The 45,367-nt window shown below is 72.1% G+C and carries 47 protein-coding genes, 1 tRNA gene and 1 riboswitch (1 of these 49 only partly in view); of the genes, 22 read left to right on the top strand and 26 right to left on the bottom strand.

Annotated elements, in window-relative coordinates:
• Positions 1-351: 351 nt before the first annotated feature.
• Entirely contained in the window at positions 352-687 is a 336-nt protein-coding gene (locus tag ACFQPS_RS12905) for an usg protein (RefSeq protein WP_417715198.1), read from the top strand.
• 87 nt (positions 688-774) lie between these two features.
• On the opposite strand, the gene ACFQPS_RS12900 is transcribed toward ACFQPS_RS12905, so the two are convergent.
• The 3 genes from ACFQPS_RS12900 to metZ form a co-directional block, all read right to left on the bottom strand.
• Positions 775-3,627 carry a [protein-PII] uridylyltransferase gene (locus ACFQPS_RS12900; protein ID WP_377359556.1) on the bottom strand — a complete coding sequence of 951 codons (2,853 nt, stop codon included), beginning with the start codon at positions 3,625-3,627 and terminating at the stop codon, positions 775-777.
• Positions 3,628-3,814: 187 nt separating this feature from the next.
• On the bottom strand, positions 3,815-4,330 hold the full coding sequence (locus ACFQPS_RS12895; RefSeq protein ID WP_377359554.1) for a hypothetical protein: 516 nt from the start codon (positions 4,328-4,330) through the stop codon (positions 3,815-3,817).
• 232 nt (positions 4,331-4,562) lie between these two features.
• Positions 4,563-5,819: an O-succinylhomoserine sulfhydrylase gene (gene metZ / locus ACFQPS_RS12890; RefSeq protein ID WP_377359552.1), complete on the bottom strand. Its 1,257-nt coding sequence runs from the start codon at positions 5,817-5,819 to the stop codon at positions 4,563-4,565.
• A gap of 71 nt (positions 5,820-5,890) precedes the next feature.
• Positions 5,891-5,968, bottom strand: a riboswitch (SAM riboswitch).
• 179 nt (positions 5,969-6,147) lie between these two features.
• Between metZ and secB the strand changes: the two genes are divergently transcribed.
• Positions 6,148-6,654 carry a protein-export chaperone SecB gene (gene secB, locus ACFQPS_RS12885; RefSeq protein WP_377359550.1) on the top strand — a complete coding sequence of 169 codons (507 nt, stop codon included), beginning with the start codon at positions 6,148-6,150 and terminating at the stop codon, positions 6,652-6,654.
• A gap of 41 nt (positions 6,655-6,695) precedes the next feature.
• Here the strand turns inward: secB and ACFQPS_RS12880 are convergent, their stop codons facing one another.
• From ACFQPS_RS12880 to ACFQPS_RS12855, 6 genes are all read right to left on the bottom strand, one after another.
• Positions 6,696-9,878: a PAS domain S-box protein gene (locus ACFQPS_RS12880; protein WP_377359549.1), complete on the bottom strand. Its 3,183-nt coding sequence runs from the start codon at positions 9,876-9,878 to the stop codon at positions 6,696-6,698.
• Between the two features lie 172 nt (positions 9,879-10,050).
• Complete coding sequence (locus ACFQPS_RS12875; protein ID WP_377359547.1) at positions 10,051-10,524, bottom strand: histidine kinase; 474 nt, start codon at positions 10,522-10,524, stop codon at positions 10,051-10,053.
• Positions 10,514-11,131: a response regulator gene (locus ACFQPS_RS12870; protein WP_377359546.1), complete on the bottom strand. Its 618-nt coding sequence runs from the start codon at positions 11,129-11,131 to the stop codon at positions 10,514-10,516. The genes ACFQPS_RS12875 and ACFQPS_RS12870 overlap by 11 nt, the downstream gene beginning before the upstream one ends.
• 201 nt (positions 11,132-11,332) lie before the next feature.
• Complete coding sequence (locus ACFQPS_RS12865; RefSeq protein ID WP_377359544.1) at positions 11,333-12,178, bottom strand: OmpA family protein; 846 nt, start codon at positions 12,176-12,178, stop codon at positions 11,333-11,335.
• A gap of 62 nt (positions 12,179-12,240) precedes the next feature.
• A complete protein-coding gene (locus ACFQPS_RS12860; protein WP_377359542.1) occupies positions 12,241-12,783 on the bottom strand; it encodes a DUF4398 domain-containing protein in 543 nt (180 codons plus the stop codon).
• Between the two features lie 196 nt (positions 12,784-12,979).
• Positions 12,980-13,726 carry a 2OG-Fe(II) oxygenase gene (locus tag ACFQPS_RS12855; protein ID WP_377359541.1) on the bottom strand — a complete coding sequence of 249 codons (747 nt, stop codon included), beginning with the start codon at positions 13,724-13,726 and terminating at the stop codon, positions 12,980-12,982.
• A 234-nt stretch (positions 13,727-13,960) separates the two neighbouring features.
• On the opposite strand from ACFQPS_RS12855, the gene ACFQPS_RS12850 reads away from it, so the two are divergent.
• Both ACFQPS_RS12850 and ACFQPS_RS12845 read left to right on the top strand, forming a co-directional pair.
• A complete protein-coding gene (locus ACFQPS_RS12850; RefSeq protein ID WP_377359539.1) occupies positions 13,961-14,512 on the top strand; it encodes a metallophosphoesterase family protein in 552 nt (183 codons plus the stop codon).
• An 89-nt stretch (positions 14,513-14,601) separates the two neighbouring features.
• Positions 14,602-15,321, top strand: a complete 720-nt coding sequence (locus ACFQPS_RS12845; RefSeq protein ID WP_377359538.1) for an RluA family pseudouridine synthase — start codon at positions 14,602-14,604, stop codon at positions 15,319-15,321.
• Between the two features lie 30 nt (positions 15,322-15,351).
• Here ACFQPS_RS12845 and ACFQPS_RS12840 read toward each other — a convergent pair whose 3' ends face one another.
• From ACFQPS_RS12840 to ACFQPS_RS12820, 5 genes are all read right to left on the bottom strand, one after another.
• Complete coding sequence (locus ACFQPS_RS12840) at positions 15,352-16,278, bottom strand: cation diffusion facilitator family transporter (RefSeq protein ID WP_377359536.1); 927 nt, start codon at positions 16,276-16,278, stop codon at positions 15,352-15,354.
• Positions 16,275-16,937, bottom strand: coding sequence for a TetR/AcrR family transcriptional regulator (locus ACFQPS_RS12835; protein WP_377359534.1), 663 nt, complete (start codon positions 16,935-16,937; stop codon positions 16,275-16,277). Before ACFQPS_RS12835 ends, ACFQPS_RS12840 begins: the two co-directional genes overlap by 4 nt.
• 167 nt (positions 16,938-17,104) lie before the next feature.
• Positions 17,105-17,572: a hypothetical protein gene (locus ACFQPS_RS12830; RefSeq protein WP_377359533.1), complete on the bottom strand. Its 468-nt coding sequence runs from the start codon at positions 17,570-17,572 to the stop codon at positions 17,105-17,107.
• 3 nt (positions 17,573-17,575) lie between these two features.
• Positions 17,576-18,745, bottom strand: a complete 1,170-nt coding sequence (locus tag ACFQPS_RS12825) for a DUF2157 domain-containing protein (protein WP_377359531.1) — start codon at positions 18,743-18,745, stop codon at positions 17,576-17,578.
• Between the two features lie 57 nt (positions 18,746-18,802).
• Positions 18,803-19,882 carry a TonB family protein gene (locus ACFQPS_RS12820; protein WP_377359530.1) on the bottom strand — a complete coding sequence of 360 codons (1,080 nt, stop codon included), beginning with the start codon at positions 19,880-19,882 and terminating at the stop codon, positions 18,803-18,805.
• Positions 19,883-20,122: 240 nt separating this feature from the next.
• Here ACFQPS_RS12820 and ACFQPS_RS12815 point away from each other — a divergent pair, with 240 nt between their 5' ends.
• Positions 20,123-20,428 (top strand): type II toxin-antitoxin system MqsR family toxin, encoded by a 306-nt coding sequence (locus tag ACFQPS_RS12815; RefSeq protein WP_377359528.1) that lies wholly within the window; start codon positions 20,123-20,125, stop codon positions 20,426-20,428.
• A 35-nt stretch (positions 20,429-20,463) separates the two neighbouring features.
• Positions 20,464-20,877 carry a type II TA system antitoxin MqsA family protein gene (locus tag ACFQPS_RS12810; RefSeq protein WP_377359585.1) on the top strand — a complete coding sequence of 138 codons (414 nt, stop codon included), beginning with the start codon at positions 20,464-20,466 and terminating at the stop codon, positions 20,875-20,877.
• Between the two features lie 381 nt (positions 20,878-21,258).
• On the opposite strand, the gene ACFQPS_RS12805 is transcribed toward ACFQPS_RS12810, so the two are convergent.
• The 3 genes from ACFQPS_RS12805 to ACFQPS_RS12795 form a co-directional block, all read right to left on the bottom strand.
• A tRNA-Ser gene (locus ACFQPS_RS12805) sits at positions 21,259-21,349 on the bottom strand.
• 41 nt (positions 21,350-21,390) lie between these two features.
• On the bottom strand, positions 21,391-21,966 hold the full coding sequence (locus ACFQPS_RS12800; protein WP_377359527.1) for a DUF4269 domain-containing protein: 576 nt from the start codon (positions 21,964-21,966) through the stop codon (positions 21,391-21,393).
• Between the two features lie 75 nt (positions 21,967-22,041).
• The gene (locus tag ACFQPS_RS12795) at positions 22,042-22,767 is read right to left on the bottom strand and encodes a YggS family pyridoxal phosphate-dependent enzyme (RefSeq protein WP_377359525.1); all 726 of its coding nucleotides are present in this window, start codon (positions 22,765-22,767) and stop codon (positions 22,042-22,044) included.
• A gap of 159 nt (positions 22,768-22,926) precedes the next feature.
• On the opposite strand from ACFQPS_RS12795, the gene ACFQPS_RS12790 reads away from it, so the two are divergent.
• Positions 22,927-23,982: a porin gene (locus ACFQPS_RS12790; protein ID WP_377359523.1), complete on the top strand. Its 1,056-nt coding sequence runs from the start codon at positions 22,927-22,929 to the stop codon at positions 23,980-23,982.
• 31 nt (positions 23,983-24,013) lie between these two features.
• Here the strand turns inward: ACFQPS_RS12790 and ACFQPS_RS12785 are convergent, their stop codons facing one another.
• The gene (locus ACFQPS_RS12785) at positions 24,014-24,265 is read right to left on the bottom strand and encodes a toxin-antitoxin system HicB family antitoxin (RefSeq protein ID WP_377359522.1); all 252 of its coding nucleotides are present in this window, start codon (positions 24,263-24,265) and stop codon (positions 24,014-24,016) included.
• A complete protein-coding gene (locus ACFQPS_RS12780; RefSeq protein ID WP_377359520.1) occupies positions 24,262-24,681 on the bottom strand; it encodes a putative toxin-antitoxin system toxin component, PIN family in 420 nt (139 codons plus the stop codon). The genes ACFQPS_RS12785 and ACFQPS_RS12780 overlap by 4 nt, the downstream gene beginning before the upstream one ends.
• A gap of 70 nt (positions 24,682-24,751) precedes the next feature.
• Here ACFQPS_RS12780 and ACFQPS_RS12775 point away from each other — a divergent pair, with 70 nt between their 5' ends.
• The 5 genes from ACFQPS_RS12775 (at position 24,752) to holA (ending at position 30,184) form a co-directional block, all read left to right on the top strand.
• Positions 24,752-25,129, top strand: a complete 378-nt coding sequence (locus ACFQPS_RS12775) for a type II toxin-antitoxin system HicB family antitoxin (RefSeq protein WP_377359518.1) — start codon at positions 24,752-24,754, stop codon at positions 25,127-25,129.
• A gap of 132 nt (positions 25,130-25,261) precedes the next feature.
• Positions 25,262-25,777, top strand: a complete 516-nt coding sequence (locus ACFQPS_RS12770; protein WP_377359517.1) for a DUF3576 domain-containing protein — start codon at positions 25,262-25,264, stop codon at positions 25,775-25,777.
• 89 nt (positions 25,778-25,866) lie between these two features.
• A complete protein-coding gene (gene leuS / locus ACFQPS_RS12765) occupies positions 25,867-28,464 on the top strand; it encodes a leucine--tRNA ligase (RefSeq protein WP_377359515.1) in 2,598 nt (865 codons plus the stop codon).
• A 52-nt stretch (positions 28,465-28,516) separates the two neighbouring features.
• Positions 28,517-29,125, top strand: a complete 609-nt coding sequence (gene lptE / locus ACFQPS_RS12760; protein WP_377359513.1) for an LPS assembly lipoprotein LptE — start codon at positions 28,517-28,519, stop codon at positions 29,123-29,125.
• Between the two features lie 21 nt (positions 29,126-29,146).
• A complete protein-coding gene (holA, locus tag ACFQPS_RS12755) occupies positions 29,147-30,184 on the top strand; it encodes a DNA polymerase III subunit delta (protein WP_377359511.1) in 1,038 nt (345 codons plus the stop codon).
• 243 nt (positions 30,185-30,427) lie between these two features.
• Here holA and ACFQPS_RS12750 read toward each other — a convergent pair whose 3' ends face one another.
• Positions 30,428-30,652: a hypothetical protein gene (locus tag ACFQPS_RS12750; RefSeq protein WP_377359509.1), complete on the bottom strand. Its 225-nt coding sequence runs from the start codon at positions 30,650-30,652 to the stop codon at positions 30,428-30,430.
• Between the two features lie 248 nt (positions 30,653-30,900).
• Here ACFQPS_RS12750 and ACFQPS_RS12745 point away from each other — a divergent pair, with 248 nt between their 5' ends.
• The 4 genes from ACFQPS_RS12745 (at position 30,901) to ACFQPS_RS12730 (ending at position 33,540) form a co-directional block, all read left to right on the top strand.
• A complete protein-coding gene (locus ACFQPS_RS12745; RefSeq protein WP_377359507.1) occupies positions 30,901-32,202 on the top strand; it encodes an Hsp70 family protein in 1,302 nt (433 codons plus the stop codon).
• Positions 32,199-32,603 (top strand): helix-turn-helix domain-containing protein, encoded by a 405-nt coding sequence (locus ACFQPS_RS12740; RefSeq protein ID WP_377359505.1) that lies wholly within the window; start codon positions 32,199-32,201, stop codon positions 32,601-32,603. Before ACFQPS_RS12745 ends, ACFQPS_RS12740 begins: the two co-directional genes overlap by 4 nt.
• A gap of 258 nt (positions 32,604-32,861) precedes the next feature.
• Positions 32,862-33,320 carry a Fur family transcriptional regulator gene (locus ACFQPS_RS12735; RefSeq protein WP_041786449.1) on the top strand — a complete coding sequence of 153 codons (459 nt, stop codon included), beginning with the start codon at positions 32,862-32,864 and terminating at the stop codon, positions 33,318-33,320.
• A 10-nt stretch (positions 33,321-33,330) separates the two neighbouring features.
• Positions 33,331-33,540, top strand: a complete 210-nt coding sequence (locus ACFQPS_RS12730; protein WP_377359503.1) for a hypothetical protein — start codon at positions 33,331-33,333, stop codon at positions 33,538-33,540.
• A 62-nt stretch (positions 33,541-33,602) separates the two neighbouring features.
• On the opposite strand, the gene ACFQPS_RS12725 is transcribed toward ACFQPS_RS12730, so the two are convergent.
• The 4 genes from ACFQPS_RS12725 to ACFQPS_RS12710 form a co-directional block, all read right to left on the bottom strand.
• A complete protein-coding gene (locus tag ACFQPS_RS12725) occupies positions 33,603-34,550 on the bottom strand; it encodes a diguanylate cyclase (protein WP_377359501.1) in 948 nt (315 codons plus the stop codon).
• Positions 34,551-34,612: 62 nt separating this feature from the next.
• Entirely contained in the window at positions 34,613-35,848 is a 1,236-nt protein-coding gene (gene tgt / locus ACFQPS_RS12720; RefSeq protein WP_377359499.1) for a tRNA guanosine(34) transglycosylase Tgt, read from the bottom strand.
• A 115-nt stretch (positions 35,849-35,963) separates the two neighbouring features.
• Positions 35,964-37,163, bottom strand: a complete 1,200-nt coding sequence (gene rlmN, locus ACFQPS_RS12715; RefSeq protein WP_377359497.1) for a dual-specificity RNA methyltransferase RlmN — start codon at positions 37,161-37,163, stop codon at positions 35,964-35,966.
• 114 nt (positions 37,164-37,277) lie between these two features.
• Positions 37,278-37,481, bottom strand: coding sequence for a YgaP family membrane protein (locus tag ACFQPS_RS12710; protein ID WP_377359496.1), 204 nt, complete (start codon positions 37,479-37,481; stop codon positions 37,278-37,280).
• A 139-nt stretch (positions 37,482-37,620) separates the two neighbouring features.
• Here ACFQPS_RS12710 and ACFQPS_RS12705 point away from each other — a divergent pair, with 139 nt between their 5' ends.
• Together ACFQPS_RS12705 and ACFQPS_RS12700 are read left to right on the top strand one after the other, a co-directional pair.
• Positions 37,621-38,712: an efflux RND transporter periplasmic adaptor subunit gene (locus ACFQPS_RS12705; protein WP_377359494.1), complete on the top strand. Its 1,092-nt coding sequence runs from the start codon at positions 37,621-37,623 to the stop codon at positions 38,710-38,712.
• Positions 38,709-41,969: an efflux RND transporter permease subunit gene (locus ACFQPS_RS12700; protein WP_377359492.1), complete on the top strand. Its 3,261-nt coding sequence runs from the start codon at positions 38,709-38,711 to the stop codon at positions 41,967-41,969. The genes ACFQPS_RS12705 and ACFQPS_RS12700 overlap by 4 nt, the downstream gene beginning before the upstream one ends.
• 46 nt (positions 41,970-42,015) lie before the next feature.
• Here ACFQPS_RS12700 and ACFQPS_RS12695 read toward each other — a convergent pair whose 3' ends face one another.
• Positions 42,016-42,333, bottom strand: coding sequence for an ArsR/SmtB family transcription factor (locus ACFQPS_RS12695; protein ID WP_377359490.1), 318 nt, complete (start codon positions 42,331-42,333; stop codon positions 42,016-42,018).
• A 99-nt stretch (positions 42,334-42,432) separates the two neighbouring features.
• Between ACFQPS_RS12695 and ACFQPS_RS12690 the strand changes: the two genes are divergently transcribed.
• From ACFQPS_RS12690 to ACFQPS_RS12680, 3 genes are all read left to right on the top strand, one after another.
• A complete protein-coding gene (locus ACFQPS_RS12690; RefSeq protein WP_377359487.1) occupies positions 42,433-42,639 on the top strand; it encodes a YgaP family membrane protein in 207 nt (68 codons plus the stop codon).
• A gap of 225 nt (positions 42,640-42,864) precedes the next feature.
• Entirely contained in the window at positions 42,865-43,011 is a 147-nt protein-coding gene (locus tag ACFQPS_RS12685; protein WP_377359485.1) for a YdcH family protein, read from the top strand.
• Positions 43,012-43,277: 266 nt separating this feature from the next.
• Positions 43,278-43,595 (top strand): SemiSWEET family sugar transporter, encoded by a 318-nt coding sequence (locus ACFQPS_RS12680; protein WP_377359484.1) that lies wholly within the window; start codon positions 43,278-43,280, stop codon positions 43,593-43,595.
• A gap of 41 nt (positions 43,596-43,636) precedes the next feature.
• On the opposite strand, the gene ACFQPS_RS12675 is transcribed toward ACFQPS_RS12680, so the two are convergent.
• Positions 43,637-44,920, bottom strand: coding sequence for a TolB-like translocation protein (locus ACFQPS_RS12675; RefSeq protein WP_377359483.1), 1,284 nt, complete (start codon positions 44,918-44,920; stop codon positions 43,637-43,639).
• A 314-nt stretch (positions 44,921-45,234) separates the two neighbouring features.
• On the opposite strand from ACFQPS_RS12675, the gene ACFQPS_RS12670 reads away from it, so the two are divergent.
• Positions 45,235-45,367 carry the start of a glycosyltransferase gene (locus tag ACFQPS_RS12670; RefSeq protein ID WP_377359481.1) on the top strand. It continues 962 nt past the right edge of the window, so only the first 133 of its 1,095 coding nucleotides appear in the window; it begins with the start codon at positions 45,235-45,237; the stop codon falls past the right edge of the window.

Below are 45,367 nucleotides of genomic sequence, written 5' to 3'. Positions count from 1 at the left end.
GACATACAGAATCCATTTCCCCCCGCCGCGCTACAGAACTTTTCCTAATGCGATTCCCGTGAGGAAGGTCCCCGTCCGCGGCACCGCCGATGCTGGCAGCAGAGTCGCAAGCTTGCTGCCAAGCCATTGTTAATTCAGGAACTTTTCCCTTCACAAACGGTTCGCCCCTGCGCCATGCTGGGGACGGGCACGGCCAGCGCGGACCCGGCCGGAAGATGCCGGGCCGCCAGCAGGGAGCCGCCATGCGGACCGCAGACGGATGCCGGAAGCACCGATGCCGGAAGCAGGGCGCGGAAGCCGGGCCGCCACCGGGTCAACCGCCTGAAACGGACATGCCTGGGAGAGACGTGAATGACGGGACCGCGCACACCGATCACGAAGCCGCTTGCCACCCCCGCCGGGGCCAGTTCCGCCGGAATCGACGGGGGCGACCTGCACCGCCAGCTCCGTGGCTACCGCCTGACGACGGCGGAGATCCTCTACCACATGCCCGACCACCCCGGCCTGTTGCAGAGCTTCGTCTGGCAGAATCTGGACATCGCCCCGCGATTCCCGGTGCTGAAGCGGTTCCTGGACTTCTGGAGCCGGGAGATCGACGGCAAGCTGCACAGCGTCCGCATCGCCAGCCTGGGCCTCGTCTCCGCGGGTGATCTCCGGCACCTGGGCGCGGACCTGCGCCTGCAATAGGGCGGGGCGCGCCCGCCTGGGACGCAGCGCTCCGGGGTGTGCCGGGCACGGGGCCGGCCGCGGGAGGTCGGGGGACGGTCCCCGACCTCAGCCGGCCTTGCGGCGGGGTGGCTTCGCGGTCCGGGTGTCGGTGTCGGGGTCGGCCAGGGCGTCCAGCAGGGACTGCCGGATCTGGGTCAGCTTCGCCTCGTGCGTCACCTTCAGGCCGAACACGTCCTTCACGTAGAAGACGTCCACCGCCATGTTGCCGTAGGTCGCCACCTTGGCCGAGGCGATCTGGAGGTTCAGCCCGGTCAGGGCGCGGGTGACGGCGTAGAGCAGGCCCGGCCGGTCGGGGCCGTTCACCTCGACCACCGTGTGGGCGGTGGAGGCGGTGTTGTCCACCAGCACGCGCGGCGGCACCTTGAAGACGCGGGCCCGGCTGGGCAGCGTGGCGGAGCGGCGCTTCGCCAGCTCGTCCGCCATGCGCAGCTCCCCGGCCAGCGCCTTCTCCACCAGCGCCGCCAGCCGCGCCAGCTTGTCCGGGCTCTCGAAGCTGCCGCCGTGCGCGGCGTGGACGGAGAAGACGTCCAGCGCCATGCCGTTGCTCATGGTGAAGATGCGGGCGTCCACGATGGTCGCCCCGGCCAGGGCCAGCGCCCCGGCCAGACGGGAGAACAGGCCCGGATGGTCGGCGGTGTAGACCGTCACGTCGGTGACGCCGCGCTCCCGGTCCACCCGGGTGTCCAGCGTCAGCGGCGCCCGCCCGGCGTCGGCCTGCCGCATCAGGCGGGCGTGCCGGGCCAGCGTCTGGGTGTCGAAGGCCAGCCAGTAGTGCGGATAGCCGTAGCCCAGGTGGGCGTCCACTGCTTCCGCCGGCCAGTCGGACAGCGCGTCCCTCAGCGCGGCCTGCACGGCCGAAACGCGGCGCTCGCGGCCGTCGTCGAAGACGCTGCCGGACATCATCTCCTTCGCCCGCCAGTAGAGCTGGCGCAGCAGCGTCGCCTTCCAGCCGTTCCAGCGGCCGGGACCGACGGCGCGGATGTCGGCCACGGTCAGGCAGAGCAGCAGCTTCAGGCGCTCCGGGCTCTGCACCAGGGCGACGAAGTCGCGCACGGTCTTCTCGTCGTCCAGGTCGCGCTTGAAGGCGGTGGAGGACATGATCAGGTGCCAGCGCACCAGCCAGGCCACCGTCTCCGTCTCCTCCTCCGTCATGCCCAGGCGGGGGCAGAGCTTCTCCGCCACCTTGGCGCCCAGCACGGAGTGGTCGCCGCCGCGGCCCTTGGCGATGTCGTGCAGCATCATGGCGACGTAGAGGGCGCGGCGCGAGCTGACGGTGTGGATCACCTCCGACGCCAGCGGTACCTCGTCATTCAGCGCCCCCGACTCGATCCGGTGCAGGATTCCCAACGCGAACAGCGTGTGCTCGTCCACCGTGAAGGTGTGGTACATGTCGAACTGCATCAGCGCCACGATGCGCCCGAAATCGGGCACGAAGCGCGCCAGCACGCCGGCTTCGCTCATCCGTCGCAGGATGATCTCCGGGTCCTTCTCCCCGGTCAGGATGTCCAGGAACAGGCGGTTCGCCTCGGGGTCCTCGCGCAGCTTCGGCCCGATGGCGGAGAGCGCGCGGGTGATGGCGCGCAGGGCGTTGGGATGGATGTCCAGGTCGGTCGCCTGGGCCAGATGGAACAGCCGGATCATGTCCAGCGGGCGGTCGCGGAACTGCCGCTCGTGCCGGATGTTCAGGCGGCCGGCATCGACCTGGAAGCCATCGACCCCGCCGCTGCGGCTGAACGCCTTGCGCAGGAAGGCGAAACGCGGCGGCCGCCGGCTCTCCTGCTCCAGGTTGGCGCAGAAGATGCGGGTCAGGTCGCCCACGTCCTTGGCGGTCAGGAAGAAGTGCTTCATGAACCGCTCGGCGCCCGAGGTGCCGGCATGGTCGGTATAGCCCAGCCGGCGGGCGATCTCCGCCTGCACGTCGAAGGTCAGCCGGTCCTCCTGCCGGCCGGTCAGGTAGTGCAGATGGCAGCGCGCGGTCCACAGGAAGTTCTGCGCCTTGGCGAAGCGCTGCGCCTCCTCCGGCAGCAGCACGCCCTGCGCCACCAGATCCTCCACATCGTCCACCTGATAGGCGTACTTGGCGATCCAGAACAGCGTGTGCAGGTCGCGCAGGCCGCCCTTGCCCTCCTTCAGGTTCGGCTCCAGCACGTAGCGGCTGTCATTGACCTTCAGGTGGCGTGCGTCGCGCTCGGCCAGCTTCGCCTCGATGAAGGCAGAGGCGGTGTTGGCCGCCACCTCGCGGGCGAAGCGCTTCTTCATCTCCCCGAACAGGGCGGCCTCGCCCCACAGGAAGCGGGATTCCAGCAGCGCCGTGCGGATCGTCACGTCGTCGCGGGACAGGCGGATGCAGTCGTCCGCGCTGCGCACGGCATGGCCGACCTTCCAGCCCAGGTCCCACAGCATGTAGAGCATGTATTCGACAAGCTGCTCCACCCGCGGCGTGCGCTTGTAGGGCAGCAGGAACAGCAGGTCGATGTCGGAGGCGGGCGCCAGCTCGCTGCGGCCGTAGCCGCCGGTGGCGGCCAGGGCGAAGCGTTCGCCCGGCGTCGCCACCGCGACCGGATAGGCGTGGTGGATGGCGAAATCGGCCAGTGCCTGGATGATGGCGTCGGCCAGCCGGGCCGTGGCGCGCACGCAGTCATCGCCGCGGCCGCCGGCCTCGAAGCGGCTGCGGATGGCGCGGCGGCCCTCCTCCAGCGCGCCTTTCAGCACCTCCAGCACGGCGCCGCGCAGGGCGTCGGCACCGCGGTTGTCCTCCCCCGGGCGGCCGCTGGTGACGATCAGCGCCGACAGGCGCCGGGAGATCGCGGCCCGGCCAGGCACGCCGGAGCGCTCACGCGGGCCATGGTCGGACGGGGACGGCCTGTCGGCCAGGGCGGCAGGAAGCGTGTCGGGCATGGGGACGGGATCTGCGGCGCCGGGGTGGCCGGACGGTCGGTGGGGATTATGCCACGGAAATGGGAGCCGCACGGTCCTGTTCCAGTCCGCAGTCATGCAACCGGCGCGCCGCTCCCCCGCCCGGAGCGCCGCAGCATGGGCGGAACCGGGGCAGGGGCCGGAGGGGAATGCGGCCGCCGGCCGCGGGTCAGCCCAGCAGCACGGGCAGCTTCGCCTCCCGCGACAGCCGCCGGGCGTTGGATCGGGTCGCCTTGTGGTAGGGGGCCAGCCCCAGCCGGGCGATGCGGTCGGTGGCCAGCGTCAGCCGCGCCACCGCGGCTTCGGCCGCGTCCAGCGAGGCTTCGGCGAAGCGCTGCTGCGCCTGCATCAGGTCGGGGGCTCCGCGCGCCGTGGCGGCGGCCAGCGTGGCTTCCTGGGCGGCGGCGCACTGCCGGCCCGACCAGTGCCAGAACGCCTCATGCACGGCGCCCCAGCCCTCGACCATGGCGAAGCCGGCGGCGCTGGCCGCCTCCAGCTTCTCCCAGCCCATCAGGCGGAATTCGGGGTCCATCAGGCGGGAGGGCTCGGCCGCGGCCTGGGCCAGCCGGGTCAGCCGCAGCGCCACGGTCTGCTGCGCCGCCAGCGCCGTCTCCCCCAGCACCATCGCCGTGGTCGTCAGCTCGGCCGCGATCTGGGCCGTCCGCATCGGCAGGGTCGTCGCCATGGCCTCATCCTCTCCCGCGTCGCCGCGTCCTTCGGATCGACGCGGCCCCGCGCCATGGCGGGACCGCCTCCCGCCGGCATCATGGCGCACCATGCTGCACCGCACAATGCCCGGGACAGGGAAACCCGCCGCACCGGCCCCGGGTTCCATGCTCCGGGTTCCGTGCTCCGGATTCCATGCTCCGGATTCCGGTCCGGCCGGCGCGGCGGCGCTCCAGCGGATGGTGCGCCCGTCAGTGCGCCGCGTCCAGGGCCCGGCGCAGGTCGGCGATCAGGTCGGCCGGGTCCTCCAGCCCGACGGACAGGCGCAGCGTGCCGGGGGAGATGCCCAGCTCCGCCTTCTCCTCCGCGCTCAGGCGCTGGTGGGTGGTGGTGGCGGGGTGGGTGATCAGGCTCTTGGCGTCGCCCAGATTGTTGGAGATCAGGATCAGCCCCAGCGCGTTCATGGTGCGGAAGGCGCGGGCCTTGGTCTCCTCCCCGTCGCCGCGCAGGTCGAAGGCGACCAGCGGCCCGCCGCCCGCCATCTGGCGCGCCGCGAGATCGTGCTGCGGATGGCTGGGCAGGCCGGGATAGGCCACCCGCGCCACGGCCGGGTGGCCTTCCAGGAAGCGGGCCACGGCCAGCGCGCCCTCGCACTGGGCGCGCACCCGCAGCTCCAGCGTCTCCAGACCCTTCAGCAGCACCCAGGCGTTGAACGGGCTCATGGCCGGGCCGGTGTGGCGCAGGAAGACGGCCAGCGTCGCCGCCACCTCGCCGTCGCACAGGATTGCGCCGCCCAGGCAGCGGCCCTGGCCGTCGATGTGCTTGGTCGCGGAATAGACGACGACATCCACCCCGAAGGCGCGCGGCTTCTGGAGCACGGGCGTGGCGAAGACGTTGTCCACGATCACCTTCGCCCCGGCCGCGTGGGCCAGCGCCGTGACATGGGCCAGATCCACCACCTCCAGGCAGGGATTGCTGGGCGTCTCCAGGAACACCAGGTCCGCCGGCCGCGCCAGCGCCCGCTCCCAGCCGGCGCGGTCGGTGGCGTCCACCAGCTCGGTCGTGATGCCGTAGCGGGGGGCGAGGTCCTTGACGATGTAGAGGCAGGAGCCGAACAGGGCGCGCGAGGCGACGATGCGCCCGCCGGCCCCGACCAGCGCCATCACCGCGGCGAACACGGCCGCCATGCCCGAGGCGGTGGCGAAACAGCGTCCGTACCCCTCATAGGCCGCGAGGCGGTCCTCGAACATGGCGACGGTGGGGTTGCGGAAGCGGGAATAGACGAAGCGGCTGCCGTCGTTGGCGAAGGCGTGCTCGGCCGCCTCGGCCGAGCCGTAGACGTAGCCGGAGGTCATGAACAGGGCTTCGCTCGTCTCCTCGAAGCCGCTGCGCCGCGTGCCCGCATGGATCAGCGTCGTGCGCGGGTGCCAGCCGTCCGGTCCGGCCGTGTCCGCGGGACGGGGGGCGGGAGCCCCGGAAGCGGGGGTGTTCGGGGAAGTGTCGTCCATGTCGGTCCTCCGGAAACGAAAAAGGCCCCGACCGGCGGATCGAGGCCCTGACCGCGGGAGAGACCCCCGGCGGAGGAACGGCATCGACCTTTTAGCAGCTTCTTTACCGTGGCCTGCAAGCCGGTCCGCAACTCGCCACGGCAGGCAGGGTGGGCCGGCCCGGCCCGCCCTGTCAAGCGGCAGGCGGCAGGGCCGGCACCGCTCGCTCCGCCGGGCCGGGTCCGCCGTTGCCCGGACCCGGTTTCCGTGCTAGTCCCCCGGCCGGCGCGCCGCTTCCGGGCGCCGGATCCTGACCGCGACACGACACTTCCCGGGGAGTCTTTGGCCCATGACCGACGAAACCGCCGCCAACGGTGACAACGAAGCCGGCCGGCAGTCCCAGTCCAGCTCCCTGCCGCTGGTCGTCAATGCCCAGTACGTCAAGGACTTCTCCTTCGAGAACCCGAACGCGCCGCAGAGCCTGATGGCCGATCAGGGCCAGCCCAAGATCGACCTCCAGGTGGACGTGCAGGCGCGCGGCCTGAACGACACCGTGTCCGAGGTGGTGCTGTCGATGCGCGCCGAGGCCACCCGCAACGACCGCACGGCCTTCATCGTCGAGCTGTCCTATGCCGGCATCTTCACCCTGCCGGCGCAGATCCCGGCGGAGCAGGCCCGCGCCATCCTGCTGATCGAGGCGCCGCGGCTGCTGTTCCCGTTCGCCCGCCAGATCGTCGCCGAGGCGACGCAGAACGGCGGTTATCCGCCGCTGATGCTCCAGCCGCTGGACTTCGTGGACCTGTACCGCCGCCAGGTGCTGAACCGCGGCAGCAACGGTGAAGTCGGGCACGCCTGACGGCGGCCCGCAGGGGTTAGGCCCGGCCTTCCCGCGGCGGTTCAGCCGCGGGCGGCCAGGGCGGCGATCACCTCGCCCAGCCGGGGCCAGTCGATCGGCTTCGTCAGATACTCGTCGAACAGCCGGGCGCGCAGGTGGCGGGCCCGGTTCTCCGGCAGCGCGTCCGCCGTCAGCGCCACGATCGGCAGCCGGCAGAGCGGTTCGGGCAGGTCGCGGATGACGCCGGCCGCCGTGTCGCCGTCCATCTCCGGCATCTGCATGTCCATCAGGACGACGTCGTAGCGCTCACGCTGCACCGCCTCCACCGCCTCGCGGCCGTTGGCCACGGCGTCGGGGCGGAAGCCCATCCGTTCCAGCATGGTGGTGATGAGCAGGCGGTTGACGGGGTTGTCCTCCGCCAGCAGCACCCGCGCGCCGCTGGCGCGGCCCTCCTCCGCGGCGACCTCGACCGTCTCCTCCGCCGGCTCGGCGGCGGGGCCGGCCATGCGGACGGTGAACCAGAAGACGGAACCGCGGCGGGGCTCGCTGCGCACCCCGATCTCGCCGCCCATCATGGTGACCAGCCGCTTGCAGATCGCCAGCCCCAGCCCGGTGCCGCCGAAGCGCCGGGTGGTGGAGGCATCGGCCTGGGTGAAGGATTCGAACAGCATCGGCACCACGTCCGGCGGAATGCCGATGCCGGTGTCCTCGACCTCGAAGCGCAGCAGCCAGGAACCAGACTCCTCCCGCTTCGCCTCGGCGCGCAGCTCGATGCTGCCGGCCGGGGTGAACTTCACGGCGTTGCCGACCAGGTTCATCAGCACCTGCCGCAGCCGCGTCGGGTCGCCCGTCAGCTCCGTCGGCAGGCGGTTCTTCTGGCGCCGGTCGGGCTGGCGCACCCGCAGCTCCACCCCCTTCTGCGAGGCGGCCGGGGCGAACAGGTCGATCACGTCGTCCAGCAGGGCCTGGAGCCGGACCGGGATCGCCTCGATCACCAGTTGGCCGGCCTCGATCTTGGAGAAGTCCAGGATGTCGTTCAGCACCACCAGCAGCGCGTCGGCGGAGGAGTGCAGCGTCTCCAGATAGCGGCGCTGGTCGCTGGTCACGGTGGTGCCCAGCAAGAGGTCGATCATGCCGATGACGCCGGTCATCGGCGTCCGCAGCTCGTGGCTCATCACCGCCAGGAAGCGGGACTTGGCGCGGCTGGCCGCTTCCGCCGCGTCGCGCGCGGTCTGAAGCTCCAGCGCCAGCGCCGTCATCTCCGCCGCCTGCCGCTCCAGCCGGTCGCGCGCCTCCTCCAGCTCCAGTTCGCGCTGCTTGCGGTCGGTGATGTCCTGCAAGGCGCCGACATACTTCACCAGCTCGCCGCGGTCGTCGTAGACCGGGCCGCCGACCTCGCGGACATAGCGGGTCTGCCCGTCGGGGCGCAGGATGCGGTACTCGACGACATAGGTGCGGCGCGACCGCGCCACGTCCAGCGCATGGGTGCGGTAGTAGTCGCGGTCCTCCGGCTGGATCCAGCGGAGCTGCTGTTCGAAGCTGCCCAGCGTCTCCAGATACTCCTCCACGGTGACGCCGCGGATGGCCGCCAGCTCGGGCGAGCAGTAGGTGGTCCAGGCCAGCCGCCGGTCCCAGACCCAGTAGCCCAGCCCGGCCAGGCTGGCGGAATAGCGCAGCATCGCCTCGCGCGACTGGAGTTCCGCCTCGGCCCGCTTCTGCTCCTCGATGTCGATGACGATGCCGTTGAAGCGGACCTCGTCCGGCCCCACCCGGACCGGCCGCGACACGGCCCGCCACCAGCGCACCGAGCCGTCGGGCAGGATGAAGCGGCCCTCGAACGACCAGTCGGTCTCGCGCAGGACCGCGTCGGCGATGGTCCGGCGCCAGCGGTCCTGGTCCTCCGGATGGATCGGCAGCAGCGACCAGTCGCGCACCAGATCCTCCGGCGCGATGCCGTACATCTCCCGCGAGCGGGGGCTGACATAGCTGTAGCCGTGAACCCCTCCGGTGCGCTCGTACCACTGGTAGACCAGCCCCGGCACGGTGCTGACCAGATCGCGGAAGCGCGCCTCGCTGGCGGCCAGGGCGTCCTCGGCGCGGGCGCGCTCGGTCACGTCCATGACGATGGACTGCAAGGCCGGGCCGTCCAGCCAGTCCACCGCCCGCACCGCCACCTCGATCCAGATGCGCGTCCCGTCATGGCGCAGGGCGGCGACGCGGCTGCGCTGGAACGACCCGCCCTCGCGCAGCAGCCGGTCCAGGCTGCGCCGGGCCAGTCCCTTGTTCTCCGGCGGAATGATGAAGTCCAGCGAGCCTTCCTTCAGCAGCGCCTCGGCCGTGTCGAAACCGAAGATGCCGGCGAAGGACTGGTTGGCGTACAGGACGTCGAAGCCGCGATGGATGACGATGCCCTGCAACGATCCGTCGATCAGGTCGCGCAGCCGCCGCTCGCTGGTGCGCAGGGCGGTCACGTCCACCACCAGCGAGACATGGCCGCCGGCGCCGGTGCGGTGCTCGGCCACGCGGATGATGCGGTCCTTGCCCAGGGCCGTCTCGAACGGCGGGCCGGGGTTGCGGTGCCGGTGCAGCCGGTCGGTCAGCCACGCCTCCGCCCGCTCCGGCGGGATCGGCAGGGTGCCGCTGGCCATCAGGTTGCGCATCACCGCCTCGAAGGTGATGCCCGGCCGCACGAAGGGCGCCAGCTCGGGGAAGAAGTCCAGGAAGCGCTGGTTGAACAGCATCACCCGGTCCTCGGCGTCGTACAGGATCAGGCCGTCCTTCAGCCGCTCCAGCCCGTCGATCAGATGGGTCGCGGCCTCCTGCGCCATGGAGGCGGGCGGCGGCAGCAGCGACACCAGCAGCACCTCGCCCTCCTTGCGCAGGCGCAGCGTGCCGGCGGCGCCGGGCAGCACGATCTCCTTGTGCAGCCGCGGCCCGCTGAAGAAGGCGGTGATGCGTTCGGCCTGCGGCGCCAGCACCGGCATCTGCCGCAGCGGCAGCCCGATGCGGGCGCCGAGCTGCTGCCGCGCCGCCTTGTTCCCGGCGGCGACCGTCAGGCCGCAGGGGCAGGGCACCAGAGCGGCCAGCGGTTCGGTGGACATCTCGGCCAGGGCCGCCAGCAGGCCGGGATTCCCGGACTTGGCGGGCGTCGCCGGCGCTGCCGGCGGGGCCGTGCCGCCCCCCTCGCCGGCACCGGCCGGGGCGCAGTCGGGCGGGCACTCGGTCAGGCGACGGGACTTCGGCATGGCGGCAACCCTGTCCCGTCACGGGACACCAAGGGGCGGAAAGGGGAACGATAAGCCATGGACCGGCCGCCGGGGGAGTCGCAAACGGAGGGGGTACGGCGGGCGCGGGAGCGGCCGGCCCGGTCGAAGGAGGCCGGCTCAGGGCACCGGGCCCGGGGGCAGTCCGGCGGGATCAGCCCTTGCGGGAGAGCAGTTCCGTCAGGCGGGCGGCCAGCGCGTCCTCCGCCTCGCCGTCGCAGCGCTCGGCCAGGGGCGTGTCACCCAGCACCTTCGCCAGGGCGGCGCTGCGGGCCTGGCGCGGGGCGGCCAGCACCACCTGCCAGGCGCCGGGAGCGGCCTTCAGGGCGGTCGCGGCTTCCGCCGCGGTGGCGGCCGGCGTGACCTCCCAGCCGCGCTGCTCCAGCGTCGCGGCCAGCGCATCGCCGGCGGGATCGACCAGCAGCAGGCGCGGGCAGGTCCGGCCCCGCTCCCGCGGCAGGCCGTCGGCCAGCGTCAGGGCCTCCCCCGCGGCCTGCCGGATGCGGCGCGCGAAGTCGCGCTCCGGCCCCTCGGGCAGGTCCTCGACCAGCAGCAGGGCATAGCCCATGATGGCGTTCAGGTGGTTCAGCAGGTCGTGCCGCACCGAAGGGGGACGCTCAGCGGGCAAGGCCCATCTCCACCGCTCGCATGGCGGCCTGGGTGCGGTTCTTGGCGCCCAGCTTGCGGCAGAGGCCGCGCACATGCAGCTTCACCGTCACCTCCTCCAGGCTCAGCGCCCGGGCGATCTCCTTGTTGGAGCAGCCCTTGAGGAGGAAATCCAGGACCTCGCGCTCGCGCCGGGTGAAACTGGCGCCGCCGGCGAGCGGAGAGTCGGGTTCGGGGGCGGCGGCCCCCTCCGGCACGAAGGTCTGGCCGGCGACAAGGCGTGAGATCGCCTCCACCAGCGCCGTGCCGGGCAGTGTCTTGGGCAGGAAACCGACGGCGCCGAAGGCCAGGGCGGCGCGCACATCCTCCGGCGAGGCCTCGCCGGACATCAGCGCCACCTTCACACCGGGATGGCTGGTGCGCAGCCGCACCAGACCCTCCAGCCCGTTCATGCCGGGCATGCGCAGGTCCAGCAGGACCAGCTCGATGCCGCGGTGCCGGGCCAGGGCGGTCACCGCCGCGTCGACGGAGCCGACCCCCAGCACCTCGGTTCCCGGTGATGCCCGCTCGATATGCGATCGAAGCGCATCCCGGAGCAGGTCGTGGTCGTCCGCGATCAGCAGCCGCATGGTTCCGCAGGGGCCGGACAGGTGGTGGTCACGGTTCCTTCATACCACAGGGCTTAGCCGAATGGGATAGAATAATGGTAGAAATTCCCCGCGCGGCTGAGATCATCGCGGGAAAGCACCGGCCCGGCTTCCCGCCCCCGGCGCTCGCCCCGGCCGCCCGCGGCGGTCGCGTGTCTCAGCCGCCTGCGGCGGTCGCCTGTCTCAGCCGCCTGCGGCGGCGGCACGCGGCGGCGGGTTCTCGACGGTCACCTCGATCCGGCGGTTCTGCAACCGGCCGGCCTGTGTCTCGTTGCTGGCGACCGGCACTTCCTCGCCCAGGCCGCGGGTGGTGATGCGGGCAGCCTGGATGCCCTGCTCCACCAGGAAGTCGCGCACCGCCTCTGCCCGCCGCTGCGACAGACGCTCGTTGTATTCGGCCGCCCCCTGGGAGTCGGTGTGGCCCTCGATCAGGACGGCGCGGTCCGGCTGGCTGCGCAGATACTCGGCCAGCGGCCGCAGCCGCTGCCGGTCGCCCGGCGACAGGGTGGCCGAATCCAGGTCGAAGTTGATGTTGCTGAGCGTCAGCACGGTGCCGGCCTCGGTCTCCCGCGCCTGATACTGCTGGAGCTGGGATTCGAGCTGCTGGATGCGCTGGCGGTCCTCCTCGGCCACGTTCTGGGCCAGCGCGAGCTGGTCCTCGCGGGCGGAGCGCAGGATGGATTCGCGCTGGGCCACCAGATCCTGCCGCTCCTGCCGGAAGCGGGCGGCCTCGGCCTCGGCGCGCGCCGTCTGCAACCGCACCTCCGCCAGATAGGTCAGGTGCTCCAGTTCCTCTTCCTCGGCGCTGCCCAGGCGGGACTGCGCCCGCTCGACGCTGCGCTCGGCCTCCTGGAAGGCGACGGGGGCCTGGGCCGCGACGTTCGCGGTGCGGGCATCGGCCAGTTCCTGCTGCACGCGCGCCAGCGGCGGGTAACTCTCGGGCGCGGACGCGCAGGCGGCCAGCAGAACCAGGGCCGCGGCGGCCGGCAGCGGGCGGAGGCGGCGGCGCGGATCGGGACGGGTGGTCATGGCGGGGATCTCCGGTGGTCGGACGGGGCTGGGGACGGGGGCGGGGGGCTCGGCAGTGCGGATCAGCGGCCGGGCGGCGTCACCGGGGCGGCGCCCGTGCTTCCGGTCGGGCTCCCGGCTCCCGTGTCCCCGGTCCCCCTGCTGCCGGTTCCGGAATTCCCGGCCGCGCCGCGGCGTCCGGCGGCGAGGCCGACCTCGCTCTCCAGCGTCTGGATGGTGCGGGCCACATCCTCCCGCGCGGCCTGCGCCTCGGCCGCATTGCTGCGCGCTCGCGCCAGCCGGACCATGGCGAGGGACTCCTCGGCCAGACGGGAGGCGGCCCCGGTGCGCTCGTCGCGCCAGGCCGCCTGCGCCTGGTCCAGCCGCTCGCGGGCCTGCTGCATCTCCACCGGCGCGTAGCGGTTCACCGTCTGCGGGTCCACGCCCTGGATCGCGGCCTCCGCCGCCGACAGGCTGGGCGGCGGCGTGTCCGGGGTGGAGGAACAGGCGGCCAGCAGCAGTACCGCCGCCAGCGGGGCGGCAACGGCCAAGCGGCCACGCGCCCGACAGGCGGTGGGGGGGATGGCCAGGGCGAGGGACGGGGCGAGGAGGGACGGACGGGTCATCGGCGGCTCCGGTCTGGTCGGCAGCCATCTCGAACGGCGGCCGCGCGCCGCCGGGAGGCTGCCCGATGTCGCCGTCTGCAACCGCCGCCGCGGGGAAAAGGTTCCGAGCTACCCCGGACGGGGCGTCCGCTGCGCCGTCCGGGGGCAGTCAGTCCGGGGGGCAGTCAGTCCGGGGGGGCAGTCAGTCCGTGGGGCGTCAGTCCGCCCGGAACCAGCCGGTCAACGACAGCCGCGGGCCGCCGGCGAAGGCGCTGACCTGCGTCACCAGATGCGGCGTCGGTACCCGGAACAGGCCCAGCAGGTTGAAGCCGGGCACCCAGGCCCCGGTCACCTCTCCTGCCTCGGAGAGGAACTGGAGCTGGCCGCCCCAGTCGGCCCGCCAGTCCCGGCTCAGGTTCAGGACATAGGCGACGCGGCGGTCCTCGCCGGGGCCGTTGCCGTCGCCGTGGCGGGTCAGGAAATGCCCCGGCGCATAGAGGGCGGCCTGGGAGTCCGCGTGCCGGATGGCGGGATCGCCGCTGATCCGGCGCACCAGATCCAGCACCGCCGGGCTGTTCAGGAAGGCGAAGGCCGCGGCCAGCAGCGGCGCCACCGGCTGGCCTGCCCGCATCGCCGCGACATAGGGGAAGCTGCTGTAGAGGAACTGCATCTGTCCGCGCGCCCGCTCCAGCACCCCGGCCAGGAGCTGCTGCTGCCCCTGCGGGCCCAGCGCCTGCATCTGCGCCCCGTCCAGCAGGGCGAGCTGCGGCCCGTCATTGAAGAACAGGTGCCAGGGCACCTGGGTCAGCAGGGTCTCGCGCAGGCGCTCGGCGCCGTCGTCCGCCAGCACGCCGGGCACGCGCACGCGGCCGTCGCGGGCGAAGGCGGCGGTCAGCGCCTCCAGGTCGGGCCGCTCGGCCAGCCGGAACGCGGCGCTCTCCGGGGTCGGGACGGGTTCGGTCATGGGCCACCTCCAGCGGCACGATAGCCGCGGCGGGCGAAACCGTCGAGGCCGTCGCACGCGGCGGGCATGGGCGGCCATAGGTCCCGCGCCGTGCCCGACGGGCACCACCCGCGCCGTGCCCGACGGGCTGCGGGCGCCATCGGGCTTGACAGGCCGCCCCTCTTCCTCCGGCATGAACCGGCCCCCGGCATGGTCCGGCCGCGGGCCGTCCCCCCGGAGCCGGAAGCCGATCGGATGGCGGTCTTCTTCACCAGCGACACGCATTTCGGCCATGCCGGCGCGCTCGGCCGCTTCCGCCGGCCCTTCGCGGACGTGGCATCCATGGACGCGGCCCTGGTGGAGCGCTGGAACGCGCGGGTCGGACCGGAGGACGAGGTCTGGCACCTGGGCGACGTCTCGCTGCACCGCGATCCCGGCCGCACCGTGGCGATCCTGGAACGGCTCAACGGCCGCAGGCACCTGATCGCCGGCAACAATGACGGCCCGGCGACGAAGCGCCTGCCCGTCTGGGCGGAGGTCGCGGACTACCGCGAGCTGACCGCCGACGGCACGCCCCTGGTGCTCTGCCATTACGCCTTCCGCACCTGGAACGGCATGTACAAGGGGGCCTGGAACCTGCACGGCCACAGCCACGGGACGCTGAAGGGCCTGACCCGGCAGGTCGATGTGGGCGTGGACGTGTGGGACTTCCGCCCCGTCACCGTCGCGGAGATCCGGGCCCGCTTCTCCCGCCGCCGCAGCCCCGCTCCCGCCGGGGCGGCGGGGGAGCCGCCGCGGGACGGGTAGGGCGGCACGGTTCCGGTTGCGGCGGGGCGGGCCGGCGGGGTACAGCGGAAGCGCCCGCCCTGCCGGGTCCGCCAGACGCCCGAGGAACCATGACGCCCGAGGAAATCCAGGCCCGGCTGCTCTACCGCGACGGGCTGATGCTGATCCTGGACAAGCCCGCCGGCATCGCCGTGCATGGCGGGCCCGGCTCCCGCCACGGAGCGGACAATCTGGAACGGTATTTCGAGCATCTGCGCTTCGGCCTGCCGCGGCCGCCGGCGCTGGCGCACCGGCTGGACCGCGACACCTCCGGCTGCCTCGTGCTGGGCCGGCACCCCAAGGCGCTGCGCAAGCTGGGCCTGCTGTTCCAGGACGGGCGCATCGGCAAGACCTACTGGGCCGTCGTGCGCGGCGGCCCCGAGGGCGATGCCGGCACCATCGACAAGGCCCTGCTCAAGCGCACCGACGCCCGCCGCGGCTGGAAGATGATCGCCCTGCCCCCCGGCACGCCCGAGGCGCAGGAGGCGGTGACCGACTGGCGGGTGATGGGCCGCGGCAGCCTGCCGAAGATCGGCGATCTGGCCTGGCTGGAGCTGCACCCGCACACCGGCCGCACCCACCAGATCCGCGCCCACTGCGCCGCCATGGGCTGCCCGGTGCTGGGCGATCCCGTCTATGGCGGCCGCTACGAGGCGGAGCCGCTGCACCTGCACAGCCGGGCCATCTCCGTCCCCGTCTACACGACGAAGCCCGCCGTCGCCGTCACCGCCCCGGTGCCGCCCCACCTGCGCGAGGCGCTGGCCGCCTGCGGCTGGACCGGCGAGGGCTGAGCCGCCCGCCCGGCTCCCGGCCCCCGACGGTCACACCGTCCATTCCGGATCGGTGGTGAAGACGATGGTCAGCCAGCGGTCCGGTCCCTCGCCCCCGATCGCCTGTCCGATCTCGTCCCGCAGCCGGTCCCAGTCCTCCAGCCGGCGGGCCGGCCAGTCATGCGGCACGATGAAGTACAGCTCGATCTGCCGGCCCCGCCCGACCCGGGCGACATAGGACCGGAAGGAGACGAAGCCGTGGCGCCGCACGATCTCCTCGGCGACCGTGTTGACGTGCCGGCGCAGGTCGGGCGGCGTGACCAGCAGGATGTCGGCCAGGGCCTGCTTCACCGTGCCGGCCGGCAGCGGGATCAGCACCAGACAGATGAGCGCCAGCACGACGGGATCGATGTAGGGCGAGATCCAGGCCAGGTCCGTGCCCTGGACCAGATAGCCGATGACGAAGGCGATCAGCAGCGCCGCCGTGAGGCCGGCCGCCATCAGCCAGGCCTTGGCGTCGAGCGCCAGGAAGGCGGACCGGATGGTGCGGTTGGCGCGGGTGGCGTAGGCCGCCATCCCCAGGGCGATGGCCAGCGTGAGGACGGCATAGACGATGGCGTGGTCGAAGGCCAGCGTGTGGCCGCCCTCCATCAGGCTGCTCACGGCGGTGATCAGGGCATAGGTGGCGGCCCCCATCAGCAGGATGCCATTCAGCCCCAGGACCATCGGCTCCAGGTGCCAGAACCCCATGGTGAAGCGTTCGACCAGCCGGCCCATGGCCGGACCTGCCCCGGTCGAGGACGCGATCAGCCGCGCCACCAGCAGCGCGACGATGGTCATGCTGGCGTCCGTCAGCGAATGGATGCCGTCGAAGACGATGGCGAACGATCCCGACATCAGCCCGAACAGGATGCCGATGCCCGCCAGCAGGACCGTGACGGCGATGGAAAGGCGCAGGACGCCCTGTTCGGTCCTCATTCCCCGGCCTCCCGCTGCGACTCCGCGGCCTGCCGCAGCCCGGTCAGCAGGGCATCCACGGTCATCCGGTAGCTGCTGTCCGCGCGCAGTCCGCGGAACTCGGGCAGGAGCTGCCGGGTGAGCCCGAAGCGGTCGTCCAGGTGCCGCTCCATCTCGGCGATGTCCTCCGGCCGGGGGGTGCGCAGGAACCCCCCGGCCTCGGCGATGGCCAGCCCGATCACGGCCGCGTACCAGCCGTGCCCGGCCTCGACAAGCCGCCGGCCGCGGAATCCCGCCTCCTCCAGGGCGCCGTAGACCATCTCGACATGCGCGACGTCGGACGGACCCGTCGTCCAGAACCGCCCCATCAGGGCGAAGGTCTGCGGATGCTCCAGGGCGACCCGGCGGTATTCCAGGGCCAGCCAGCGCAGCCGGTCCTGCCAGGGCGCCGTCCGGTCGGCCGGGCGCAGCCGGGCCGTCAGCGCGTCCGCCATGGCCCGCAGCAGCCCCTCCTTGGACTTGAAATGGTAGAGCACGGCCATGGCGTCGCAGCCGATGTGCAGCCCCAGCTTGCGCAGGCTGAAACCGGCCTCGCCGGTCCGCTCCATCAGGGTGATCGCCGCCGCGACGATGGCCTCGCGCGACAGGGCCCGCGCTTCGGCGCCCCGCTTCTCCGACATCGGTCCGTCTCCTGTCCGGGATTGTCCGGGGGGAGACGCATGGTTCTGCCGCCCGCGGAACTCTACACCGTAGAATTTCTACGGCGTAGAGATAGGGAGGCCCGGCCCGGCGTCAACGGCCCTGCGACAAGCAGGCAGGGCAGGGGGCGGCTGTGCGAGGGCCGCTGTCAGGGCGGCGGCGGTTCCGGGCGGAGGTCGTCGTAGAACACCCCGCCCTCGCCGTCGAAGCGCAGGCGCACGCTGGCGCGGGGGCCGGGAAGCGGCGGCAGGCGCTCCAGCGCCGCCGCCTGCTCCTGCGGCAGGTACAGGCGGAACAGCCGGCCGGGATCGCGCAAGGGGTAGGGGCAGGCGCGCAGCTCCGCCCGGCGGCAGGCGACCGGCGTCGCCTCCGGCCGCAGCGGCGCGGCCGGGTCCGGCGTCAGGCAGACGCAGGCCGATCCGCCGTGGCTCAGGGTGAGCTGCGCCACCAGATAATGACCACGGAAGATGTCGCGCGGGTCCGGTCCCTCGATCCCGACCCGCAGCGCCGGCATGGCGGCCAGGGCCAGCGCCAGCCATCCGGCCCAGGCGGCGACGGCCAGGGTGGGCAGCAGCAGCGCGGCCGGCAGCAGGGCGCGGTGCAGGGCGCGGTGCATGGATCAGCCTCCCGTCGGCGGTGCGGCGGCGTGGCGGGCGGCCCAGGCCATCGCCCGCTGCGCGGCCCAGCCCAGCCCCAGCAGCAGGACGCCGCCGGCGATCAGCCCCAGCCCGGTGGCGGTCAGGCCGCCGGCCGCCTCCAGGAAGACCAGGAACAGGCGCAGCGCCACGGCGGCCACGGCCAGATTGAACAGCCAGAGCTGCCGCCCGTCCAGCGCCAGCTTCGCCACCGCCAGCCCGGTCAGGCAGAACGCCAGCGCCTCCGCCGCCGGCCAGGGGCCGTGGGGCAGCAGATGCGGCAGCAGCCCCCAGGCCGGGGCCAGGGCCAGCATGACCGGAAGCAGGGGCGGCGTCCCCGGCCCGTCGCCGCGGCGACCCGCCCGGTGGGCCAGCGGCAGCGCCAGCGCGCCGACCACGGCGCCGGTCAACGCGTCCGCCGGCGTCAGCACCAGACCGTCCGGCGACAGGCGCCAGAAGACCGTGCCGACGCAGACCAGGACCAGCGCGATGCCCAGGGCCAGGGAACCCGGCAGCCCGGCCCAGCGGCCCGGCAGCCGCAGGCCGCGCGCGGCATGGAGCGCCGCCACGGCCAGCACCAGCGCCGTCGCCAGCAGGTCGGCCGCGGCCAGCCGGTCGGCCTGGTCCGCCGTCAGGCTGACGCCGAACACCAGCAGCCCCAGGCTCCACAGCGCCATGTGGAAGGCGCTGCGCACCGCCGTCAGGGTGAGGGGCAGGGTCAGCAGCAGCCACGCCCCCAGCAGGCCGGTCAACCCGCCCTGCAACTGGAAGCTCTGCCCGACATGGGCGACGAAGGCGAGGGTGGAGACGGACAGCAGCAGCAGCGCCGCCTCCGCCCGCAGCCGCGTGCCCCCGCCGTGCCGGTCCCGCTCCAGCCAGATCCAGGCCGCCAGCCCCAGGCCCGCGTTCAGGACGCCGTGGCCGCCCAGCTTCAGCCAGACCGGCAGCTCCTGCCAGTTGGCGGCGACCAGGGCCGCCAGCCCCAGCGCGATGGCGAAGGCGCCCAGGATCGCCAGCACGGCCGACAGGCGCAGCCCCGGCCGCCCGGCCTCGAAGGCGCGGATGCGCGCGGCCGTCGCGTCGTCCACGATGCCGGCCGCCCGCCAGTCCTCGATCCGCCGGTCCAGCCGGCGCCCTTCCAGAGACGCTCCCAAATCCGCGATCCCGCTCCGCCGTCCTGCGTCGCGGGCCAGCATAGCGCCGCGGCGCCGCTATTTCTCCGCCAGCGTGACGATGGTGTCCTTCGGGGCGTGCAGGGTGATGTCGCAGTCGCCCCAGGCGGGGTCCAGCGGCCAGACGGCGCCGGGGGTCGTGTCCAGGCCGGACCGGGCGAAGGCGCAGCGGGCTTCGGCGCGGTCCAGCCGGCCCTGCACGGCCTCCAGCACCACCGTCCGGCGAATCGGGCGGTACTCGGTATAGCCGCTGCCCTCCGCGCAGGTCTCCTCCAGGGAGCAGGGGTCGTCGACCGGCAGCGCGATCGTCATCGGCGCGTCGGACGCCGCCAGTTCGCGGATCTTCGCCACGGCCCGGACGATTTCCGGCGGCGGCGCCACACGCTTGATCTCCTGCATCCTCTCGAAGGTCTTGATGGCATCGGCATAGTAGCCGGCCCGGGTCTGGAGCCGGAACAGCTCCAGTAGCCGCTCGGCCTGGAAGGTGGCGTCCACCTGATCCGGTGAGGCGCTCGCGCGCCGCAGGAGGCGGATCGCCTGGTCCAGGTCCCCGCGACGCAGGTGCCAGTGCGCCTCCAACGTGTCGATGTAGGCGTAGTCGTTGAGCGTCTTCGCTTCCTCGTGGAGGCTGTCGAGAGCGGCGCTCACCTCGTCCAGGCGACCGTCGGCCAGGGCGGACTGCGCCGCTCCGATGGCACTCTGGACCGTCCGGGAAGAGACATACTTGCCCCCGGTCCCCTGGATCAGGAAGGTCAGCCGGGTCACCTGATTGTGGATGTCCACCGGCGTACCATCCGCCGTCGCCGGCTGGAAGCGCCATCGGGACAGGGCCCGGGCGGCGGGCTTGGCGAACTGGCCGTTGCTCGCCTCCACCACCTCGACATCGTTCACGCTGCCGTCGGCCTTCACCGTGAAGCGCATGACGGCCCAGCCCTCGCGCCCCTCCCCCAGCATGTCCGGTGGATAGTCCGGCGAGACCCTTCTCTCCGGGATCGGCAGCCGGACCACCGGTTCTACCCCGACCTGCGCCCCGTCCCCTGCTGCGGAGGCGGGCGGCGCTGCGGACAGGCACAGGCAGGCGGCCAGCACGGTGGAGATACGACGGGTAGGCAGACGCATGACAGTCCCCAGGAGTTGCATCGGGGAATGATTAACGCTCGCCGCGTCGCCGATCAAGCATGTGCGCGAACAGCTCGGAGCGGTTTCGCCTCTTTGGTTCGGGGGGCCTCCTCCACGGCGGATGCCGGGGGAGGACGGCGGCGGGAGGGGCCGGTGTCAAGCTTCTCTTCTTGAAAATCAAGGCATCGCGGCGGCTTGCCAGACCTTGCCCTGACACCCATATGGTGTCATTCTGGGCAGATGGAGAAAAGCCGACCGACCTATGATCTTGCCGCCATCAAGGCCGTTCTCGGGTCGGTGGATACCTTGGCGATCACGCGGACGGCTCTGGCTGATGCATTCGCACTGGGTTTTGACCGGTCGGGAATTACGGCGGTGATCCGAGGGATTCGGCGGACGATGTTCTATAAGTCGATGACCACCCATGCCGATCATCGCACGTGGCAGGACGTCTATCATGTCCCGGCCGGCGATCTGGTCCTGTACGTCAAATTCCAGGCCGATGTGGTGACCGAGTTCAAGGTGATGTCCTTCAAGGAGAAGTGATCGTGGCCCCCAGGACCCCGGACCTGCCATCAACCATGCCGTGTCCCGAGACGGGGAATGTGCTTGTACGCGGTACCCGCCCGTTCACGGTGCGTTACAAGGGTCATGAAATGACGGTGGACCTGCCGGGCTATTACCCGGAGGGCGAGGGCGAGGGCGAGGGCGAGGGCGAGGGCGAGGGCGAATCCGTACATGTCGGTGGTGATATGGCAGCCGCGGATGCGGCCCTGCGGGCGCTCAAGGAACAGGTGGACGGCGTGCCCTCACCCGCCACCATCCGCCGCATCCGCACCAAACTGCGTCTCAGTCAGCGGGCCGCGGGGGCACTGTTCAAGGTCGGTCCCAGCGCCTTCGACAAGTACGAGCGCGCCATCGTTGAACCGAGCGGGCCGACGATCCAGCTGCTGAAATTGCTGGATCGGCATCCGGAACTGGTGGGGGAGCTGTAGGCGCTGAAGATTTCGACTGAATTCGTTTCTTTTGAAGGTCGTATATGAATAGATGTTTTTAACTAAGGGCGGAAATTATTTCTAATTATCTAGAATAATATCTCGGTTGGGCGCGGATATCCTTACTGTGCTGTCATCGCTGTGAGCATTTCATGGGGTATGGCACGCGATCCACGGCGTCAGGCCTGCTTCCAAGGCGGCAGCCTGTCTGGGCTCCAGCGTCCAGATGATTCCGGGAGAGAAGAACGAAACCAAAGCGCCTCGGGCGGGACGGCCAACAGATCCACGCAGACCGGCGCGGAACGCCGGGGTCCGGAACGCCGGGGTCATGGCGTCCCCAGGGGCGGCGCCCCGGACGGACACCCGGACTGGCAAGGGAAGTGGCGGAGGGGATGAGATTCGAACTCACGATACGGTTTTGCCGTATACCCGCTTTCCAGGCGAGCGCCTTCAACCACTCGGCCACCCCTCCGCTGGATCGGGCGCGGACCATACAAAGGACGGTGGCCGTCTTCAAGCTCCTTTTTTCGTGGCGGCCAGGGCCGCGATCTCGGCCTCCTCCGCCTCGGCCAGCCGGGCCAGCTCCGCATAGGGATCGCCGGACAGCCCGAAGAAGCGGGCGAAGGCTGGTTCGGTCTTCATGCCGCCGGTCTTCAGGCGGCGGATGGGGTCCTGCGCCGCAGGGCAGGCGTGCAGCAGGCGCGCCTCCGCCACCAGATGCCGCCAGCCCGCCTGTGCTTCCACCGGCCCGGGCTGGGCGAACACCTCCACCGGCACGCCGTCGCAGGTGAAATTGGCGATCACGGCGGGCACGCCGCCGATCGTGTCGGTCTTCCGCCGGTAGCCCGCCTCCTGCCAGAACAGGTCGTCCAGGCGGGAGCGGGCGGCGGCCACGTCCGACACCTCCACCAGCAGGTCCAGGTCCGAGCCGCGCACCGCCACGTCCAGCGGGAAGGTCCCGGCCAGCCGCAGCGGCCACGGGGCCAGCCGGTCCATCAGCGCGTGGCGGGTCAGCACCTCCCAGACGCGGACCTGATCGGGGCTGCCCTGGGCCATCCAGGCGGGATTGCGGAGACGGTCTTGGATCACCGGACGTACTCACCTTTCGGGAAGGACGGGCCGGCGGGGGCCGGCCCCGGGACGGGTCGGGGCGGAGCGGGCGGGTCAGGCGGCTGCGGTGGGCGTCGCGCGCTCCCCGAAGATGGCGGTGCCGACGCGCACCACGGTGGCGCCCAGCCGCACCGCCACGTCGAAATCGTGGCTCATGCCCATGGAGAGGCCGGGCACGAAATGCCGGCGGGCGAGGTCGGCCAGCAGCGCGAAATGCGGCGACGGCTCGTCCTCCGCCGGGGGGATGGCCATCAGGCCGGCGACCTGCACCCCGTATTCGGCCTTGCAGGCGGCCAGGAAGGCGCCGACCTCGGCCGGGGCGATGCCGGCCTTCTGCGGCTCCTCCCCCGTGTTGACCTCCACGTAGAATCGCGGCCAGCGGTTCTGCCTGCGGCATTCCGCGGCCAGGGCCTGGGCCAGCTTCGGCCGGTCCACCGTCTGGATCACGTCGAACAGGGCCACCGCCTCCTTGACCTTGTTGGTCTGCAACGGGCCGATCAGGTGCAGTTCCACGTCCGGATACTCCGCCTTCAGCGCCGGCCACTTGGCCTTCGCCTCCTGCACCCGGTTCTCCCCGAAGACGCGCTGGCCGGCGGCGAGTGCCGCGCGCAGCTTCTCCACCGGCTGCACCTTGGAGACGGCGACGAGCGTGACACCGCGCGGGTCGCGGCCGACGGCGGCGGCGGCCTCGGCGATGGCGGCCCGCACGGCGGCCAGATCGGCGGCGACATCGCCGCTGGGCGTGACGGGGGGACGGGGCGGGGGGGCGACGCGGGTCATGACGGTTCTGAACGGTTGCGCGGGACAGGATGGCACGGAACCCCGGTCCGGCCTGGACAAGGCCGCCGAGGAAGCCGACTTTCCCTCGGCCGGGCGCCCGATGCAAACCGTTTGGTCGCGCCCCCGCCCTGCCGTCCCGCCAGTACGGAGAGACCCGCCATGTCCCGCCCCCTGATTTCCGCGCCCGCGCTCGCCCTCTGCCTGCTGCTGCCGGCCGCCCCGGCCGCGGCGGAGGTCACGGTCGACTGGAGCGCCGTCGGGCAGGCGGCCGGCAGCTACACCGGCAAGGCGCCGGCCGGCGGCGACCGCTGGAACGGCTTCGCCGGCTACGCCCTGACCGGCCGGGCCGACGGCATGACCGCCTCGGGCATCGGCTACGGGCTGGTCGGGACGCTGGGGTCGGGCGACTACGAGAAGAGCCTGGACCGCCCCGGCAACCGCGAGAAGGCCACCCTGAACGAGGTCTATGTCTGGCTGGACACGGCCTATGGCCAGGTCCGGGCGGGCGACGAGGACGGGGCGGCCAAGCGCGCCGTGGACCTGCTGCCGCTGCTCGCCGGCGGGCAGGTGGACGGCTTCTGGACGCGGGCCGCCGCGGTGGCGCCGCCGGCCGATCATCTGGGACGCGACAGCGACGACGCGGCCAAGGTCCTCTATGAGACGCCGCGCCTGTTCGGGCTGCGCCTGGGCGTCTCCTACGCGCCCGAGCGCAAGAGCCTGGTGGAGGACATCGCCGGCCTGGACGCGGTGCCGACGGAGGACGACCTCTGGGAGGTCGGGCTGAACTGGCGCACCGATTCCGGCCCCTGGTCCTACGAGCTGGCGGCGGGCTATGTGCGCGGCGCGGCCGGTGCGGCCGGGGCGGCCGACACGGAAAGCCGCAAGCTGGCCGCCCTGGTGCTCTACGGCGGCTTCGCGGCCGGCGCCGTCTGGTTCGACGAGGAGGTCGGCGACCGCACCCTCGGCCGGGTGGACCGGCAGGGCTGGACCGTGCAGGGCACCTACGAGAACGGACCCTACGGCCTCGCCCTCTGGGTCTCGGACATCGAGGCGGAGCGGCTGCTGGAGCACACCGCCTACGGCCTTGGCCTGTCCTGGCGGGCGCGGCCGGAGCTGACCCTGGGCCTCGACCTCGTCCGCTACGACGCCGACCGGCCCGGCGCGTCCGGCCGCTCCGGCACCGTGGCCCAGCTCTCCGGCGAGGTGCGGTTCTGAGCGGCGGAGGCCCGGAGCCTTGTCCGGAGCCTCAGGGCCCGTCGATCCCGTCGCCGGGGGCCGGCGGGTTGCCGCGGCCGGCCTTCTCCAGCACCTCCAGGAAATCGTCCCGCCGGGCGCCGGCGGCCCTCCGCCGGAAGAACTCCTCCGTCTGGGCCTGTGCCGCCACCCGGCCGGCCAGCGCGGCCGTGATGTAGGCGTTCAGGCTGACACCCGACCGCTCCGCCTGGGCGGCGGCGGCGGCCTTGAGATCGTCCGGAAGGCGCAGGGACAGGGTGCTCATCGGTCAAGGCTCCGCAGCAGTCTGCCGGGGGTCGTCACCGCAACGCCGAGGCGTCCGGCGACGGCGAGGTCACGTAAATTGTGCGTCACCAGGGCGTCGGCCCGGCCGTTCACGGCGCAGTCCACGACCCGGTCATCGTCGGGATCGGGCGATGCCGGCCGCCAGGACACGTCGATGACGACCGGTTCCACCAGCAGCGCGAACGCTCCCAGGAAGCGCCGGATGTCTTCGAAACCGAGCCCGGTCCGGGCGAGGATCGCCGGTCGAAGCAGCACGTCCTCATACTCCAGGAACAGCGCGGTGGAGGCCAGCGGCTTCAGGCGTCCGGCATGGACAAGGCGCAGCACCTGCCGCGACGCCCCGGACGCGCTCTGTAGGCCGGCGACCAGCACCGTCGTGTCCAGGACGACCCTCATGCCGCATCCCTCCGGTTGATACCGTATATGGTATCACGGGCGTCGGTCAATCAAAGGGAGGTCCTGGCCCGTGGTGGCAATCGGTGTCAGCTTTGTTCCTGCCCTTGAACGCCAGGAACTTCCTGATCGCCGCGGGCGTCACGCCGACTCCTTCCATGGCCGTGTTCTCGGCCTCAACGACGTGATCGACTTCTATGGTCGGGACGTCGACGAGCTGAAGCGGGAGTTCAAGGCGTCGGTGGACGAGTACGTCGCCTGGTGCCGGGAGAAGGGAACCGACCCCTGCAAGGCCTGGTCGGGGAAGATGACCCTGCGCCCCAGCGATGAACAGCACCGGCGCTTCATCGCGGCCGCCGCGGCCCACCGCAAGAGCCTGCCTGCCTGGATGATCGAGGTGCTGGACCGGGAAAGCCGCGAAACCGTCGGCTCGCTGCCGTCCGCCGCCTGATGCCCGATCCCGTCGCCGGGGGCCGCGCCCGCCTGCCACGGAAACGCCACCGGTGCCGTGCTTGCGCCCGCGCGGCTTTTTTGCTCTAACGGGTTTTCCGTTTCCCTGGCCTGATTCCTGGGTGGTCTACTCATGCCGTCGCGCCGCGTCTCCCTTTTCGGTCGCACCCTGGTGCTGGGCACCCTGGCCCTCGGGCTGTCGGGCTGCTCCTGGCTCAACTCCATCGGTTCCGATACGGAGGAGCCGGCCCCCGGTCAGGCCACGCGGATCAACAGCTCCGACTTTGCCGGCGCGACCATGGCCGCCGTGCCCGCCGCCGGGCAGGCGGTCAACGCCTATCTCTGGCGGGCGGCGCTGGACACGCTCCAGTTCATGCCGATCGCGCAGGCCGATCCCTATGGCGGCGTGATCCTGACGGACTGGTACAGCCCGCCGGGCACGCCGAACGAGCGTTTCAAGGTGAATCTCTACATCCTGGACGCCGCCCTGCGGGCCGACGGCGTGCGCGCCACCGTGTTCCGCCAGCAGCTCAACTCCGTGGGCGGCTGGATGGATACCGGCGTCGCGCCGGAGACGCATGTCCAGCTTGAGGATTCCATCCTGACCCGGGCCCGGCAGCTCCGCCAGGCCAGCACCACCACCCGCTGATACCGTCCGACAGCCGCCCCGGGCGGGCCTGACCCTTTTCCCGGGTGGCGCGCCCCTCCGCGGAGCGGCACCCGAGACAAGGACCGTCCATGTCCCGCTACAACGTGCGCGAAACGGAAGCCAAGTGGCAGGCCGCCTGGGCCGATGCCGGCTCCTTCGCGGTCACCGCCGATCCCTCGAAGCCCAAATACTACGTGCTGGAGATGTTCCCCTATCCGTCGGGGCGCATCCACATGGGGCATGTGCGCAACTACACGATGGGCGACGTCGTCGCCCGCTTCAAGCGCGCCAAGGGCTTCAACGTCCTGCACCCGATGGGCTGGGACGCCTTCGGCCTGCCGGCGGAGAACGCGGCGCTGGAGAAGGGCGTCCATCCGGGCAAGTGGACCTACGAGAACATCGCCACCATGCGCGGCCAGCTCCAGACCATGGGGCTGGCGATCGACTGGAGCCGCGAGGTGGCGACCTGCCGGCCGGAATATTACCGGCACGAGCAGAAGATGTTCCTGGACTTCCTCAAGGCGGGCCTCGCCTACCGCAAGGAATCCTGGGTCAACTGGGACCCGGTGGACAACACCGTGCTGGCGAACGAGCAGGTGGTGGACGGGCGCGGCTGGCGCACCGGCGCCCTGGTCGAGAAGCGCAAGCTCTCCCAGTGGTTCCTCAAGATCACCCATTTCGCCGACGACCTGCTGGAGGCGCTGAAGGGCCTGGAGCGCTGGCCCGACAAGGTGCGCACCATGCAGGAGAACTGGATCGGCAGGTCCACGGGCTGCCGGTTCTTCTTCCGCCTGTCGGGCGGCCATCCGGAGCTGGAGGTCTTCACGACCCGGCCGGACACGCTCTACGGCGCCAGCTTCGTGGCGATCAGCCCGAACCACCCGCTGGCCGCGGCGCTGGCCGCGGACAATCCGGCGCTGGCCGACTTCATCGCCGAGTGCAACCGCACCTCGACGTCGGAGGCCGACATCGAGACGGCGGAGAAGAAGGGCTTCGTCACCGGCGTGACGGCGGAGCATCCCTTCGTCCCCGGCTGGACGCTGCCGGTCTATGTCGCCAACTTCGTGCTGATGGAATACGGCACCGGCGCCATCTTCGGCTGCCCGGCGCATGACCAGCGCGACCTGGACTTCGCCCGCAAGTACGGCCTGCCGGTGAAGCCGGTGGTGGTCCCCGAAGGGCAGGACCCGGCCGCCTTCGCCGTGGGCGACGAGGCCTATACCGGCCCCGGCGTGCTGCGCAACAGCGACTTCCTGGACGGGCTGGGGGTGGAGGAGGCGAAGGCCGCCGCCATCCGCCGGATCGAGGAGGCGGGCCGCGGCCAGGGCACCACCATGTACCGGCTGCGCGACTGGGGCGTCTCCCGGCAGCGCTACTGGGGCTGCCCGATCCCGGTCATCCACTGCCCCAAGTGCGGCGCCGTCCCGGTGCCGGAGGCGCAGCTTCCCGTCACCCTGCCCGACGACGTGACCTTCGACGCGCCCGGCAACCCGTTGGCCCGGCACCCGACCTGGAAGCATGTCGCCTGCCCCTGCTGCGGCGGTGCCGCCGAGCGGGAGACGGACACCTTCGACACCTTCATCGAGTCGAGCTGGTACTTCCTGCGCTTCGCCGACCCGCGCAACGGCACGCTGGCGTTCGATCCCGATGTCGTCAAGTACTGGCTGCCCGTGGACCAGTACATCGGCGGGGTCGAGCACGCCGTGCTGCACCTGCTCTACGCCCGGTTCTGGACGCGGGCGCTGGCGCACTGCGGCTACCTGGATCTGGCCGAGCCCTTCGCCGGGCTGTTCACCCAGGGCATGGTCACCCACGCGACCTACCAGGGCACGGACGGCAAGTGGCTGTTCCCCGCGGAGGTGGAGTTCCGCGAGGGCGCGATGGTGAAGTCCGACGACGGCACCGCCGTCACCGTCGGCCCCATCATCAAGATGTCCAAGTCCAAGAAGAACGTCGTCGATCCGCAGCAGATCATCGAGAGCTACGGCGCCGATGCCGCGCGGATGTTCATGATGTCGGACAGCCCGCCCGACCGCGACCTGGAATGGACCACCGCCGGCATCGACGGCGCCTGGCGCTACATCAACCGCCTGTGGCGTCTGGTGACGGAGCCGGGCTTCGACCTGCCCGCCCCCGGCACGCCGGCTCCGGCATCCTTCGGGGAGGAGGCGACGGCGATCCGCCGGCTGGCGCACAAGGCGGCGCAGCAGATCGGCGAGGATATCGAGGGCTTCCGCTTCAACAGCTCGGTCGCCCGCCTGCGCAGCTTCAGCAACGGGCTCCAGGACGCCTTCGCCAGGCTGGCGGCGAAGGCCGCCGCCGGCACCGCCCCCGCGGCCGACGAGGCCTGGGCGGCGCGCGAGGCGCTGGAGATGCTGGCCCGCATGGTCGAGCCGATGATGCCGCATCTGGCGCATGAGATGTGGGCCGCACTGGGCCATGCCGGGCTGCTGCTGGACCGGCCCTGGCCGGCCGTGGACGCCGCCCTGGTGGTGGAGGACACGGTGACCGTGGCCGTGCAGGTGAACGGCAAGCTGCGCGCCACCATCAGCCTGCGCCGCGACGCCGGGAACGAGGAGGCGCAGGCCGCCGCCCTGGCCGACCCGGCCGTGCAGAAGGCGGTGGAGGGCAAGCCGCTGCGCAAGGTCGTGGTGGTGCCGAACAGGATCGTCAATGTCGTCGTCTAGCCCCGCCGGGTGTGGCGGGGCAGGGGACGCGGCCAGGGAAGGAGGCTCCGGGATGCGCCGTGGTCATCAGGGAGTCGGCTCTCGGGGGGCCGGCCGTTCCGGTGCCGGCCGCGCCCGGCTGGCGGCGGCGGGACTGCTGGCACTGGCCCTGCCGGCGCTGGCGGCCTGCGGCTTCAAGCCGGTGTACGGCGCCCGCTCGGCCTCGGCCGTCGGCTCGGGCGCGCCGGCCTCGGTGCAGCTCAACCAGGTCTTCATCGACCCGCTGCCCGACCGCAGCGGGCAGGTGCTGCGCAACAAGCTGATCGACCGGTTCTACCATGAGGGCCGGCCGTCCGATCCCGCCTACCGGCTGGCGATCCAGCTCGCCGCGCAGGAAGAGGATCTGGGCATCCGCCAGGACGCCACCGCCACCCGCGCCCGGCTGCGGCTGGTCGCCAGCTACGAGCTGATCGACAACCGCACCGGCCAGCCGGTCTACCGCACCTTCTCGCGCGCCATCGTCAGCTACAACCTGCTGGAGGCGCAGTACGCGACGCTGGTGGCGCAGCAGGACGCCTATGACCGCGGCCTGACCCAGCTTGCGGACGAGATCCAGACACGGCTGGCCCTGTTCTTCGCGCGGGAGCCGGAGCCGGCGCCGGCCGCCGCGTCCCCGGGCTGATCCGCGCCGGCGGCCCCTGCGATGAAGATCCAGCCGAAGAACGTCGAGGGCTTCCTGAAGCGGCCGGCGCCGCAGGTCCGGGCCGCGCTGTTCTACGGGCCGGATTCCGGGCTGGTGCGGGAGCGCGCGGCCCAGCTCTGCCGCACGGTGGTGGAGGACCTGTCCGACCCCTTCCGGGTGACGGAGCTGAAGTCCGACCAGATCGCGGCCGACCCCGCCCGCCTGCATGACGAGATGGCGGCCATCGCGCTGACCGGCGGCCGCCGGCTGGTCCGCATCCGCGATGCCGAGGACGCGCTGGCCGCCGCCCTGGGCCGGCTGCTGAAGGACCTGCCGGCGGGCGACAGCCTGCTGGTGGTCGAGGCGGGCGACCTGGGCAAGGCGTCGAAGCTGCGCGCCCTGGCGGAGGAGGCGGACAGCGCCGCCGCCATCGCCTGCTATGTCGAGGGGGAGGAGGAACTGGCCGGCACCATCGCCCGCATCCTGGGCGAACACGGGCTGGCCATCGACCCCGACGCCCGCGCCTGGCTGGCCGGCAACCTGGTCGGCGACCGGGTGATGGCGCGCAACGAGATCGACAAGCTGGCGCTCTACATGGGCTCCGCCCCCAAGGGGGCGAAGGTGACGCTGGAGGACGTGCGCGCCGTCGTGGGCGACAGCGCCGCGCTGGAGCTGGAGGAACCGGCCCTGGCCGCGGCCGACGGCGACATGGCGGCGGTGGACCGCAGCCTGCGCCGGCTGTTCGCGGAGGGCACGGCCAGCGTCGCCCTGCTGCGCACCGCGCAGCGGCACTTCCAGCGCCTGCACATCGCCGTGGCCCATGTCGCCCGCGGCCAGACCCCGCAGCAGGCGGTGAAGTCCCTGCGCCCGCCCGTCTTCTTCAAGATGGAGGCGCAGCTCACCGCCCAGGCGCGGCGCTGGACCCTGCCGCTGCTGCAACAGGCCCTGACCCGCCTGCTGGAGGCGGAGGCCGACTGCAAGCGGACCAACATGCCCGACGAGACGATCTGCGCCCGCGCCTTCTTCCAGCTCGCCCAGCTCGCCCGCCGTGGCGGCTGACCCCGACACTCTCCCGCCGCGCGAAGCCAAGCCGCCGGAGGCGGCGCCGGCGCCTGAGGACAGGGGAGAAACCAGGGCCGCGACCGCGGCCCCGCGCCGGTCAGGCGCGTGAAGCCAAGCCGCCGGAGGCGGCGCCGGCGCCTGAGGGCAGGGGAGAAACCAGGGCCGCGACCGCGGCCCCGCGCCGGTCAGGCGGGCGAAGCCAAGCCGCCGGAGGCGGCGCCGGCGCCTGAGGAACACGAACTAAGACAACAGATTCATCGTCGGGTCCGGCGGGGGCGGCGGCTCGGCCGCGGCGGCGACGCCCTTCGCCACCTCCGCCGCCGCGGCGCGCAGCTCGACCGTATGCCCGTCCGCGCCCAGATGCACCCGGCAGGCGGCATCCCCCAGGGCCACGATCAGGCTGACCAGACGCGGGTTCAGCCAGACCTCGCGCCCCTCGCTGTCCTTGTAGCTCACGAACTCCATGCGGCCTCCCGCTGCTCTCCCCTGGATAACGGCGCCCCCGGGCAGACGATCCACGAAGGGGCGGCCGGCCTTGACCTGGGACACGCCCGCGCGTAGAACCCGCTCCCCCGCGCCGGATACCCCTTTCCGCCGGGCGCCTGGTCCCGTCGCCGTCCACCAGGCCCCGCCGCCGCACGCCATTCCCGTTGCGGTCCGCCGGCGCGCGTGCCTTGCTGGTGAAGCGACAGCGCGACCCGAGGATGACACCCATGCGAACGGATTGCGCCGCCGGCTGCTGCGGCCTGGATTTCGGCACCTCCAACTCCACCCTGGGCACGTTGGTGGGCAACCGGATCGAGCTGGTGCCGCTGGAGGGCGGCGAGCCGACCCTGCCCAGCGCGCTGTTCTTCGATTTCGAGGCGCACCGGCCCCGCTTCGGCCGCGCCGCCGTCGCGGCCTATGTCGCGGGGGTGGAGGGACGGCTGATGCGCTCGCTGAAGTCCGTGCTGGGCACCGGGCTGATCGACGAGGACACCCAGCTCCTGAGCCGCCGCATCGGCTTCCGCGAGGTGATCGGGCTGCTGGTCGGGCACGTCAAGGCCACGGCCGAGGCCGCCGCCGGCCGCCCGCTGGACAGCGTGGTCCACGGCCGCCCGGTGCATTTCGTGGACGGCGACCCGGCGGCGGATGCGCGGGCCGAGACGGCGCTGGCCGACATCGCCCGTGCCGCCGGCTTCCGCCATGTCTCCTTCCAGTACGAGCCGATCGCCGCCGCCCTGTCCTATGAGAGCACGGTGGGGCGGGAGCAGGTGGCCCTGATCGCGGACATCGGCGGCGGCACCTCCGACGTCTCCATCGTCCGCATCGGGCCGGACCGGGCCGGCCGCCCCGACCGGGCCGACGACATCCTGGCCAACGGTGGCGTCCGGCTGGGCGGCACCGACTTCGACCGGCTGCTGAGCCTGGAGGCGCTGATGCCGGCGCTGGGCTACCGCGCACCGCTGCGGACCAAGGGCCTGCTGACGCCGAACCACTGGTACGTGGACCTCGCCACCTGGTCCAAGATCAACTTCCTCTACGTGCCCTCCGTGCTGGCGGCGGTGCGCCGGCTGGAGCCGGAGGCGGTGACGCCGGCGCTGCTGCGCCGGCTGGCGACGGTGCTGGAGCACCATCTGGGCCATGCCCTGGCGATCAAGGCGGAAGGGGCGAAGATCGAGCTGTCCGGCGGCCGGTCGGTGGAGATCGACCTGGACGCGGTGGAGCCCGGCCTGACCGTTCCGGCCTCGCGCGGGCAGCTCGTCACCGCCATCGCGGAGCCGGTGGCCCGGCTGGGGGCGCTGGTGCGCGACTGCCTTTCCCAGGCCGGGCTGCGGCCGGAGCAGGTGAACGCCGTCTTCCTGACCGGCGGTTCCACCCTGCTGCCGGCCGTGCGCGGGGCCATCCTGGCCGAGCTGCCGGCGGCCGAGCCGGTGGAGGGCGACAAGTTCGGCGCCGTCGGGCACGGGCTGGCGCTGGAGGCGGCGCGGCGCTACGGCGGGCTGCCGGCGGAAGCGGCCGGTCAGGTCGCATGACCCCGTTCGGCGCCCGCATCCGCCGCCTGCGCGAGGCGCGCGGCATCCAGCTCAAGCAGATGGCCGCGGATCTGGAGATCTCCTCGGCCTATCTCTCGGCGCTGGAGCACGGCCACAAGGGCCTGCCCTCGCCCATGCTGGTGCGCCAGATCTGCACCTATTTCGGCATCATCTGGGATGAGGCGGAAGCGCTGGAGCGGCTGGCCGCCCTCTCCGATCCGCGGGTGGTGGTGGACACGGCCGGCCTGACCCCCGACCACACCCTGGCCGCCAACCTGCTGGCCCGCCGCATCGCGCACCTGAGCCCGGCCGAGCTGGAGCGGCTGCTCGCCCTGCTGGGCGGCGTGCCGCCCGAGGCCCGCCCCGACGCCCCCCTGCCGGAGCCGGACGGGCAGGCGTAGGACCCCCCGCGCCAGCCGGCTCCCCCGGGCGACGTGCGGTCGCCCTCTGTCGTGCCGGCTTCCCCGATGGCGCCCGTGACGTTAGAGTTGCGCGAGCTGTGTGCCCGTCGATCAGCGGTCTCCCGTTGTGTCGGCGTTCCGCCGCCATCCGGGCGATCGCGTCCGCTATGGCTTTCGTAAAGGAACGAACCCCCTCGTCTTCGAGCAACGGATTTCCATATCATGGCCTCTACGACCGACAGCGCCGGAATCGCCGACATGCCCTCCCGCCTCGAACAGCTCTGCATCCAGAAGGGCCTGAAGATGACGGAGCAGCGCCGTGTCATCAGCCGGGTCCTCTCCGATTCGACCGACCATCCCGACGTGGAGCAGGTCTACCGCCGCGCCATCGAGATCGATCCGCACATCTCGATCGCCACCGTCTACCGCACGATGCGCCTGTTCGAAGAGGCGAACGTGATCGAGCGGCTGGATTTCGGCGACGGCCGCGCCCGCTACGAGGAGAACCGGGACGAACACCACCACCACCTGATCGACGTGCAGTCGGGCGAGGTGGTGGAGTTCACGAACGAGGAGATGGAGCGGCTGAAGGAACGCATCGCCGACGAGCTGGGTTATGAGCTGATCGGCCACCGGCTGGAGCTGTACGGTGTCCGCAAGGACCGGGCGAAGTCGATGAAGACCTCCTTCAAGCCGCAGCTCCCCCGGACCGAGTGAGGCGTCTTCCGTGTGCTGTGAGAACAACCCGGGCGACGGTTCCTGCTGCCGCTCCGCCGTGGTCCGTGCCTTCCGCGAGATGCGGGCCAGCGGCCAGCCCGACCGCTACTGCCTGGAGGCGGCGGTGACGGTCTACCGCTGGCACCATCCGGAGACGCCGGAGCCGCAGGCGACCACCATCGTCAGCACCTGGGTGGAGCCGCCGCCCCGCTGGCACTGAGGTCCGTCGGCACGGAAGCCCGCCGGTACTGAAGGGGGCCTCCCCGCCGCCGGGCCGGCGGCTCAGGGGCCGTCAGGGGCTTCCGTCTCCGGGCCGGCCAGCACCACCCGGTTCCGCCCGGTCCGCTTCGCTTCGTAGAGCGCGCGGTCGGCCAGGGAGGGCAGGTCCTCCGGATGCACCGTCAGGTCCGCCTCCGCCACGCCGAAGCTGGCGGTGACGGAGATGCTGCGGCCGTCCGCGATCAGCACCTGCTGGGCCGCGATGTCGGCGCGCAGCCGCTCCAGCACCCGCGCGCCTTCCGCCAGGGTGGCGTCCTTCAGCAGGATCAGGATTTCCTCCCCGCCCAGGCGGAACGCCTCGTCGAAGTTGCGGATGCCGCGGTTCACGGCGCCCGCCGTGGCGACCAGTACGCGGTCGCCGGCATCGTGCCCATAGGTATCGTTCACCGACTTGAAGCGGTCCAGGTCGCACAGGGCGATGCAGAAGGGCCGGCCGGTGCGGCGGAAGCGGTTCATCTCCCGCTCCAGTTCCTCGTAGAGGCCGGTGCGGTTGCGCAGGCCCGTCAGCGGGTCGATGCTGCTGCCGGCGGCGCCGAAGGCGCGCTCGATCCGGCGGCACTGCGCCATGAATTCCTCGAACTTGTCGGCCACGGCGGCATAGGAGTCCAGCGTCGGCGGATCGCCCTCGGCCGCACGCATCAGCAGCAGCCGGGCCAGCCGGTGGAGCTGTTCGTGCAGCCCGACCAGCCGGTCGATGGCCGGCTGGTGGCTCAGTTCGGCCTCCTTGGCCTCGCGCACCCACTGCACGAAGGCGGTTGGCATCGCCAGCGCCTCGGCCGGCAGGCGCGCCTCGCGCCAGAAGAAGGCGGCCCGGTGCCAGCGTCCGATCCAGCGCAGATGCTCGTCCACCACCGTCCCCAGGGTGGGGGCGGAAAGCTGGCGCTCCGCCACCGCCGCGGACGGAGCGTGGGGGGAAGGGGGGATGGCAGACGGAGCGATGGCAGGGGGCATCGGAAGGGGTTCCCGCCGGGACGGCGATACCCCTTCAGATGTAGCGCACTTCGCTCACATCTTCACCCTTCGGTTCCGGCCGTCACCGTCGCAGCCGGCGCAACCCAGCGCCGCCGCGCCTCCTCCAGCGTGCCGGTGCGGATCGCCTCGCGCACCTCCCGCATCAGCCGGTTCATCACGGCGATGTTGTGCAGGCTGACCAGTTGCAGCGCCAGCATCTCCCCCGCCTTCAGCAGGTGGTGGATGTAGCCGCGGCTGAACCGGCGGCAGGCATGGCAGTCGCAGGCCGGGTCGATGGGGTTGGCATCCTCGCGGAAGCGGGCGTTGCGCAGGTTCAGCCGCTCGCCCGGCACGCCCGGCATCAGGGCCCAGCCATGGCGGGCGATGCGGGTCGGGCTGACGCAGTCGAAGGTGTCGATGCCCAGGGCCACCCCGGCGAAGATGTCCACGATGCCGCCGATGCCCAGCAGATGCACCGGCCGGTCGGGATGGACGTGGGGCATCGCCATGGCCACCACCTCCACCATCTGGTCCTTGTGGGCGCCCAGCGAGCCGCCGACGGCGGTGGCGAAGAAGGGCCGGTCGGCCGTGTATTCCGCGCTCTCCCGGCGCAGGTCGGGATACACCCCGCCCTGCACGATGCCGTACATGGCCTGCGGCAGGCCGTTGGCCGACAGCCCGCCGCCGCGGACGAACTCGGCCAGGCTGCGGTCGCCCCAGCGGTGCGACATCCGCATGGAGCGGGCGGTGTAGTCGCGGTCCACATGGTAGGGCGTGCATTCGTCGAGCTGCACCACGAGGTCGGCGCCCAGCTTGCGCTGGATGTCCACCGACCGCTCGGGCGTCAGGAACAGCTTCTCCCCGTTCGTGTAGCTGCGGAACTCCGCCCCTTCCTCGTTGATCCGCAGCAGGGTCTTCTCGCGCACCTGGCTGCGGCGGCCCTTGATCTCGTCGGCCACGCTGCCGTGGCCCATGGCGAAGATCTGATAGCCGCCGCTGTCCGTCAGCATCGGCCCGTCCCAGCCCATGAAGCGGTGCAGACCGCCCAGCCGGGCCACCGTCTCCGCCCCCGGCTGGATCATCAGGTGGTAGGTGTTGGACAGGATGATGTCCGTCCGCTCCTCGCGGAGCTGGGCGGGGGTGACGCCCTTCACGCTGGCCTTGGTGCCGCAGAAGATGAAATTGGGCGTCTCGATCGTGCCGTGCGGGGTGGTCAGCCGCCCGACCCGGGCGCGGCTGGCGGGATCGCGGTGCAGGATGTCGAAGCCGAAGCCGGGATAGGGGATCGTCTGGGGCATGGCCGGGGCAGGGGGCATCATCGGGTGGGCAGAGGGGAAGGCGCGGGCGGGGGAAAGCCGGCCGCGGCGAGGGGCATCCGGGCGGAAACGGGCTGAACGCGGGGCGGCCGGGCCGCTACAGGCCCAGCGCGGACTCCTTCTCGGCCACGCGGGCGGCGTACTCGGCCATCAGGGCCCGGTGCTCCTCCATGTGCGCCGCGCGCCGGGGGGAGATGCCGCGCTGGCTCTCGCTCTTGAGCTGGCCGCAGGCCGCCATGATGTCCTTGCCGCGCGGGGCGCGGATCGGGCTGGCGTAGCCGGCGTCGTTCACGAAGTCGGAGAAGCGCACGATCTGATCCCAGTCGCTGCACTCGAACGGCGCGCCGGGCCAGGGGTTGAACGGGATCAGGTTGATCTTGCTGGGGATGCCGCGGATCAGCCGGACCAGGGCGCGGGCATCGGCCAGACTGTCGTTGACGCCCTTCAGCATGACGTATTCCCAGGTCACGCGGCGGGCGTTGTTCAGGCCGGGATAGGTGCGCACCGCGTCCATCAGCTCGGCGATCGGGTACTTCTTGTTGATCGGCACGATGCGGTTGCGCAGCTCGTCGGTGACGGCGTGCAGGCTGACGGCCAGATTGACGCCCAGCTCCGCCCCGCAGCGCCGCATCATCGGCACCACGCCGGAGGTGGACAGCGTGATGCGCCGCTTGGAGATGGCGATGCCCTCGCCGTCCATGACGATCTTCAGGGCGCGGGCCACGTTCTCGTAATTGAACAGCGGCTCGCCCATGCCCATCATCACGATGTTGGACAGCATGCGGCCCTCGGCCGGGCTCGGCCACTCGCCCAGATGGTCGCGCGCCAGCATCACCTGCCCGACGATCTCCGCCGAGGTCAGGTTGCGCACCAGCCGCTGCGTGCCGGTGTGGCAGAAGCGGCAGGTCATGGTGCAGCCGACCTGGGAGGAGACGCAGAGCGTGCCGCGGTCCTCCTCCGGGATGTGGACGGTCTCGATCTCCTGCCCGTCGGCGGGCATGCGGCACAGCCATTTGCGGGTGCCGTCGTCGGACTGGAGGTCCTTCACGGCCAGCGGCCGCTCGACGACATAGTGCTCGGCCAGCCGCTCGCGCGCCGGCTTGGCGAGGTTGGTCATGGCCGCGAAGTCGGTGACGCCGCGGTTGTAGATCCACTGCCAGACCTGGCGCGCGCGGAACTTCTCGAAGCCCGCGCGCGCGAACTCCGCCTCTAGCTCCTCGCGGGACAGCCCGACCAGATTGACCCGGCCGTCGCTGCGCGGCGGCTCGAAATAGCTGCTGTGTGAATCGACGCTCATGGTCTGCCTAGATGGGGCAGAACCGGCCGTTAGTCAAAGCCCGAAACCCGCGCCCGCGCGCGGGGGAGCCGTGCGCGGGCGGGAGGCGCTGGAAGGGAGGGCTGGCCGGCCACCTCAGCGGAAGGCGGCGCCGGGGGGCACGCCCAGCTTGCGGAAGATGATGGCCGCCGGGCAGAAGCCGGTGAAGGCGGCCTGGAACATGTTGGCGCCCACGAAGGCGGTCAGGTAGAGCCAGGCCGGCGCCACCAGCACCGACAGGGCCAGACTGATCAGGACCATGGTCCCGGCAAGGGCCAGCACGGCACGATCGACGGTCATCGCATCCTCTCCCACGGCACGGGCCGGGGCGGCGGCCCCGGCGTCATCCTGCTTGACCTCTACCGCATACCTTCATATCTTCGCAAGTATCAATTCACGACCAAGCCGGGGGCCCGCGGTCCCCGGCGGAGCGACACAGATGGCTGTACGAGTCCGGACCCTTCTGACTGCCGCGCCCGTCCTGGCGCTGATCCTGGCCGTGGGCGCGACCGCTGCCCTTTCCGGCTGTTCCGATCCCGCCGCCGATTCCGCGCCCGGCTCCGCCTCCCCTGCCGGCGCCACCCCCGGGACGGCGCCGGCCGCCGCCGGGCGGACGCATGAGGTGACCCTGCGCCCCCTGCCCGACCGCAAGGCCGTGTTCGCCACGGTGGAGAGCGCCAACGTGGTGCCCGCCCGCGTCCGGATCGGCGGCACGCTGGCCGACCTGCGCGTCGCCTACGGCGACAAGGTGGAGCTGGGCCAGCCCGTCGCCACCGTCGGCGACGACAAGCTGGTGCTCCAGATCAAGGCGCTGGACGCGCAGATCGCCGCCCTTCAGGCGCAGCGCGACCAGGCCCGCACGGACCTCTCCCGCGCCGAGGATCTGTTCCGCCGCGGCACCGTCCCGAAGGCGCGGCTGGACGACGCGCGCACCGCCGTCTCCGTCGCGGAGAACGGGCTGAAGGCCCGCACGGCCGAGCGCGCCGTCGTCGAGCGCCAGCTCGCCGAGGGCGTTGTCCTGGCGCCGGTGGCGGGCCGCGTGCTCCAGGTGCCGGTCACCGTCGGCACCGTCATGCAGCCCGGCGAGACGGTCGCGCAGATCGCCGAGGGCGGCTTCAAGCTCCGCCTGCGCGTGCCCGAGCGCCATGCGTCCAGCATCAGGACCGGCGACCCGGTGACGCTGGAGGCACCGACCGGCGCCGGCCGGGAGGAGGGCCGGGTCGTGCTGGTCTATCCGCAGATCGAGGACGGCCGCGTCGTGGCCGATGCCGAGGTGGCGGATCTGGGCGACTACTTCGTCGGCCAGCGCGTGCGCGTCTGGGTCGCGGCGGGCGACCGCCCGGCCATCATCGTGCCGGGGGCCTTTGTCGCCACCCGCCACGGCATCGACAGGGTGCGGCTGCGCCGGCCCGACGGGGGCACGGCCGAGGTGCCGGTGCAGCGCGGCGTCGCCCGGCCGCTGCCCGGCATGCCCGACGGACTTGAGATCCTCTCCGGCCTCGCCGCCGGCGACGTGCTGGTGCAGCCATGAAGGCGGACCTGTCCGGGACGCTGGCGCGCGCCACCATCCGCTCGCCGCTGACGCCCCTGTTCCTCCTCGCCGCCCTCATCATGGGGCTGATCGCCACGCTCACCATCCCGCGGGAGGAGGAGCCGCAGATCAGCGTGCCCATGGTGGACATCCTGGTCACCGCCGACGGGCTGAAGGCGCCCGACGCGGTGGAACTGGTGACCAAGCCGCTGGAGGCCATCGTCAAGGCCATCGACGGGGTCGAGCACGTCTACAGCCAGACGCGCGACGACCGCGCCATGGTCACCGCCCGCTTCGTCGTCGGCACCGATGCCGACGCCGCCATCCTGCGCGTGCATGAGAAGCTGCGCGCCAACTACGACCGCATCCCCCTCGGCATCCCCGAGCCCCTGGTCGTCGGCCGCGGCATCAACGACGTCGCCATCGTGGTGGCGACGCTGGCGCCGACGCCGGACGCCGCGGCGCACTGGACCGGGCGCGAGCTGTACCGGCTGGCCGAGACCCTGCGCAGCGAGATCGCCAAGATCGAGGATGTCGGCCTGACGACCCTCGTCGGCGGCTCGCCCGAGCAGATCCGGGTGGAGCCCGACCCCGAGCGGCTGGCGCTCCAGGGCGTCACCCTGGCCCAGCTTGCCGCCAAGCTGGAGGGGGCGAACCGCTCCTTCCTGGCCGGCGGCATCCGGCGCGAGGGCGGGGCGGCAGAGGTGGCGGCCGGCCAGACCCTGGCGGGCATTCCCGACATCGGCCTGCTGCTGCTGACCACCCGCGACGGCCGGCCGGTCTATGTCAAGGACGTGGCCGACGTGGTGTTCGACACCGTGCCCGTCGAGTCCCGCGCCTGGCACATCGTCCCGCCGGCGCCCGGTGGGAGCGGGGCCGGCGAGGGTACGGCCGCGGGCGCCGTCCCGGCGGTGCCGGCCGTCAGTCTGGCCGTGGCGAAGCGGCCGGGGGCGAACGCCGTCGTCGTCGCCGAGCACGTCCTGAAGCAGATCGAGGCGCAGCGCGGCACGCTGCTGCCCGACGACGTGCAGGTGCTGATCACCCGCAACTACGGGGAGACGGCGAACGAGAAGGCGAACGAACTGCTGTTCCATCTCGGCCTCGCCACCGTCTCCATCGTGCTGCTGGTGGGGGTGGCGGTGGGCCGGCGCGAGGCGCTGGTCACCCTGGTGGTGATCCCGACGACCATCCTGCTGACCCTCGCCGCGGCCAAGCTGATGGGCTACACGATCAACCGGGTCAGCCTGTTCGCCCTGATCTTCTCCATCGGCATCCTGGTCGATGACGCCATCGTGGTGGTGGAGAACATCGCCCGGCACTGGGCCATGCGCGACGGCCGCGGCCGGCTGGACGCCGCCGTGGACGCGGTGGCCGAGGTCGGCAACCCGACCATCGTCGCCACCCTGGCCGTGATCGCGGCGCTGCTGCCGATGCTGTTCGTGTCCGGCATGATGGGCCCCTACATGGCGCCGATCCCGGTCAACGCCTCGGCCGCCATGCTGTTCAGCTTCTTCGTCGCCGTCATGATCGCGCCCTGGCTGATGGGCCGGCTGGCGCCGAAGGAGCAGGGAGCGCCGGGGGCTCCCGCCGCGGGCGGCCACCATGACGGGGAGGGGCGGCTGGGCCGGCTCTACCGCGCCGTGGCCGGGCCGGTCCTGGCCAGCCGCCGCCGCTCGGGCCTGTTCCTGGGGGCCGTCGGGCTCGCCACCGTGCTCTCCACGGGGCTGGTGGCGACGAAGGCGGTGACGGTGAAGCTGCTGCCCTTCGACAACAAGTCGGAGTTCCAGGTGGTGGTGGACCTGCCCGAGGGCGCGAGCCTGGAACAGACCGAGCGGACCCTGTTCGCCGCGGCGGAGCGGCTGGCCCGGCTGCCGGAGGTCGTCTCCATCCAGGCCTATGCCGGCACGGCCGCCCCCTTCAACTTCAACGGGCTGGTCCGGCACTCCTATCTGCGCGCCGATCCGGAGATGGGCGACCTCCAGGTCAACCTGACCCCGAAGGGCGACCGCTCCCGCGACAGCCACGCCATCGCGCTGGCCGCGCGGGCGCTGCTGGCGGACCTGCCCGTGCCCGCGGGCACCGCCCTCAAGGTGGTGGAGGTGCCGCCCGGCCCGCCGGTGCTGGCGACCCTGCTGGCCGAGGTCTACGGCCCCGATGCGGAGACGCGGCGGGCGCTGGCGACGAAGCTGCGCGGGCTGTTCGAATCCGTCCCCTTCATCACCGACGTGGACGATTCCTTCGGCACGCCGCGGCCGCGGCTGCGCATCGCCATCGACCAGGACCAGCTTGAGTATTTCGGGGTGCAGGAGCAGGACGTCTACGACACGGTGCGCCTGCTGCTGCACGGCATCCCGGTGGGCTATTCCCACCGCGGCGACGGCCGCGCGCCGGTGGAGATCGCGGTGCAGCTCCCGAAATCGTCCCTCGCCTGGACGGAAGCGCTGGCCGCCACGCCGGTCGCCGCCGACACCCAGCCCGGCAGCCGCGCGGTCGTCGAGCTGGGCGACGTCGTGCGGATCGTGGAGGAGCCGGGCTCGCACCAGATCTTCCGCCGCAACGGCCGCCCGGCGGAAATGGTGACGGCCGAACTGGCCGGCGCCTTCGAGGCGCCGATCTACGGCATGCTGGCGGTGGACCGGCTGATCGAGGAGACGGACTGGGGCGGGCTGCCCCGGCCGGAGATCCTGCTGCACGGCCAGCCCGACAGCGACGCCGGGGCGGCCGTCCTCTGGGACGGGGAATGGGAGGTCACCTATGTCACCTTCCGCGACATGGGGGCGGCCTTCGCCGTCGCCATCCTGGGCATCTACGTGCTGGTGGTGGCACAGTTCGGGTCGTTCCGGCTGCCGCTGGTGGTGCTGACCCCGGTGCCGCTGACCCTGGTCGGCATCATGATCGGGCACTGGATCTTCGGCGCCCCGTTCAGCGCCACCTCGATGATCGGCTTCATCGCGCTGGCCGGCATCATCGTGCGCAACTCCATCCTGCTGGTGGACTTCATCCGCCACGGGGCGCAGGCCGGCGGCACGCTGCGCGAGGTGCTGTTGCAGGCGGGGGCGGTGCGCTTCAAGCCGATCCTGCTGACGGCGCTGGCCGCCATGATCGGGGCGGCGACGATCCTGTTCGACCCGATCTTCCAGGGCCTCGCCATCTCCCTGCTGTTCGGGCTGGCCTCCTCCACGCTCCTGACGGTGCTGGTGGTGCCGGCGATCTACATCGTCGTCCGCGGCCCCGACCGGCCCGCCACCCCGGCCTGAGCCGGGGGCGGGCGGAGCGGCGGCGCGGCCCGGAGGCCCCGTGGGTTCAGTCCGCGGGGCCGGCCGCCTCCGGGCATTTCGGCGCGACCGGGCAGAAGATGCCGTACAGCGTCTCGATGATCTGCCGGGCGTTGGGGTCGGCCAGCCTGTACCACAGGGTCTGGCCGTCGCGCCGGTAGGCGACCAGCTTGTCGCGGCGCAGCAGGGACAGGTGCTGCGAGACCAGCGTCTCGCGCACGCCCAGGCGGGAGGCGATCTCCCCCACCGAGCGCTCCTGTTCCACCAGGAAGCAGAGCAGCTTCAGGCGCACCGGGTTCGCCAGCGCCTTCAACAGCTCCACGGCCGCGTCGGCGGCCTGATCCATGTCAATTACCTGCATGTCTTCGAAGGTAATGATTGCGGGTCGAGCGGTCAAGACCGCCGGGCGTCGGGCCGGGCGGGGCCGCACGCGGGAGAGTATGGCATGAAACCGAATGTCGGAGGCATCGATCGCATCCTGCGGTTCGTGGCGGGTGTCTGCCTTTTGTCACTGCTCGTCCTGCTGGAGGGCAATGCGCGCTGGTTCGGCCTGATCGGTCTTGTGCCGATCGCCACCGCGACGCTGCGCTGGTGCCCGCTCTATCCCCTGCTGGGGATCAACACCTGTCCGTCCCGGTCCAGCCTTGCCTGAACGGCGGAGGCGACGGTCGCCGTCGGGGTGCCCCGGTCGGACCGTTCCGCCCCGTCCGCTGCCGGTCCTGTCCGGCCGGACCTATCCTTATGGCGCCGTGCCATGCGCGGATGGAACGGCCGGCGGGGTCGGGGCGGCGGATTCGCCGCTGGCCCCCCGGCGCGGGACCGGTGCAGGATGGGGGTGTGGCAACAGGAGTGGACCATGACAGCAGAACCGAGGATCATGAGTCTTCGCGAACGTCACGCCCGGCTGGACCGGCAGATTGATGACGCGCAGTCCCGCACCTACAAGGACTCCGTCACCATCCAGCGCCTGAAGTTCGAGAAACTGCGCGTGAAGGAGGAGCTGGACCGGCTCGTCCGCCAGTAACCGGCCTCCTTCGATCCCTCCACTACCGCCGGCTGGCCGGGGGCGATACAGAGCCCCCCGCGCCGGCCGGCTTTCATCCCGGTTCCCGTCTCCCTGCATCCTCTCCCGCCGTCCTTTCCCTCTGGACGTGCGATGTCTCCCGCCCGGCGCTTGCGGCCGGGTGCCCAGTCTCATCCGCCCGGCGCTTGCGGCCGGGCGTGCGCCCGGCTAGACCGGCACGGTCCCGCGTCCCCGCCGCCTGCGGGAGACGCCGTCCGCGAGAGACCATGCCGGCCGATCCCCTCTCCCAGAGCGCCCTGCCCGCGACCGCCCTTTCCGCGACGGACTTGTCCGAGATGATCGGCTATGCCGCCGCGACCCTGACCACGGTCGCCTTTCTGCCGCAGGCGGTGAAGATCTGGCGCACCCGCAGCGCGCGCGACGTGTCGCTGCCCACCTTCGCGCTGTTCACCCTGGGCGTCGTGCTCTGGCTCGCCTACGGGCTGCTGCTGGGGGCGTGGCCGGTGATCCTGGCGAACACGGTGACGCTCGGGCTCTCCGTCCTCATCCTGCTGATGAAGCTGCGCTTCGACCGCGACGCCTGACGCCCCGAAGCTGACGCCCTGACGCCGGACAGCCCGGCGCGTCAGGCGACGGCGCGGCGCAGGGCCGCCGCGAAGACGGGGGCGGGGTCCAGGATCAGCACCTGGCGCACGCCGCGTCCGTCGCTGTCCACGCAGACCAGGGTGGAGTCCCGGTTCCAGCGCGGGTGCAGGTCGCAGCGGTGGTCGTGGTCCACATGGTCGGGCGCCGGCAGCCGGGCGATGTCGTAGATCGGGCCGTCGCGCAGGTCGAACAGCATCAGGGTCTGCCGCCGCTCCGCATCGGGATAGGTGTCGGTCAGCATCCAGCGCCGGTCGGCGGAGAACATCTGGTGCCCGTCCTCGATCCGCTCCCCGATCAGTTCCATCGGCCGCCGGCCCAGCACGTCGATCTTCCAGTAGCCGGCATTGTTCAGCCGCCGCTTCAGGTCGGGGCGCAGGCTCTTGGCGACCTTCACCAGCGGGCGGACCAGCGGGTTCTGCAACAGGCCGCGGTTGCGCAGGGTGCCGAGCTGCTTCATGCCCGTGCGGGCCCAGACGCAGAGCGTGTCGTCGTCCAGCCAGTCGAAATGCGACACCCGGTCGTCGGAGACCAGCCGCAGCCCGCCGCCGTCGGGGTCGGCCACCATCAGCCGCGACAGCATCTCCCCGGCCGTGGTCCAGTAGCGGTGGATGAAGCAGAAGCGGACGCCCGAGGGGCTCCAGCACGGGTGCGTCACGATGTGCGGCACCGGCGGGTCCACCGCCAGCCCGCCCAGGGTCGCGGCCTGCGCCACGGAAACGACGAGCTGCGCCGTGCCCGTCTCCAGGTCCAGGCGCCAGATCCCGTCCGTCTCCGGCATGTCCTGGTCCAGGCCGGGGCCGCTGCCGCCGGCATAGCCATAGGATTCATAGTGCCGGTTCAGCCGGGCGAACCCGGGCGCCAGCGACCAGCGCCCGGCCGGGTGCAGGGCATGGACCGGGTGCGGCAGCTCCCGCTCCGTCCCGGCCGCGAGGTCGCGCAGCACCGCCCCGAAACGGTCGCCGCGGCGGACGTTCCAGACCAGCGTCCGCGCCGCCCCCGGCCGCCATTGCAGCCGGGAGCCCTGTTGCAGGTTCCAGGCGCGGGTCTCGCCCACCGGCTCCACCCGGCCGTCGCCGGGCGACCAGAGGCAGATCTCCGCCACGTCGTCGGGCCGCGGCGTGCGCTCGTAATCGGCCGGGATGCGGTGGACGGCCAGCACGTCGCCGGCGGGCGACCAGGGGCAGATGTCGTGGAAGCCGACGAAGTGGGCGGCATCCTCCGGCGTGGCGGCGACGACGGGGCAGGGCAGGTCGATATGGGCCATGGCGGCAGCGGCAGCCTCTGTCGGGAACGGGCAGCAACGGAAAGGGGCCGTGCGGTCAGGGAACGCCGGCGGGGGCGATGGAATAACGCCGCAGGCAGGCGGTGGGCGCCGGACCCGTAAGCATCAGTTCGGTGGGGACGTGGGGTAGCTCCGTCGGACGGCGGCGCAACCCGGCCCGCCATGGGACGTTTGTGGCCCAGAGCATCCCCTTCGGAGGCAGTTTCATGACCCGTCCGTCGCCGGCGCGCAGCCTGCCCGACCCCCTTCCTCCCGATACCGGTCCGCCCGCCCCGCGGTCCCCGGAGCCGCGTCCGGTGCTCGTCCGGCCCGCCCCCGGGCCCGCGGCGGAGACTCCGGGTCCGGTCGGCCGTCCCGTCTGCATTCTTGCCTCGCCCAAGGACCGCTTCCGGGCGACGCAGCCCTTCCACGCCCTGCTGGCCGGAAGCG

This window comes from Rhodocista pekingensis (genome assembly GCF_042665545.1).
GTDB classification, from domain to species: domain Bacteria; phylum Pseudomonadota; class Alphaproteobacteria; order Azospirillales; family Azospirillaceae; genus Rhodocista; species Rhodocista pekingensis.
The sequence above is the reverse complement of the archived record's forward strand: the minus strand, read 5'-3'. Positions and strand labels throughout refer to the sequence as shown.

What these genes read in the sequence shown, in the direction of transcription:
- ACFQPS_RS12905 (WP_417715198.1), top strand. Translation starts at nt 352, where the DNA reads ATGACGGGACCGCGCACACCGATCACGAAGCCGCTTGCCACCCCCGCC.
- ACFQPS_RS12900 (WP_377359556.1), bottom strand. Translation starts at nt 3,627, where the DNA reads ATGCCCGACACGCTTCCTGCCGCCCTGGCCGACAGGCCGTCCCCGTCC.
- ACFQPS_RS12895 (WP_377359554.1), bottom strand. Translation starts at nt 4,330, where the DNA reads ATGGCGACGACCCTGCCGATGCGGACGGCCCAGATCGCGGCCGAGCTG.
- metZ (WP_377359552.1), bottom strand. Translation starts at nt 5,819, where the DNA reads ATGGACGACACTTCCCCGAACACCCCCGCTTCCGGGGCTCCCGCCCCC.
- secB (WP_377359550.1), top strand. Translation starts at nt 6,148, where the DNA reads ATGACCGACGAAACCGCCGCCAACGGTGACAACGAAGCCGGCCGGCAG.
- ACFQPS_RS12880 (WP_377359549.1), bottom strand. Translation starts at nt 9,878, where the DNA reads ATGCCGAAGTCCCGTCGCCTGACCGAGTGCCCGCCCGACTGCGCCCCG.
- ACFQPS_RS12870 (WP_377359546.1), bottom strand. Translation starts at nt 11,131, where the DNA reads ATGCGGCTGCTGATCGCGGACGACCACGACCTGCTCCGGGATGCGCTT.
- ACFQPS_RS12865 (WP_377359544.1), bottom strand. Translation starts at nt 12,178, where the DNA reads ATGACCACCCGTCCCGATCCGCGCCGCCGCCTCCGCCCGCTGCCGGCC.
- ACFQPS_RS12860 (WP_377359542.1), bottom strand. Translation starts at nt 12,783, where the DNA reads ATGACCCGTCCGTCCCTCCTCGCCCCGTCCCTCGCCCTGGCCATCCCC.
- ACFQPS_RS12855 (WP_377359541.1), bottom strand. Translation starts at nt 13,726, where the DNA reads ATGACCGAACCCGTCCCGACCCCGGAGAGCGCCGCGTTCCGGCTGGCC.
- ACFQPS_RS12850 (WP_377359539.1), top strand. Translation starts at nt 13,961, where the DNA reads ATGGCGGTCTTCTTCACCAGCGACACGCATTTCGGCCATGCCGGCGCG.
- ACFQPS_RS12845 (WP_377359538.1), top strand. Translation starts at nt 14,602, where the DNA reads ATGACGCCCGAGGAAATCCAGGCCCGGCTGCTCTACCGCGACGGGCTG.
- ACFQPS_RS12840 (WP_377359536.1), bottom strand. Translation starts at nt 16,278, where the DNA reads ATGAGGACCGAACAGGGCGTCCTGCGCCTTTCCATCGCCGTCACGGTC.
- ACFQPS_RS12835 (WP_377359534.1), bottom strand. Translation starts at nt 16,937, where the DNA reads ATGTCGGAGAAGCGGGGCGCCGAAGCGCGGGCCCTGTCGCGCGAGGCC.
- ACFQPS_RS12830 (WP_377359533.1), bottom strand. Translation starts at nt 17,572, where the DNA reads ATGCACCGCGCCCTGCACCGCGCCCTGCTGCCGGCCGCGCTGCTGCTG.
- ACFQPS_RS12820 (WP_377359530.1), bottom strand. Translation starts at nt 19,882, where the DNA reads ATGCGTCTGCCTACCCGTCGTATCTCCACCGTGCTGGCCGCCTGCCTG.
- ACFQPS_RS12815 (WP_377359528.1), top strand. Translation starts at nt 20,123, where the DNA reads ATGGAGAAAAGCCGACCGACCTATGATCTTGCCGCCATCAAGGCCGTT.
- ACFQPS_RS12810 (WP_377359585.1), top strand. Translation starts at nt 20,464, where the DNA reads ATGCCGTGTCCCGAGACGGGGAATGTGCTTGTACGCGGTACCCGCCCG.
- ACFQPS_RS12795 (WP_377359525.1), bottom strand. Translation starts at nt 22,767, where the DNA reads ATGACCCGCGTCGCCCCCCCGCCCCGTCCCCCCGTCACGCCCAGCGGC.
- ACFQPS_RS12790 (WP_377359523.1), top strand. Translation starts at nt 22,927, where the DNA reads ATGTCCCGCCCCCTGATTTCCGCGCCCGCGCTCGCCCTCTGCCTGCTG.
- ACFQPS_RS12785 (WP_377359522.1), bottom strand. Translation starts at nt 24,265, where the DNA reads ATGAGCACCCTGTCCCTGCGCCTTCCGGACGATCTCAAGGCCGCCGCC.
- ACFQPS_RS12780 (WP_377359520.1), bottom strand. Translation starts at nt 24,681, where the DNA reads ATGAGGGTCGTCCTGGACACGACGGTGCTGGTCGCCGGCCTACAGAGC.
- ACFQPS_RS12770 (WP_377359517.1), top strand. Translation starts at nt 25,262, where the DNA reads ATGCCGTCGCGCCGCGTCTCCCTTTTCGGTCGCACCCTGGTGCTGGGC.
- leuS (WP_377359515.1), top strand. Translation starts at nt 25,867, where the DNA reads ATGTCCCGCTACAACGTGCGCGAAACGGAAGCCAAGTGGCAGGCCGCC.
- lptE (WP_377359513.1), top strand. Translation starts at nt 28,517, where the DNA reads ATGCGCCGTGGTCATCAGGGAGTCGGCTCTCGGGGGGCCGGCCGTTCC.
- holA (WP_377359511.1), top strand. Translation starts at nt 29,147, where the DNA reads ATGAAGATCCAGCCGAAGAACGTCGAGGGCTTCCTGAAGCGGCCGGCG.
- ACFQPS_RS12750 (WP_377359509.1), bottom strand. Translation starts at nt 30,652, where the DNA reads ATGGAGTTCGTGAGCTACAAGGACAGCGAGGGGCGCGAGGTCTGGCTG.
- ACFQPS_RS12745 (WP_377359507.1), top strand. Translation starts at nt 30,901, where the DNA reads ATGCGAACGGATTGCGCCGCCGGCTGCTGCGGCCTGGATTTCGGCACC.
- ACFQPS_RS12740 (WP_377359505.1), top strand. Translation starts at nt 32,199, where the DNA reads ATGACCCCGTTCGGCGCCCGCATCCGCCGCCTGCGCGAGGCGCGCGGC.
- ACFQPS_RS12735 (WP_041786449.1), top strand. Translation starts at nt 32,862, where the DNA reads ATGCCCTCCCGCCTCGAACAGCTCTGCATCCAGAAGGGCCTGAAGATG.
- ACFQPS_RS12725 (WP_377359501.1), bottom strand. Translation starts at nt 34,550, where the DNA reads ATGCCCCCTGCCATCGCTCCGTCTGCCATCCCCCCTTCCCCCCACGCT.
- tgt (WP_377359499.1), bottom strand. Translation starts at nt 35,848, where the DNA reads ATGCCCCAGACGATCCCCTATCCCGGCTTCGGCTTCGACATCCTGCAC.
- rlmN (WP_377359497.1), bottom strand. Translation starts at nt 37,163, where the DNA reads ATGAGCGTCGATTCACACAGCAGCTATTTCGAGCCGCCGCGCAGCGAC.
- ACFQPS_RS12710 (WP_377359496.1), bottom strand. Translation starts at nt 37,481, where the DNA reads ATGACCGTCGATCGTGCCGTGCTGGCCCTTGCCGGGACCATGGTCCTG.
- ACFQPS_RS12705 (WP_377359494.1), top strand. Translation starts at nt 37,621, where the DNA reads ATGGCTGTACGAGTCCGGACCCTTCTGACTGCCGCGCCCGTCCTGGCG.
- ACFQPS_RS12700 (WP_377359492.1), top strand. Translation starts at nt 38,709, where the DNA reads ATGAAGGCGGACCTGTCCGGGACGCTGGCGCGCGCCACCATCCGCTCG.
- ACFQPS_RS12695 (WP_377359490.1), bottom strand. Translation starts at nt 42,333, where the DNA reads ATGGATCAGGCCGCCGACGCGGCCGTGGAGCTGTTGAAGGCGCTGGCG.
- ACFQPS_RS12690 (WP_377359487.1), top strand. Translation starts at nt 42,433, where the DNA reads ATGAAACCGAATGTCGGAGGCATCGATCGCATCCTGCGGTTCGTGGCG.
- ACFQPS_RS12685 (WP_377359485.1), top strand. Translation starts at nt 42,865, where the DNA reads ATGAGTCTTCGCGAACGTCACGCCCGGCTGGACCGGCAGATTGATGAC.
- ACFQPS_RS12680 (WP_377359484.1), top strand. Translation starts at nt 43,278, where the DNA reads ATGCCGGCCGATCCCCTCTCCCAGAGCGCCCTGCCCGCGACCGCCCTT.
- ACFQPS_RS12675 (WP_377359483.1), bottom strand. Translation starts at nt 44,920, where the DNA reads ATGGCCCATATCGACCTGCCCTGCCCCGTCGTCGCCGCCACGCCGGAG.